53 protein-coding genes (1 of these 53 only partly in view) are annotated in these 57,003 nt (G+C 69.9%); 28 read left to right on the forward strand and 25 right to left on the reverse strand.

Going from position 1 to position 57,003, the window contains the following annotated elements:
- Positions 1 to 13 precede the first annotated feature (13 nt).
- Both AB0I67_RS40730 and AB0I67_RS40735 read left to right on the forward strand, forming a co-directional pair.
- Positions 14 to 529 carry a transposase gene (locus AB0I67_RS40730; RefSeq protein ID WP_357935987.1) on the forward strand — a complete coding sequence of 172 codons (516 nt, stop codon included), beginning with the start codon at positions 14 to 16 and terminating at the stop codon, positions 527 to 529.
- 399 nt (positions 530 to 928) lie between these two features.
- A complete protein-coding gene (locus tag AB0I67_RS40735; protein WP_357935839.1) occupies positions 929 to 1,705 on the forward strand; it encodes a hypothetical protein in 777 nt (258 codons plus the stop codon).
- A gap of 512 nt (positions 1,706 to 2,217) precedes the next feature.
- Here the strand turns inward: AB0I67_RS40735 and AB0I67_RS40740 are convergent.
- From AB0I67_RS40740 to AB0I67_RS40755, 4 genes are all read right to left on the reverse strand, one after another.
- Positions 2,218 to 4,026, reverse strand: coding sequence for a cell division protein FtsK (locus AB0I67_RS40740; RefSeq protein ID WP_357935842.1), 1,809 nt, complete (start codon positions 4,024 to 4,026; stop codon positions 2,218 to 2,220).
- A gap of 22 nt (positions 4,027 to 4,048) precedes the next feature.
- Positions 4,049 to 4,357, reverse strand: a complete 309-nt coding sequence (locus AB0I67_RS40745; protein ID WP_357935845.1) for a hypothetical protein — start codon at positions 4,355 to 4,357, stop codon at positions 4,049 to 4,051.
- A 33-nt stretch (positions 4,358 to 4,390) separates the two neighbouring features.
- On the reverse strand, positions 4,391 to 4,579 hold the full coding sequence (locus tag AB0I67_RS40750; protein WP_357935847.1) for a hypothetical protein: 189 nt from the start codon (positions 4,577 to 4,579) through the stop codon (positions 4,391 to 4,393).
- Between the two features lie 359 nt (positions 4,580 to 4,938).
- Positions 4,939 to 5,259 (reverse strand): hypothetical protein, encoded by a 321-nt coding sequence (locus AB0I67_RS40755; protein WP_357935849.1) that lies wholly within the window; start codon positions 5,257 to 5,259, stop codon positions 4,939 to 4,941.
- Between the two features lie 331 nt (positions 5,260 to 5,590).
- Between AB0I67_RS40755 and AB0I67_RS40760 the strand changes: the two genes are divergently transcribed.
- Genes AB0I67_RS40760 through AB0I67_RS40770 form a run of 3 tightly spaced genes read left to right on the forward strand, consistent with a single transcriptional unit; the run spans position 5,591 to position 6,832 of the window.
- Positions 5,591 to 5,926, forward strand: a complete 336-nt coding sequence (locus tag AB0I67_RS40760) for a hypothetical protein (RefSeq protein ID WP_357935851.1) — start codon at positions 5,591 to 5,593, stop codon at positions 5,924 to 5,926.
- A complete protein-coding gene (locus AB0I67_RS40765) occupies positions 5,923 to 6,471 on the forward strand; it encodes a hypothetical protein (RefSeq protein ID WP_357935853.1) in 549 nt (182 codons plus the stop codon). Before AB0I67_RS40760 ends, AB0I67_RS40765 begins: the two co-directional genes overlap by 4 nt.
- A gap of 25 nt (positions 6,472 to 6,496) precedes the next feature.
- Positions 6,497 to 6,832, forward strand: coding sequence for a hypothetical protein (locus AB0I67_RS40770; protein WP_357935856.1), 336 nt, complete (start codon positions 6,497 to 6,499; stop codon positions 6,830 to 6,832).
- Positions 6,833 to 6,843: 11 nt separating this feature from the next.
- Here the strand turns inward: AB0I67_RS40770 and AB0I67_RS40775 are convergent, their stop codons facing one another.
- Positions 6,844 to 7,299, reverse strand: coding sequence for a GntR family transcriptional regulator (locus AB0I67_RS40775; protein ID WP_357935859.1), 456 nt, complete (start codon positions 7,297 to 7,299; stop codon positions 6,844 to 6,846).
- A gap of 679 nt (positions 7,300 to 7,978) precedes the next feature.
- Here AB0I67_RS40775 and AB0I67_RS40780 point away from each other — a divergent pair.
- Both AB0I67_RS40780 and AB0I67_RS40785 read left to right on the forward strand, forming a co-directional pair.
- The gene (locus AB0I67_RS40780) at positions 7,979 to 8,263 is read left to right on the forward strand and encodes a hypothetical protein (protein ID WP_357935862.1); all 285 of its coding nucleotides are present in this window, start codon (positions 7,979 to 7,981) and stop codon (positions 8,261 to 8,263) included.
- On the forward strand, positions 8,260 to 8,898 hold the full coding sequence (locus AB0I67_RS40785) for a hypothetical protein (protein ID WP_357935864.1): 639 nt from the start codon (positions 8,260 to 8,262) through the stop codon (positions 8,896 to 8,898). Before AB0I67_RS40780 ends, AB0I67_RS40785 begins: the two co-directional genes overlap by 4 nt.
- Before the next feature lie 89 nt (positions 8,899 to 8,987).
- Here the strand turns inward: AB0I67_RS40785 and AB0I67_RS40790 are convergent, their stop codons facing one another.
- A complete protein-coding gene (locus AB0I67_RS40790; protein WP_357935866.1) occupies positions 8,988 to 9,974 on the reverse strand; it encodes a cation diffusion facilitator family transporter in 987 nt (328 codons plus the stop codon).
- 21 nt (positions 9,975 to 9,995) lie between these two features.
- Here AB0I67_RS40790 and AB0I67_RS40795 point away from each other — a divergent pair, with 21 nt between their 5' ends.
- The 3 genes from AB0I67_RS40795 to AB0I67_RS40805 all read left to right on the forward strand — a co-directional run bounded on the left by AB0I67_RS40795 (position 9,996) and on the right by AB0I67_RS40805 (position 12,352).
- Entirely contained in the window at positions 9,996 to 10,121 is a 126-nt protein-coding gene (locus tag AB0I67_RS40795; protein ID WP_357935869.1) for a hypothetical protein, read from the forward strand.
- A 51-nt stretch (positions 10,122 to 10,172) separates the two neighbouring features.
- Entirely contained in the window at positions 10,173 to 10,529 is a 357-nt protein-coding gene (locus AB0I67_RS40800) for a metalloregulator ArsR/SmtB family transcription factor (protein WP_357935872.1), read from the forward strand.
- Positions 10,530 to 12,196: 1,667 nt separating this feature from the next.
- On the forward strand, positions 12,197 to 12,352 hold the full coding sequence (locus AB0I67_RS40805; RefSeq protein WP_357935875.1) for a hypothetical protein: 156 nt from the start codon (positions 12,197 to 12,199) through the stop codon (positions 12,350 to 12,352).
- A 197-nt stretch (positions 12,353 to 12,549) separates the two neighbouring features.
- On the opposite strand, the gene AB0I67_RS40810 is transcribed toward AB0I67_RS40805, so the two are convergent.
- The 4 genes from AB0I67_RS40810 to AB0I67_RS40825 form a co-directional block, all read right to left on the reverse strand.
- Complete coding sequence (locus AB0I67_RS40810; protein ID WP_357935877.1) at positions 12,550 to 13,221, reverse strand: NAD(P)H-binding protein; 672 nt, start codon at positions 13,219 to 13,221, stop codon at positions 12,550 to 12,552.
- A 1-nt stretch (position 13,222) separates the two neighbouring features.
- The gene (locus AB0I67_RS40815; protein ID WP_357935880.1) at positions 13,223 to 13,675 is read right to left on the reverse strand and encodes a MarR family winged helix-turn-helix transcriptional regulator; all 453 of its coding nucleotides are present in this window, start codon (positions 13,673 to 13,675) and stop codon (positions 13,223 to 13,225) included.
- A gap of 88 nt (positions 13,676 to 13,763) precedes the next feature.
- The gene (locus tag AB0I67_RS40820; protein ID WP_357935882.1) at positions 13,764 to 14,600 is read right to left on the reverse strand and encodes an SDR family oxidoreductase; all 837 of its coding nucleotides are present in this window, start codon (positions 14,598 to 14,600) and stop codon (positions 13,764 to 13,766) included.
- 71 nt (positions 14,601 to 14,671) lie between these two features.
- Positions 14,672 to 15,586, reverse strand: a complete 915-nt coding sequence (locus AB0I67_RS40825) for an acyl-CoA desaturase (protein WP_357935884.1) — start codon at positions 15,584 to 15,586, stop codon at positions 14,672 to 14,674.
- Between the two features lie 149 nt (positions 15,587 to 15,735).
- Between AB0I67_RS40825 and AB0I67_RS40830 the strand changes: the two genes are divergently transcribed.
- From AB0I67_RS40830 to AB0I67_RS40845, 4 genes are read left to right on the forward strand one after another with little or no spacing between them, the layout of a single operon-like run.
- On the forward strand, positions 15,736 to 17,031 hold the full coding sequence (locus AB0I67_RS40830) for a cytochrome P450 (RefSeq protein ID WP_357935887.1): 1,296 nt from the start codon (positions 15,736 to 15,738) through the stop codon (positions 17,029 to 17,031).
- Positions 17,032 to 17,068: 37 nt separating this feature from the next.
- Positions 17,069 to 18,637, forward strand: a complete 1,569-nt coding sequence (locus AB0I67_RS40835; protein WP_357935890.1) for a peroxidase family protein — start codon at positions 17,069 to 17,071, stop codon at positions 18,635 to 18,637.
- On the forward strand, positions 18,634 to 20,817 hold the full coding sequence (locus AB0I67_RS40840) for a hypothetical protein (protein WP_357935894.1): 2,184 nt from the start codon (positions 18,634 to 18,636) through the stop codon (positions 20,815 to 20,817). Before AB0I67_RS40835 ends, AB0I67_RS40840 begins: the two co-directional genes overlap by 4 nt.
- A 12-nt stretch (positions 20,818 to 20,829) precedes the next feature.
- Entirely contained in the window at positions 20,830 to 21,048 is a 219-nt protein-coding gene (locus AB0I67_RS40845) for a hypothetical protein (protein WP_357935896.1), read from the forward strand.
- A 468-nt stretch (positions 21,049 to 21,516) separates the two neighbouring features.
- Here AB0I67_RS40845 and AB0I67_RS40850 read toward each other — a convergent pair whose 3' ends face one another.
- From AB0I67_RS40850 to AB0I67_RS40905, 12 genes are all read right to left on the reverse strand, one after another.
- On the reverse strand, positions 21,517 to 22,623 hold the full coding sequence (locus tag AB0I67_RS40850; RefSeq protein WP_357935899.1) for an ABC transporter ATP-binding protein: 1,107 nt from the start codon (positions 22,621 to 22,623) through the stop codon (positions 21,517 to 21,519).
- An 11-nt stretch (positions 22,624 to 22,634) separates the two neighbouring features.
- Positions 22,635 to 24,302 (reverse strand): iron ABC transporter permease, encoded by a 1,668-nt coding sequence (locus tag AB0I67_RS40855; RefSeq protein WP_357935902.1) that lies wholly within the window; start codon positions 24,300 to 24,302, stop codon positions 22,635 to 22,637.
- A gap of 4 nt (positions 24,303 to 24,306) precedes the next feature.
- The gene (locus AB0I67_RS40860; RefSeq protein WP_357935905.1) at positions 24,307 to 25,341 is read right to left on the reverse strand and encodes an ABC transporter substrate-binding protein; all 1,035 of its coding nucleotides are present in this window, start codon (positions 25,339 to 25,341) and stop codon (positions 24,307 to 24,309) included.
- A gap of 1,206 nt (positions 25,342 to 26,547) precedes the next feature.
- Positions 26,548 to 26,787 (reverse strand): hypothetical protein, encoded by a 240-nt coding sequence (locus tag AB0I67_RS40865; protein WP_357935907.1) that lies wholly within the window; start codon positions 26,785 to 26,787, stop codon positions 26,548 to 26,550.
- A gap of 322 nt (positions 26,788 to 27,109) precedes the next feature.
- On the reverse strand, positions 27,110 to 28,810 hold the full coding sequence (locus AB0I67_RS40870; protein ID WP_357935910.1) for a hypothetical protein: 1,701 nt from the start codon (positions 28,808 to 28,810) through the stop codon (positions 27,110 to 27,112).
- Between the two features lie 22 nt (positions 28,811 to 28,832).
- Positions 28,833 to 30,533 (reverse strand): CBM35 domain-containing protein, encoded by a 1,701-nt coding sequence (locus tag AB0I67_RS40875; protein ID WP_357935913.1) that lies wholly within the window; start codon positions 30,531 to 30,533, stop codon positions 28,833 to 28,835.
- Between the two features lies 1 nt (position 30,534).
- A complete protein-coding gene (locus AB0I67_RS40880) occupies positions 30,535 to 32,442 on the reverse strand; it encodes a beta-L-arabinofuranosidase domain-containing protein (RefSeq protein WP_357935916.1) in 1,908 nt (635 codons plus the stop codon).
- Positions 32,443 to 32,460: 18 nt separating this feature from the next.
- On the reverse strand, positions 32,461 to 33,267 hold the full coding sequence (locus AB0I67_RS40885) for a carbohydrate ABC transporter permease (RefSeq protein ID WP_357935919.1): 807 nt from the start codon (positions 33,265 to 33,267) through the stop codon (positions 32,461 to 32,463).
- Positions 33,264 to 34,193, reverse strand: a complete 930-nt coding sequence (locus tag AB0I67_RS40890; RefSeq protein ID WP_357935922.1) for a sugar ABC transporter permease — start codon at positions 34,191 to 34,193, stop codon at positions 33,264 to 33,266. The genes AB0I67_RS40885 and AB0I67_RS40890 overlap by 4 nt, the downstream gene beginning before the upstream one ends.
- 11 nt (positions 34,194 to 34,204) lie before the next feature.
- Positions 34,205 to 35,455, reverse strand: coding sequence for an extracellular solute-binding protein (locus tag AB0I67_RS40895; RefSeq protein WP_357935925.1), 1,251 nt, complete (start codon positions 35,453 to 35,455; stop codon positions 34,205 to 34,207).
- Positions 35,456 to 35,521: 66 nt separating this feature from the next.
- Positions 35,522 to 36,604 (reverse strand): LacI family DNA-binding transcriptional regulator, encoded by a 1,083-nt coding sequence (locus AB0I67_RS40900; RefSeq protein WP_357935928.1) that lies wholly within the window; start codon positions 36,602 to 36,604, stop codon positions 35,522 to 35,524.
- A gap of 84 nt (positions 36,605 to 36,688) precedes the next feature.
- The gene (locus AB0I67_RS40905) at positions 36,689 to 37,465 is read right to left on the reverse strand and encodes an NB-ARC domain-containing protein (protein ID WP_357935931.1); all 777 of its coding nucleotides are present in this window, start codon (positions 37,463 to 37,465) and stop codon (positions 36,689 to 36,691) included.
- Positions 37,466 to 37,603: 138 nt separating this feature from the next.
- On the opposite strand from AB0I67_RS40905, the gene AB0I67_RS40910 reads away from it, so the two are divergent.
- The gene (locus AB0I67_RS40910; RefSeq protein WP_357935933.1) at positions 37,604 to 40,711 is read left to right on the forward strand and encodes a tetratricopeptide repeat protein; all 3,108 of its coding nucleotides are present in this window, start codon (positions 37,604 to 37,606) and stop codon (positions 40,709 to 40,711) included.
- Between the two features lie 39 nt (positions 40,712 to 40,750).
- Here AB0I67_RS40910 and AB0I67_RS40915 read toward each other — a convergent pair whose 3' ends face one another.
- The 3 genes from AB0I67_RS40915 to AB0I67_RS40925 form a co-directional block, all read right to left on the reverse strand.
- Positions 40,751 to 44,653 carry a hypothetical protein gene (locus AB0I67_RS40915; RefSeq protein ID WP_357935936.1) on the reverse strand — a complete coding sequence of 1,301 codons (3,903 nt, stop codon included), beginning with the start codon at positions 44,651 to 44,653 and terminating at the stop codon, positions 40,751 to 40,753.
- 21 nt (positions 44,654 to 44,674) lie between these two features.
- Positions 44,675 to 45,274 (reverse strand): RICIN domain-containing protein, encoded by a 600-nt coding sequence (locus tag AB0I67_RS40920; RefSeq protein WP_357935939.1) that lies wholly within the window; start codon positions 45,272 to 45,274, stop codon positions 44,675 to 44,677.
- Between the two features lie 63 nt (positions 45,275 to 45,337).
- Complete coding sequence (locus AB0I67_RS40925) at positions 45,338 to 45,892, reverse strand: hypothetical protein (protein WP_357935942.1); 555 nt, start codon at positions 45,890 to 45,892, stop codon at positions 45,338 to 45,340.
- Positions 45,893 to 47,292: 1,400 nt separating this feature from the next.
- Between AB0I67_RS40925 and AB0I67_RS40930 the strand changes: the two genes are divergently transcribed.
- From AB0I67_RS40930 to AB0I67_RS40990, 13 genes are all read left to right on the forward strand, one after another.
- On the forward strand, positions 47,293 to 47,493 hold the full coding sequence (locus tag AB0I67_RS40930; protein ID WP_357935944.1) for a hypothetical protein: 201 nt from the start codon (positions 47,293 to 47,295) through the stop codon (positions 47,491 to 47,493).
- 136 nt (positions 47,494 to 47,629) lie between these two features.
- Complete coding sequence (locus AB0I67_RS40935; RefSeq protein ID WP_357935946.1) at positions 47,630 to 47,821, forward strand: GNAT family N-acetyltransferase; 192 nt, start codon at positions 47,630 to 47,632, stop codon at positions 47,819 to 47,821.
- A 270-nt stretch (positions 47,822 to 48,091) separates the two neighbouring features.
- Positions 48,092 to 48,418: a carboxymuconolactone decarboxylase family protein gene (locus AB0I67_RS40940; protein WP_357935990.1), complete on the forward strand. Its 327-nt coding sequence runs from the start codon at positions 48,092 to 48,094 to the stop codon at positions 48,416 to 48,418.
- A 124-nt stretch (positions 48,419 to 48,542) separates the two neighbouring features.
- Positions 48,543 to 48,872, forward strand: a complete 330-nt coding sequence (locus AB0I67_RS40945; protein ID WP_357935949.1) for a hypothetical protein — start codon at positions 48,543 to 48,545, stop codon at positions 48,870 to 48,872.
- A complete protein-coding gene (locus AB0I67_RS40950) occupies positions 48,869 to 49,573 on the forward strand; it encodes an SDR family oxidoreductase (RefSeq protein WP_357935952.1) in 705 nt (234 codons plus the stop codon). The genes AB0I67_RS40945 and AB0I67_RS40950 overlap by 4 nt, the downstream gene beginning before the upstream one ends.
- 207 nt (positions 49,574 to 49,780) lie before the next feature.
- Positions 49,781 to 50,929 (forward strand): serine hydrolase domain-containing protein, encoded by a 1,149-nt coding sequence (locus AB0I67_RS40955; protein WP_357935954.1) that lies wholly within the window; start codon positions 49,781 to 49,783, stop codon positions 50,927 to 50,929.
- An 11-nt stretch (positions 50,930 to 50,940) separates the two neighbouring features.
- Positions 50,941 to 52,374 (forward strand): MFS transporter, encoded by a 1,434-nt coding sequence (locus tag AB0I67_RS40960; RefSeq protein ID WP_357935957.1) that lies wholly within the window; start codon positions 50,941 to 50,943, stop codon positions 52,372 to 52,374.
- Between the two features lie 71 nt (positions 52,375 to 52,445).
- Positions 52,446 to 52,934 carry a carboxymuconolactone decarboxylase family protein gene (locus AB0I67_RS40965; protein WP_357935958.1) on the forward strand — a complete coding sequence of 163 codons (489 nt, stop codon included), beginning with the start codon at positions 52,446 to 52,448 and terminating at the stop codon, positions 52,932 to 52,934.
- A gap of 207 nt (positions 52,935 to 53,141) precedes the next feature.
- On the forward strand, positions 53,142 to 53,276 hold the full coding sequence (locus AB0I67_RS40970; protein ID WP_357935961.1) for a hypothetical protein: 135 nt from the start codon (positions 53,142 to 53,144) through the stop codon (positions 53,274 to 53,276).
- Positions 53,277 to 53,423: 147 nt separating this feature from the next.
- The gene (locus AB0I67_RS40975; RefSeq protein ID WP_357935964.1) at positions 53,424 to 54,386 is read left to right on the forward strand and encodes an alpha/beta hydrolase; all 963 of its coding nucleotides are present in this window, start codon (positions 53,424 to 53,426) and stop codon (positions 54,384 to 54,386) included.
- A 284-nt stretch (positions 54,387 to 54,670) separates the two neighbouring features.
- Positions 54,671 to 55,558 carry an RNA polymerase sigma factor SigJ gene (gene sigJ, locus AB0I67_RS40980; RefSeq protein ID WP_357935966.1) on the forward strand — a complete coding sequence of 296 codons (888 nt, stop codon included), beginning with the start codon at positions 54,671 to 54,673 and terminating at the stop codon, positions 55,556 to 55,558.
- A gap of 254 nt (positions 55,559 to 55,812) precedes the next feature.
- Positions 55,813 to 56,103 (forward strand): hypothetical protein, encoded by a 291-nt coding sequence (locus AB0I67_RS40985; RefSeq protein WP_357935969.1) that lies wholly within the window; start codon positions 55,813 to 55,815, stop codon positions 56,101 to 56,103.
- A 212-nt stretch (positions 56,104 to 56,315) separates the two neighbouring features.
- A protein-coding gene (locus AB0I67_RS40990; protein ID WP_357935972.1) for a CPBP family intramembrane glutamic endopeptidase crosses the window boundary here: on the forward strand, positions 56,316 to 57,003 show its 5' portion. 143 nt of this gene lie beyond the right edge of the window; the window shows 688 of its 831 coding nt (coding positions 1–688); it begins with the start codon at positions 56,316 to 56,318; its stop codon lies off the right edge, out of view.

The raw sequence follows: 57,003 nt of genomic DNA on the forward strand, positions 1-57,003 counted from the left end.
CTCGTGCAGGGGTGTGGGCCCGGCTGCACCAGGCTGTGCTCGACAAGCTCGCTGTGGCCGGCCTGCTCGACCTGTCCAGGGTGGTGCTGGACTCGGCCCATGTGCGGGCGAAAAGGGGGTCCTGTCCGACCGGGCCGGGCTGCCCCTCGTGGTCGGTGTCTCATCTGGTAACACCCATGACGGCGAGGCCCTGAAGCCCGTGGTGACCGAGCTCCACATGAGACGCGACCCGCGCCATGGCCGGTTCATCAAGCCCGGCAAGGTCCACGCGGATAAGGCTTACGACCGCGACGATCTGCGACGATGGCTGCGCGGCCGGCGCATCGCCGTGCGTATCGCCCGCCGCGGGATCGAGTCCAGCCAGCGATTGGGGCGGCACCGCTGGGTGATCGAACGGACGATGTCCTGGCTGGCCGGCTATCGCCGGCTCACTATCCGCTACGAACGCTACTCCGGCAACTACCTGGCCTTTCTCGGCCTCGCCGCGGCAATGTGCTGTTACAAGCGGCTCATCCGGCTCACCACATAGGACACGGTCTAAGGTGGCGCGGCGGTAAGCCCACGAGGGAGCCGCCAAGCTATGGATACTCTTCAACTTCGCATGCAGGGTGCCATTGTTCTTCATGGTTAGAACGATGGCTCGTTGCAAGTGCGCACCTGGGTCCGAGGACGGCGGCGCGGCCGAGAGGCTGGCTACGGCGGCCTTGAGGAATCCGGACAATTGGGTAGCTCTTTTGCCCGTCTCCCTCGTGGCGTTCGCCTAGATCGCTGATGTGGAATTCGGTGATCGACTGCGGACGTGACGAAGGGCGTCCATGGTCAGTGTGTGAAGACAGACCTAGACGCCCTTCTGACCGCACTCTACGTCCATCTGGACGATCACGTGATGCCTTCTCGGGGACGGCCTCGCGGGAGAGGCCGTCCACCGGTGCTGACCTCGGCCGAGGCGGTGGTCGTGGCGGTGGCCCAGGTGCTGCTGCGATGTGATCAGGAGCGTCGCTGGTTACGGACAGCGGCGGCCCGGATCGGCCATCTGTTCCCGCGCCTGCCCTCCCAGGCTGTCTACAACCGGCAGCTGCGACAGCTGGGGCCGGCCATGTCGGCGGCGGCGTTGTGGCTGGCCCGACAGGTCCCGACCTGGCACGAACCGCTCAGGCTGATGGACGGCACCGCGGTGCGGTGCGGCGCCTCACGGGTGACGGTCAACCGCTCCAGCCTGGGCGAGATCGCCGGCTACGGCATGGACAAGTCCCATCACGCCTTCCACTGGGGTGCCAAGCTGATGCTCATCACCACCGCCGACGGCGCGGTGACCGGCTTCAGCCTGGCCCACCCCAAAGAGCTCGATGAACGCAAGCAGGCTCTGCACCTGCTGCACGCCCACCAGATCGCCCCCGGGCCATGCCCGATCGTGTGCGACAAAGGGTTCGCCGGCGCCGGTATCGAGAAAGCCGCCGCCGACCTGGGCCACCCCCTGATCCGGCCAGCCCGCGACGACGAGCCCGCACCTGCCCTGCCATTCCCCGGCTGGCTGCGCCAGCGCATCGAAGCGATCATCTGGACCCTGAAGAACCAGCTTGGCCTCGAACGCCACAACGCCCGCCACACCGACGGCCTCTGGGCACGCATCAGCCAGCGCATCCTCGCCCTCAACGCCGTCATCTGGCACAACTGGAACATCGGCGCACCCGTGAACGGTCCCTGACCGCCTACGACCACTAACCCAAATTCCACATCAACGATCTAGCACCGGTTCGGCCGCTTCAAAGAGGTAACCGGCCGAGACGTGCGCGCCCCGGCCGACGCCGTCGTGGTCGCGCTCACGCTCGCCCTCCGCGCCGCCACCCTCCTCCGACCTCGCCGCTCACGAGCCTGATGCGAGCCGCCTCCGTGCCGTGACCGCATTCGCGCTCGCTGCTGTTGCCCATTCGGCTGTCCCGATCAGCGCGACGACGCCCCTGGCCTGTAAACAGTCGGGGTGTCCTGGGTTCATCACTCGGGATTCCTATCTCGATGGCGTTGGATGTTGCTCAGCACGTACGCGGCAACATGGCAGAACTTTCGCCTACATTCCTCTCTACCGGCAGGGGTAGGGGCGGGTGGTACTCCGTGATATCACCTCACTTTCGCTACAGAGTGTGATCGTCCACGAGTTCGTCCACGGACGTGTGCGCTCCCTATGCGCGCAGACATGCGTGCGGGTGTGGACGTGGACGATTACAGATCGTGGCGATCAGGGAGAGAACGCCAGCGTCCCCGTGTTACTTGCGAGGCGCGGTCGTACCGGACATGTTCTCGGAGGCGGGCATACACCCAGGAGCGGCCCATGTCGGTGGACCGGATCAGGTCATCGACGGATATACCTTCGGGCGGGGCATCGGCGAGCGCCTCGGCGAGTGCGATCTCAGGGTCGTGGACAGCGTTGTGGTGGGCGGTGTGGGCTCGGTTAGAGGTTGCCCTGTCTGCGGGCTGCATGCGGCTCTGGGCGCGCTCTGCGGCGTTCTCCAGGGCGGCTACAGAGACCGCATCGAGGGATGGACGGTCGGGCACGTGGCGGGCGGCGGTTACTTGCACCGTGGTGTCGTCGAGCAGGTAGGTACGGGCACGACGGGGAGCGTCGTTTTCGGGGGAGGAGAGGAAGAACTTGCCGGGGGCATCGAGGCGGTGGGCATGCCATCCGGCCTTCAGCATGCCCTGTCCCAAGATGAGATCGACGTCGCGTTGTTCACGCACGCGAAAGGACAGGCGGACATCCATCTGTGAACGGACCGCGCCCTTGCCCATGGCTTTTTGGGAGGGGCGTTGGGTGGCGGCGATCAACTGCACGGCGACGGCACGCCCGCGTCGCGCAACGGAGTCAGCGTGCCGCACGGCATTGGGGGCGTCATCGACGAGTTCGGCGTACTCGTCGATCAGCACCACTAGGGCGGGCATGCGCGGAGTGGGGTCCCACAGCCGTACGCCCTGCTGGGCCAGATGGTCGGCGCGGGCGTCGAGGATGACGACGGCATCGGCTAGCAGCGCTTCGGCTTCCTGCGGGGTGGTGGCCAGTCTGCCGAGACACGACGCCCACGGGCGTAGTTCCATCCCGCCCTTGAGATCGACGCCCCAGACGATCACGTCGGGGCAGGCGGTGAGATCGCCTAACAGGACGTTCACACCGCCGCTCTTGCCCCCGCCGGCTACCCCACCGATCAAGGCGTGACGGTGTAGCAGGGGGACGCGCACGGGGCTGCCATCCTCGAAGAGCCCCAGTTTGGCGGGTTGGGCTACTGAGGTGATCGCAGGGCCTGGCCAGTTGATGGCGCCCGCGTGCGGGTCGGTTTCGATCACGCGGACATCGGCGCGGTGAGCGTGCTTAGTGGGAACGGGCTGGATACGCACCGCTCCTCGCCGTGAGCCGAGAGCGGATTCCAGGGCGGGGGTGCGGCTGATCGCGTCTTCCACGGTTTGGCCGCGCCCCAGGGCGAGCCGGAACCGGTAGCCCCATAGATCGACGATCGCCGATTGCACACGTGACCCGGCTAGGCCGACCGCGTCGGCGATCTCAGGCCATGCGGCCAGGGTCCGCTCGACGCGGACTCGGGCGCGGCGTCGGCGGTGTGCCCACCAGGGCAGGGCGAGCAGCGCCCCGCCCACCGTCAGCACGGCGGGCAGGGGCGTGGTGAGCGGCCCTGCGAAGGTAGCGGCTGTGACCCAGCATCCGAGGAACAAGCAGGTCACAGTGGCATATCCGCGCTCGATGGGGCGGGTCAGGTTGACCCAACTGCCCAGGAGCGCGATCGCCCCCGCGATCGCGCCGGTGAGCAGGAGGACGGTCGGCCACCAGGTTGGCCAGTAGTGGCGCATGAGTGCGCCCGCGAGCAGCGTGAGCAGAGCCAGGGTGATGGGGGCAAGTTCGGAACGGTAGCGCCACAGCTGGCGCCCGATGCTGGTGATGATCAGCGGGGCCAGGCCCAGATCATCAGTCATGGGGGCGATGGGCTGGATGCCGAGGCGTCGCATGCGGCTGGCGTTGCGTCGCATCTGGTGGCGGGTGACGCGATGCCTATTCAAGGGCATCGCCCGCCAGGGATTCGAGTTCGTCTCGCAGGTAGTAGTGGGGTTCAGGTTCTCCGTCCTGATGGGCGGCGAGCGTTGCGCGCATGGCGGCGATCAGGTTGGCACGCTGAAGTCGGAGGTCTGCCAGGTCGGTGCATAGGTATGGGGTGTCGGCCAGGGCGGCGAAGATGTGCCGCCAGATCCCGTCAAGGGCGGGGGCGGACTTGGCGAACACGGCGAGCAGGCGGATGGCGTTGTCGTGGCGGCTGGTGACTCCTCGAAGATCGAGAATCGGACGGGGGTCAGGCTGGGTCATATGCACATCACCTCCAATCGGTCGGGCGACAGCTCATCGGCTGGTGAGCCAGGACAGGGATGCGTCGAGAGCGCGTTGAATGTGCGGGGCCACGGTGGTAGTGGCGAGCAGGAAGCCGAGGAGTGCGGCGGCGACGGCATGCCATACGCGCATCCTCAGGTAGCGAACGGCCACGAACACGAAGGCGGCGATGAGCACCACGAGCGGGATTGTCACGGTCATAGGGCGGATCACCTCCTAGGCATAGATGACGTCGTTGGTCGCCTTGCGGCGGTTCCATCGGTAGCGGTTGCGGCACTTCACGCACCACGAACGGGCGGGGAGACTGGCGGCACCGCAGGGGCAGCCAGCGGTCAGGAAGCGGGGGATCTCACGCAGCGGGGATCACCTCCTTCCGGTGGGGTGGTGAGCGTGGGTGCCTAGTAAGCGGCGGGCAAGCAACTCATCAGGACGGTCGGGTATGTGGGCGAGGGAACCGCGTGAGTCTTCGCGACGGATCGCCAGAACCAGGAGAGCGAAGAGGCCAAGTGCGGCGATGAGCAGGAACAGCCCTGCCACGATGATCAGCAGTGGCACAGTCATCACGCGCCCCCCTGCGCGGGCGGGCTGGTGGCCGAGATCACTCGGTAGCTGACGTGCCCGATCATGTGCGTAGCGGTGTAGTGGCCGCTGCGCTCGTTCAGGCGGACGCCCAGTTGGGCGGCAATTCGGCGAACTTCCGCCACAGCGTCAGCGTCAGCCGGCGCTTCATGGCGCGGGAAGACCATGACGTCTACGTGGCGCGGCGTAGGCAGTTCCGGGTGGCTCTCCAGGAAGTCGGCCAAGCTGCGCAGATCCTCGACGATCTCGCGGCGGCGACTCCCATCGCTGTACTTGTAGGGGTATGGCGTCGATTCAGTCATAGAGCATCCCTCCTTTGGTCGGGGCAGTTCTCCAGGAGATCGGCAGCGACATGGAGCGCCACGCCAACGAGCAGCAGCCCAGATGCGGCAAGCTCGGGCAGCCATCCGTCAGGGAGGTTGTCCAGGCAGTCAGCCAGCAGTCGGATTCCCGTGGTCAGGCGACCTTGGGATGTGCTCGCGAGGCCGATCATCGGAAGTTCCTCCCTTCGTCGCGGTGCCGTACAGGGGGTGCTACACGAAGGACCGTACAGTCCCCCCTGCACGAACGTCAAGGGGGGGCTAGACGGCATGCCGTCTAGCCCCCCCTGGATGCAGCGCGTAGGGTTGCGTCATGGGCAAGGAGAGTGCGGCCAAGCCAGTCGCTGACTCTGTGAGCGATATTGAGCGCGCTTTCGATGCCGCAACGGCCGCGATTAGGGCCGAATCGGACGCTGGTCGGGCATACGAAGGCGCTACAGAACTCGTAGAGACGTTGAGGCGACTCTTCGAGAAGTCTGCTGATCTCCGAGCGGAATCGGCGGCACGCATTTTTGATACCGAGCAGATGTCTTTGGCCGTCCTGGCCGACCGTATCGGCGTGTCAAAGGCGCGAGCGGCTCAGCTCATCAAGACCGCAAAGAGCGCGACAGAGTCGCAGCGTGATGCAACAACGGAGGATCCCAAGTGAGCGAGCGCACAGAAGTATTAATCGAGGTTTGGCCAGTGTCCGCCGACGGTGCAGGGATCTGGCTGATCAGCGGTGGGGATGCATGGCGTTCCAGTGCTGTGACGCAAGATTCCGATCCACACACAACGGTCGTAGATCTTCTGGCGGCTCATGGCGTCAGTACTGCAAGGCTTTTGCACTCCACTTCGTGGAGAGCCGAACAAACGGCAGTCGTCCTCACGTATGTCGCGGTCATCGACGCCGGCGAGTATGTAAGGGATCACTGGAAGGACGCCAAGCCGATCAGTGCAGCCCTGTCGGACGCGGTCGGCAAGCCGTTCGCTGTGCTCGCCACAGAAGCACCTGTTCCCCGGCACATCGACGTGCTTCTGCACGGAATACGACACTTGCATTTTCTCTGTCAGACCGATTCATCAACACAGGAAGCCCTTACCAGGGAGTGGTCGGCACATCTGGCCGCATTCCGGCCAGCGCTGGCAGGAATGTACGACCACAAGACCGGAGTAGAGCCAATCACCCTGCCTGGTCAGCAAGTTTACGAATAATCGACTCCGAAAGAGCCCGAGAATTATGCACGAAGAAACTCGACAGCAGCGGCAAGCTCAGCGGCGCGCATACGAGCTGCTCGGACAGCTCATAGAGCGCGGGGAACGCGAAAATCTCCCGGTAATCACTTGGGTGTTGGCTAGTGCCAACACCCAAGCCATACTGACCGGCGATTGTGAAGCAGCTGACCCTATCCAGCGTCAAGCCGACTTTGAGGCGTGGAAAAAATCCCTTGGAGCAGAAGCATGGCCAAACGGAATTAGGAGTGAGGCCGGCATTCGCCTGAGCGCGTCCACGGTAGACCCCAGCGAAGAGGTCACCATCACTCTGTCCGCATTCATCGCCAACGACGAAATGTGAATGAGGGTCGACTAATCAGTGTCCTGGGGGTCGCCGAAGATCAGCTCTACTCGGTCGCCCCGCAGGATTCTCCGATGCATGCGCGGACCTGGCGCGACTTCAAAGACCGGGACACCTTCCGGCACGCCGCCGAACTCTCTGAGCTCCTCAGGTGTAGCTAGGTCTCGTCGCTCTTCAGGGGTGGGCATACGCGTCACAGCTCGCGCCCCGCTCGGGACGCTGTAGGGCTCACGTGAGGGCTTATCGACCACCCTGGACCCCCGCTTGCGCACCGTGGTGATTCGCCCCTCGGCGCGCAGTAGAGCCAGGGCGTCGCGGACCGTGTCCCGACCCACCTCGTAAATCTGTGTCAACTGAGTCTCGGAAGGCAGCCATGCGCCCGGCCGGTAGCGGCCGGAGTTGATGTCGGCACGGATTGCGTCCGCAACCTGCCGAGTCACCGGAACGCCAGAGCTGTAGTCGATCACACCACATAAGTGTCATGCAGCCATGTTGCCATGTGTCTTGTGGCCATGAGGCCCTAGACGTAACCTGGGGAAAGGCGATACCCGCTCATCGTTTAGATGTATCGGTGATCGCTAGGAGACCAGCCGCAACAGCTCTAGGTGAGGGACAGATGGCACCCCAGCTCGACCCCCGTGGTCAGGCCCTTTGGTGCGCCTACCGCAAGGCCGCTAGTGCGATCCGGAGCCTTGAGGATCAAGAGTTGGCCTACGAAAGCGCTACTCAACTGGCCGACAGGCTGCGAGACATGGCCGACCAGGCAGCTCGCATTCGTGCTGCCTCCGCAGCTCGAATCCAGCAGGCGGAAGGTCTCTCACTGATGCAGCTTGCCGAGCGCCTTGGACTGTCCAAAGCGCGGGCTAGTCAGCTCGTTCAAGCGGCCCGCACTGACCAGGGGGAGAGGAGTGACACCGGCGACGTGTCTTCAGCTTGACGTCCCTCGCACACCGGAGGACGCCCAACAAGGGCGAGCCCGTCAACGGCGATGAACGCGCCGGACGGGCTCTTGATTGCACACGGGAGGTGCAACCCATGGAGAACTCTAGAAGCCTCCGCTCTAGAGACGCCAGCACAGGTAGCGGTGTGGCTAGCAGCCAACTGCCGCCGAGCGGCTTAACCGTCATCGGACCCGAGGCTTACGCCATGAGACTGAGCGGGGCATTGGCCGAGTTCGACATCTCCGCGGATGTCAACGGCGGTCACGGCCTCGCGGTGGTGCCGGTATGGGCGGATCTGACGGTCTGGTGTGACCTGCAGTGGTTCTGGTGGCGGACCGGCTTGAACAGCCACACTCATCGCCCCGTCTACGCCTACCACCCCGTCACCGACGTGACCCGCGCTGCCCGCAGGGTCGCGTTCTCCTACGCGGACTTGCGGGCAGCCAATGGGCCTCACAACGAAGAACGATGCACCGGGGAGCCGGTGTGAAGCCGGAAGCGGCGGCCACGCTCCCGAGTCTTCGCGTGCCGTACGTGATCGCCTACAGTGGCGAGCTGGTGTCCGATCCGATTCACTTCGTCAAGGACTACCGGCCCTTCGCAGATGTGAAGCTCAGCTACGCCGAACCCCGGCCCGGCGACTACGCCTATGGCGTTCTGCGCGCCCGTGCACGGATGAATCGCCAGGGCAAGCCCGAGTGGCGCAAGCTCAACCCACGTCGGCAATGGCGATGCATGGACAAGCTGTGGTGCCAGGTGTGCGGCAAGCCCGCCACCGACCAGTACGGACGCATCCCGTGGATCCTGACAGAGACGGTGTTCCGCTGGGACGAGCAGGATACGGCCATCACCAGCGCCCCGCCCACCTGCTGGGCATGCATTCCCGAATCTCTCACGTCCTGCCCCCGTCTCCGGACGTCCTCAGTCGTGTACACGGCAGGTTACGCCCTACCGGTCGGTGTACTCGGACAAATCTATGACGCCCTGTTCAACGGCGAGGTGATCCCGACCGAGCATCGCAATGTGGAGGTGCGGTTAAAGGACCAACGGCTTCTTTCCAGAGTGCTGGCCCATCAGCTCATCGTGCGAGTCTTCGACCTGCAAGCGGTCAGCCTCACGAGGTAGAGCACAGCAGTAGGCACGAATGCTCTGGCAGACCACGGGTGCCAGGGCATTCGTGCGTGGGACCTGTCAGGCAACGTCCCTTGACTCACCTAGACCAAATGGGACATCAGTGATGCGTGGTGATCGATGCCCTCCGGCCCGTCTGGGTCGGCGTGCACTGTGGCCGCGCGAAGCCGGGGGAGGTCATGAATCAACTTGTGCTCGGCTTCCACTGCGACCGCGTGAGCCTCGATGAGGGTGAGGCGGTGACTCACGACGATGTCTACCTCAGCCCGCAGGGCATGACCGATCCAGCGCAGTCGTACCGAGCCAACCTGCTCCACGCCGGGAACTGTCCGCAAGATGCCTTCTGCCCGGTCCACGATCGCGGGGTCCACCGCGTCCATCAACCGGTGGTAGATCTCCCGCGCAGCGTCTCTCAATACGAACAGAATCGCGGTCGTAATCAGCAATCCGACGATGGGGTCAGCGATCGGGAACCCAACTGCAGCACCCGCTGCCCCAACGAGGACTGCCAATGAGGTGAAGCCATCTGTACGGGCATGAAGGCCGTCTGCCACCAGAGCAGCCGAACCGATCTCCCTGCCTACCCTGATCCGATAGCGGGCAACCAGTTCATTGCCGAGAAAGCCCACCAGTCCAGCAGCGGCTACCCAACCGAGAGCTTGGATGTCGTGCGGGTTGATCAGGCGCTTGACCGCCTCGTAGCCGGCCAGGCCGGCTGAGGCTGCGATCAGGATGACAATGACGATGCCCGCCAGGTCTTCGGCTCTGCCGTACCCGTAGGTGAAACGGCGGGTCGCCGCCCGCCGACCCACCCAGAAGGCGAGCGCTAGCGGCACCGCTGTCAGTGCGTCGGCGAAGTTGTGCAGCGTATCGCCCAGGAGCGCGACTGAGCCGGAGAAGGCGACGATGATGGCTTGCGCTACAGCCGTCACCATGAGGGCGGCGAACGAGAGCGCCAGTACTCTCATGCCTCGGCTGCTCGACTCCAGGGCCTCATCGGTCTTGTCAGCGCTGTCGTGGCTGTGCGGGACAAAGACGTCCTTCAGCGTGTGCAGCAGTCTTTTGCGCACGCGCAGCGCGCTCTCGCGCTCATGCTCATGCTCGTGCTCGTGCTCGTGCTCGTGCTCGTGCTCGTGCTCGTGCTCGTGCTCGTGCTCGTGCTCGTGCTCGTGCTCGTGCTCGTGCTCGTGCTCGTGCCCGCGGCCATGTCCATCTGACATGCGAGTCCTCCTTGCCGGGCTTCTCTCGACACGGCAGCATATGTAGTCATGTACGCACGCGACAACGAATCAGGTGCAAACCCCCTGCAAGAGCAACCGACGGGCGCACAGGTAGAGGCCGCCGTCGAGGCCCTTCGAATGCTGAGCGACCCCACCCGGCTTCGGCTGATGTGGGTTCTCACACGCGGCGAGTACGACGTGGGCTCGCTCGCTCAGCTCATCGGAGTGCCGCGCCCTTCGGTGTCACAGCACCTCGCCAAACTCCGCCTAGCTGGCCTAGTGCAGACACGGCGCGACGGGCGCCGAGTGCGCTACCAGGCGCGCGACGTTCATGTCCGATCGCTCATCACAGAGGCGCTCTTTCACGCAGACCATGAGGTGTCCGGCATCCCGCGCCACGACTAAGCGGTACACCGCGACACCTGCTCATCGTGTGCACAACCCGACTTGCAATGGTCCTAGTCACCCATCAGCCCATCAATGTCCGCTTGACCGCCAGGCCAACACACGGGCCAACTGGCTGCGTCGACACCCGCAAGCGGAAGTGATCTGCCGCGAACGGACCAGCGCCTACGCCGAAGACGGGCTGGAAGGCGGACCTGAGGCGACCCAGTGCGCCGATCGCCGGCACCTGTGCCACAACCTCATCCAGGCGGTGGAGCGCTCGACCGCCCGGCACCGCTCCTCCCTGCGAGATCACCGGGCTAATGCCTTCACGGCCGCCCATGCGGCGGTAGCGCTGCTCCGGATGAAGGGCTCGGCAAAGTTCACCGATCGCACTACGCCCAGCCCCCAGGATCCATGCGCTCAAGCGGCTGGCTGCAGCCCGTGTGGCATCGTCCGTGGGCTCGGTATGACTCCTCGCACCGCGATCTCTAAGCGCGTGCCACATCGCGAGGTATTGCTCTGGGGGTAGTGGACAGCAAGCCCAGCCTCGTCGTCGACTTCAAGCCCTACCTCCGCCAGCGCTGGGAGGAAGGTGAGCACAATGCCACCTGCCTGTCAAAGAGATCGCCGCGCCCGGCATGACGGAAATCACGCCATGCTCAGCGATCACCGGCGCCCCATGCGCGCACCCACTCAATCGCACCACAGGCGCGTTCGATCCCCATGGTCACCGCCGGATTGCAGCCCACCCTCACCGGCTGGAACGGCCATCAGCTCCACCTCAAGGCCATTCTGGCCCGATGTCTGGAGCTGACCGCGCTCATCAAACACGTCCGCTGTTTTGTCATCATGTTGGCCCAGCGCCGGGGCCAGGGGCCTTAAGGGGCTGGGTCGCCCACGGTGAAAGAGCTGCCTTCCCTCCATGCTTTCGCAGCGGCCTGAAAGGGATCTCGACGCCGTCGCTGTCGGCCTTACCTCACCCCAGGCAGGCTCCGGCTCGGTGGAAGGTCGCGTCCACCGCAGATGATCAAACGCCGCATGCCGGCCGAGCCGGGCTTGCTCTTCTCCGTAGCGCCTGCTTCTCGCTCGCGAGCGCCGTGATTGAAGGTCCCAGGGTGGCTCTGCGACGATGGCGGGCTGCCGTTTACGCAGGTATCACTAGCCGCCAAACCGGATGATCATGCGGGACCCTGGGTCTGTGCGTGGTGGTGAGCTGCAACCTGATCACCGGCCATGGACCGCCCACCGTGTGAAATGGATGAGCTTGTCGAGCACGGGACGGTGCTGGATGGGAACGTGACATGGTCGCTGGCAGCACGGCACAGCGCGACTTCGCGGTGTGGCTGAAGTTCTACACCGGCCATGGGCACTTCCCATGAGACCGCGGCGAGGTGCCGGACGAGGTCGTCGACCATCTGGCTCGCCAACTCCGGATGCCGGCCAGCAGCCTGGGCTTCTATAACTGGTCCGGACGCACGATCGAGTGGCATCGGCGGGAGGTGCGACCGTCTGGGATTTCGCGAACGCACGGTGGAGGACGCCGAGAAGCTGCCGGCCTGGCTGGCTGCGGTCGCTCAGGCCGGGAGCGAGCCCGACCGGGTTCGGGCCGAGTTGCCGCGGCACATGCTGGAACAGCACGTTGAGCCGTCAAGCGACAGCGGGCCGGGCGCATCGTGGTATCAGCGTTGCGGACGGCGGTTGCGCTGATCAAGGCGATGCGTGGCGACGTGAGCCTGGAGTCGATACTGGCCGAGATCCGCAAGCGGAATGTGATCCGGGCGATCGGCCTGCCGACACGTCTGTTTGCCGATGTAGCGCCGAAGGTACTGGCCGGTTGGTGAGCCCGGGCCGCGACCCCGGTCTCGGTGGCCACGAAGGCGGCACCGCCCGCGGATCAGGAGCGTGCGCCAGGTGGGGGAGAGGTGAGCGTTCGGTGCGGTCTCCGTCAAGGTCGCCTCCTTGGTGGAGTCCCTCGTGGTGAGGGCCGCCTGGGGGAGCGCCGGGCAAGCGGACTGTGCCGGTCTGCGAACCGCGTGGTTCAGCGGGCGTTCGCGACGAACGGCGCCTGCTGGGCGTACATCCCCTGCTCCACGACCTCCACGACGAAGGCGGCGAGGTCAGCTCGGGCGATCTTGGTGCTCGCGGTGGAGCGGTGGGCGTGGTGCTCGATCCGGCCGGTCGCCGCACCGTCCATCAGCCTCGGCGGGCGAACCAGGATCCAGTCGAGGCCGCTGGACAGCCAGAGGGCGAGCTCGGCCGGCTTGTCCTTGGCGGTGTCGCCGCCGAGACGCTGGATGAGGAAACTGATGACCTTGGCGCCCGTCGACTTCTGGTCGCCGGGGGCGTCCACGCCGGCTCCGCTGACGCCGACGAATCGGCGCGGGCCGGTGGCCTGCATGAGCTGGATGAGGGACTGCGCGGTACGGGTGTGGAGCTGGGGTTGCCCGCCGTTCGGGCCGAGGGCCGACACGACCGCGTCGGCGCCCTTCACCAGGTGCCCCAGGGCGTCGCGGTCGAGGACGTCACCCTGCACGACGGTGAGGCCGGCGCCGCGAACGGGCAGCTTGGCGGGGTCGCGGACCAGGGCGGTGACCGAGTGGCCACGCTCCAGCAGGCCGGCGAGCAGGTGCGGCCGGTGGCACCGAGCAGCGCGACGTTCATGACTTCTCCAGAGGGCTTCGTCCTGGCCTGATATGTGTATGGTACACACGTCAGCTCTCTGTGGCCGCCTCGGCGAAACGGGACAGGAGTCGGACGAAAGCGGCACGGTCTTCCGCGTTCCAGCCGGTCAGCAGCGCCTGGAGGCGCCCGGTCCGGTAGCTCAGTGCACGCTCGTACAGGGCACGGCCCTCCTCGGTCAGGTCGAGGGCGGTGCTGCGCCGGCTGCTGGCCGACGGGCGCCGGATGACCGCGCCGCTCGTCACGGCGCGGTCGACGAGCCGGCTCGCGGTGGCCGGGGTGACGGCCAGGGCTCGGGCGACGTCGCCGATGGTGACCTCGCCCCGACTGCCTTGCGTGGCCAGCGCGTCCACCACGAGCACCGTCGACAACTCCACGGTCTTGCCCGCGTCGGGCACGCTGGGAGGAGCGACGAAGAAACGCCGGAGCGCCAGCAGCGCCCGGTCGAGCTGGAGGATCTCGTCGGTGGGCGGATGCGCTCGCATACGTGCAGGATATTCGTCGGTGACGACCGGGGCGTGGTCTCGCCTGACGGTCGGCTCTGCTGTGTCATGCTCAGGCCGTGCTCCCGCCCTAGAGCCAGGCCGCGCGCTCGTCCTCGGCGAACCGGCGCAAGCTGATCGGCTCGCGCCCCAGAAGCCGGCGCACGTCGTCGGTGACCCCGGCGGCCAGGCCGAACCGGCAGGCCGAGTACAGGGCCAGGGTGATCATCGTCATCGTCATCGGCACCGGCAGGCCGTGCCGCCGGGCGTGACGCCAGTAGGCGAGCGGCCCGGGGTCGCCGTAGTGGATCGGCTTGCCGACGACGTCGGTGAGCGTGCGCGCGACCTCGGCGTAGGTGAGCGCCCGGGCTCCGGTCGGGATGTAGGCGCGGTCGGCGTGCCCGTCCTCCCGCAGGGCGAGCGCGGCCACGCCGGCCACGTCGCGGGCGTCGACGAACGAGGTACGGCCGCGCCCGGCAGGGACCATGATCACGCCGTCCTCCCGGATCTCGCGGGCGTGGGTCATGGACAGGTTCTGCAGGAAGAACCCGGCCCGGACGAAGGTCCACTCCTGGCCGGAGGCGCGCAGCCAGCTCTCCAGTCGGTGGTGCGGGACCACCGGGTTGCGCTCGGCGCCCTGCAACGACAGCAGCACCACTCGGCGCACGCCCATGCGCCTGGCGGCATCCATCGCCGGGAACATGTCCCGGCGGACATTGCCGATCTGGGGCGGGCGCATCAGGAACATGCGGTCCACGCCCCGGAAGGCGTCATGGAAGGTAGTGGGATCGGTGAAGGAGAACCGGACGTCGCTGCTCTCCCTCGGGCTGGTCGTGGCCCGCCGTACCGGCAGGCCGGCCTGGGCCAAGGTCTGCGCCACATGCCGCCCGACCCGTCCGGTCGCCCCCGTGACCAGGACTTCTTCCATCTGACCACTATAGGAACCGGCTCGCGGAGGCAGCGGCTGCGCCCGCCTCCTGCGTGTCGCGGCGGCTGGCCTCAGCCGGGCCGGCGGTGGCCGGTCAGGCGGGCCGGGTCGGGCCAGCGCACGTCGTAGGCCCAGCCGGCGCGCTCGAAGCAGCGGATCAGCCACGCGCTCGGGTCGGCCTGCCCGCGCAGGACGCCGTGCCGGGCGGAGGTGGGCTCGGCGTGGTGCCAGTTGTGCCAGCCCTCGCCGAGGGTGAGCAGGGCGACCCAGCGCACGTTGCTGGAGCGGTCGCGGGTGCGGAAGGGGCGGTCGCCGAAGGTGTGCGCGACCGAGTTCACCGACCAGGTGACGTGGTGCACGATCGCGTACCGCACGAATCCGCCCCAGAACAGGGCGGTCAGCGCCCCCGTCCACGACAGCGACCACACCCCGCCCACCACGGCCGGCAGCAGGAAGGACGCGACGACGACCAGTGGGTAGGCGGCGTCGAACCGGCACACGTCCGGGTCGTCCAGCAGGTCGGGCACCCAGTGCCGCCGGTTGGAGCGCCGCCGGGCGGTGTAGAACCAGCCGACGTGTGCGTGCGCCATGCCGCGCAGCAACGCCAGGCCGCTGTCGCCGTACACCCAGGGGGAGTGCGGATCGCCCGGCTTGTCGGCGTACTTGTGGTGCCGCCGGTGCTCGGCCGCCCAGAGCGACACCGGCCCCTCGACCGCCAGCCCGCCGGCCAGCATCAGCGCGATGCGCAGCGGCCGGCGCGCCTTGAAGGCCCGATGGGTGAACAGCCGGTGGTAGCCGACCGCGATGCCGAAGATGTTCACCAGGTAGAGCACGGCCGCGATCGCCAGGTCGCGCGGCCCGACCCCCCACCCCCACGCCGCGGGCACCGCCGCCGCCAGGCCCGCCGCCGGCAGGACCACCAGGACGAGCAGATAGGAGGTTCGGCGTCCTCGGGGGACCGGCAGGGTCTCGGCGTCGCCATCCACGATCCCCGATTCAACGAGCGGCCCTGACCCGGCGTAAGTCACCCGGTGGTGATCGTTGCCTAACTCTGCGGAGTCATAACACTACATACGGCAGTCGCCGGGTCGGCTACAGAATGTCATTGATCCAGATCAGAGGGGCATGACGGCCGATGACTGCTGGCAAGACCTTCCTCGAACGGTACGGCGAAGCCGTACGCGACGACCCGCTGCGCGCGCTGGCCATGGTCCAGGGCTGGATGCGCACCGACTGGCGGGCCTTCTTCGCCGAACTGCGCACGGAGCGGCCGATCTTCGCCACGCCGGCCTTCACCGTGGTGACGCGCTACGCCGACGTGGCCGAGGTGCTGTCGCTGGAGCGGGTGTTCAGCGTCCGGGCCTTCGCGCCCCGGCTCGACGCGGCGCTGGGCGGGGCGTTCATGCTGGCCAGGGACGCCACGCCGATGAACTGGCGGGAGAAGGGGCTGATGCGGGCGCTGCTCGTCCCGGAGGACGCGACGGCGGTACGGGAGCTCGCCGGGCGGCTGGCCGAGGAGGCCCTGGACGCGGCCGAGGCCAGGAGCGGCGCCGAGCCGCGGGTCCGGGTCGAGGCGGTGCAGGAGGTGTTCCGGCACGTCGCGCTGCGGATCTGCGCCGACTACTTCGGCCTGCCGGGGCCGACCCCCGAGACGCTCGGCGGCTGGACCAGGGCGATCATCCTCGACGGGTTCGCCAACTACCACGGCGACCCGGCGGTGCGGGCGGCCTCGGAACGGGCGGGCGCGGAGCTGATGGCCTACCTGGCGGGACTGCTCGCCGAGCGGCGGAACGCCCTGGCCGACGGCGAGCGGGACATCCTGTCCCGGCTGCTGCGGACCAGCCTGCCCGCCGAGCTCGGGCTGGACGAGCAGCGGCTGATGATCAACATGGCGGGGCTGCCGCTCGGCTGGGTGGAGAGCGGACCCGGGGCGATGGCCGAGGCGCTGGAGCAGCTCTTCGAGCACCCCGAGGCGCTCGCCGCGGCGGCCGAGGCGGCGGGCGAGCCGGAGCGGTTCGACCCCTACGTGTGGGAGGCGCTGCGGTTCAGCCCCTTCTTCAAGCTGCTGCCGCGGCTGTGCGAGCGCGACCATCTGCTGGCCGCGGGCACCTCGCGGGAGACGGTGATCAAGGCGGGCACCTTCGTGCTGGCCGCGCCCGCGTCGGCGATGTTCGATGCGCATGCCGTACCGGATCCTGAGGAGTTCCGCCTCGATCGGCCCGAGCACCTGCGGTTGTTCTTCGGCCTCGGCCACCACTCCTGCCTGGGCGTGCACCCGGCGGGGGCGGTCATCTGCGAGGTGGTGCGGCGGATGGTGCTGCGGCCGGGGCTGAGCCGCCTGCCCGCTCCCGAAGGGGACGTGGTCCGGGTCGGCGCGGTCTTCCCCGACCGCTTCACGCTCACCTACGACCGCCAGGAGGCCCGCCGATGAGGATCAGGAGCCGCTTCGACCGCAGGGAGGTCTGCCGATGAAGGCCAGGAGCATCGCGACCGACGGGGCGGTCAACCGGCTGAGGTTCCTGGCGCTGACGCACGGCCGCCCGCTGTGGGATCTCGCCCAGCGCATCGAGCCGGTCCAGCGCCGCCTCAACGCCACGCTGATCGACCACGCCGTCCGCGAGATGCCGGCCAGGCCGGAGCCGCTGAGCACGATGGCCGCCTACACCTCCTGGACGTCGCTGACCGACCGCACCTACAGCGGCCGCCACCTGCCGCCCGCCCCGGAAAGCGCCGGCCGCCCGACCCCCGAGCAGGCCGGCACGCTGTTCGTCCGGGACGGCGAGCCGATCCTGTGCCCGCGCTCGACGGTGCTGTTCGCCTACTTCGCGCAGTGGTTCACCGACGGCTTCCTGCGCGGCGACGTCAACCTCCCAAGGGACCCGCGCCGCACCACCTCCAACCACCACATCGACCTGAACACCCTGTACGGCCTCGACGACACCGTCACCGCGGCCCTGCGCACCTTCGAGGGCGGCCGGCTCAAGAGCCAGGTCCTCGACGGCGGCGAGTTCCCGCCCTTTCTGTGCGAGAACGGCCGGATCAAGCCGGAGTTCGAGGCGCTGCGGGTGCTGCGGTTCGAGGAGCTCGACGAGGAGCGGCGGGCCGGGCTGTTCGCGCTCGGCAGTGACCGGGGCAACATCCAGGTCGGCTTCACCATGCTCACCGTGCTGTTCCTGCGCGAGCACAACCGGGTCGCGCGGCTGCTGGCCGAGCGCTACCCGCGCTGGGACGACGAGCGGCTCTTCCAGACCGCGCGCAACATCCTCATCGTGCTGGTCATCAAGCTGGTGGCCGAGGAGTACATCAACCACATCACGCCCTACCACTTCCGCTTCACCCTCGACCCGGCGCTCACCCGGCGGCTGGCGCACGCGCCCTGGCAGCGGGAGAACTGGGCGTCGGTGGAGTTCAACCTGGTCTACCGCTGGCACAGCCTGATCCCCGGCACGCTCGTGGTCGGCGGGCGGGAGCTGCCGCTGGGCGACACCCTGGTCGCCGGGCACCTGCTGCCGGCCGCCGGGCTGGGGCAGGCCTTCGAGGAGGCCTCCCGGCAGCGGGCGGGGCGGATCGGGCTGTTCAACACCGACCCGTCGCTGGTGCCGGTGGACGTCGCCAGCATCGCCGACTCGCGGGCGTTGCGGCTGGCGTCCTACAACGACTACCGGGCGCACTGCCGGTTGCGCCGGGTGCGCGGGTTCGAGGGGGTCACGGGGGATGCGCGGGTGCGCGGGGCGTTGCGGGAGCTCTATCGGAGCGTGGACGACCTCGATCTCTACGTGGGGTTGTTCGCGGAGGAGCCCGGCTCGCCGGAGGCCATCCTGCCGCCGCTGCTGACCAAGATCATCGCGATTGACGCGTTCTCGCAGGCGCTGACCAATCCGTTGATCGCGCCGCGGGTGTTCACCGCCGAGACCTTCTCGCCGGCCGGGATGGAGGTCATCGCGAGCACCCGGAGCCTGTCGGACCTGGTGCACCGCAACACGCCGGAGGATCCGCGGCCCCGCTTCGTCAGCATGAGCCGCCGAGGCCCGCGATGACCAGGTCGGACGGGTCCGACCTGGAGACGGGCGAGGGGGAGGCGGGGTCGTTGCGGGGGGCGGCGCGGGAGCTGGCCGAGGTGGGGGTGGCGATCCACGAGGCCGCGGCCGAAGCCACCCGCGCGCTCGCGAGCGCCACCCGCGGTACGGCACGCGCGCCGGTGCGGAGCTGGCGGGCGCAGCGGGCCCTCCTGCGGGCGCTGACCAACCGCAGGGGCCTGGGGTTCGCGATCACCGGCGGCGGGCTGGGCGCCGTCACCGCCCGGCTGGGCGGGCTGCTGGGCGGGGAGAGCCTGGCCGTCCTGGTCCTGGCCACCTCGCTCCGGCTCCGCATCACCGCGGTCGCCCGGCTCCACCCCGAACTGGCCGACGACCCCCTGCTACGCCGGCTGATCGACGCCGTGGCCGCCGACCGAGACCTCGCCTCGCTCCGGGCGATGCGCGCGCTGGTGAAGGACCGGGGCGCGGTGCGGGCGCTCAGCGACCTGGCGCCGGTCTTCGGCGAGGTCCTCGCGCTCAAGGCGCTCCTCGACGAGAACCCGCTCAACGACCGGGCCGCCTGGCTGATCGCCACCGGCCAGGGGTACGCCACCGCCGACCCGATCACCGGCCTCAGCAACCGCCTCGTCGCCGCCCTCGACCGCGGGCGAGGGGCGGCTCGCCGTACGGCACCGAAAGTGGGGGAGCGGTTCCAGGAGCACGGCTCGCTGCTCGCGTTCCTCACCAACATCGCCACCATCGGCACCACCGGCCGGGTCCTGATCCAGGCCGTCACCGGCCCGGACGGCGTGACCCGGCACGTCGTGCAGGCCCCGGGCATGCGGCTCGGCCGGGTGGACAACGACTCGCCGCAGGACCTGCTCGGCGCCTTCAGCAGCTCGGTGCTCGCCTCCAGCCCCTACAGCAGGGCTGTCGCCAAGGCCGTGCACGACCTCGGGCTGCCGGAGGGGGCCGAGCTGGCGCTGATCGGGCACAGCACCGGCGGCTCGGCGATCATGAACCTGGTCCAGGACCCCGCCTTCTGCGCCCGCTACCGCGTCACGCACGCCGTCGCGGTCGGCTCGCCGATCGACTTCAAACGGCCCGCCGACCCGCGCACCTGGATCGCGAGCGTCACCAACCAGCACGACATCATCCCCACGCTGGACGGCCAGGGCAGCGGCACCTGCTTCGAGCTGCACCCCGACTGGTACGTGGTCGACTACCGCGACCCCAGCCACCTGTTCCCGATCTGCCACAGCATCGGCCGCTACCTGGCCAACCTGACCGACGACCTGCCCGAGGCACGGGCCCGCATCGACGCCGCGCTCACCCTCTACCGCGGGCCGGTCACCGAATCCCGGCTGTACCGGCTCTACGACGACCCGCCGGCGCCGCCCGGCCACCCGTTCCTCACCGTCCCGACCTACCGGCGGCACGGCCTGGACCTGCCGATCACCTGCTCCGGGGGCAGCTCCGTGACCGCCTACTTCGCCGCCGAGCCCGCGGTCGCCGCCGAACTCCTGGCCACGCGGGGCCTCGGTCCGGCCGTCCGGCTGGGCTGGCGGGGTCTCGGTCCCGCGGTCCGGCTCAGTTGGCGGGGCCTCGGTTCCGGCGTCCGGCTCGGCTCTCCCGCCTCGGCCGGGGCCCGCGCGGTGGTCAGCCTCTGCTTCACCGACCACCACGACAGCAGCGCCGGGCCGTACCGGGAGCTGATCGCCGGGCTGCTCGTCCACGACCCGTGGCGGCCTCGCCGCTGGGGCGTCTGGTTCGACCTGCTGCGGCCGCCCGGCCGCCGCCGCTCCGGCACCTGCCTCCTCGGCGGCCTCACCAGCTCGCCCGAGCTCGCCGCCGCCGCCCCCGACCTCTGGGGGTACGAGCCGCACGCCTTCCCACTGCGGACCGAGACCGGCCCGGTCGTCCTGCGCGGCCCACTCGGACCCGGCCTGCCCGTCCCCGCCCCTGATCACGTGCTGTACGGCTACCGCCACGGCACCGTGCTGCGTTCGACGATCCAGGTCCGAGGCCGTACCCGCCTGCATCCCGCGCCGGGGGCCCGTCTAGCCGTCGCCGCCACCGGGCACCCGCTCGCCAGGCTGCTGACCGACCTCGGCCTCCACGGCGCCCGCCCGCTGCTGTGCCTGTCCACCCCCGCGCACCAGACGCTCCGCAGCGCCGGGGCGCCCGTGCCGATCACCTGAGGAGGCCTCGCCATGAGTTCGGCAGACCGCCTGGAGGAGCAGGCCCGTGCGCTGGCCGCCTGTACCGCACGCCTGCGCCGCATCCTCGCCGACCTGGGCGAGGCCGCCCCGCCCTGGCTGAGCGCCAGCATCGACGCCCACCTCACCGCCTGCGCGGTGGCCGCCCACGACCTGACCCGGGCCGCCCACCACCTGCGCGCTCTGGACGAACCTCCGCTCAGCGGGGGATGAGCAGGGCCGACCCGTCGCGGACGGTCACCGTACCTCAGTGAACCCCGGACGGCGAGGGCAGCGCGAGCGGCCGGGCCGACGTCGAGCGCGCATGCTGTAAGAGGCCGGATCGCCCACCCCGGGCGGCAAGCGGAGTACCCGCGGCTCCTCGGACGGCCCGCTCACCTCCACCGCGGTGAGCTCCACGCCCAGGCCGTCCCCGGCCGCCTTCAGCACCGCGTCCTTCCACGCCCACCAGATGAGGAAGCCGCCCGCCACCCCAGCCCCGCCAGCGGCTAGATCATCGTCAGAGGCTCGTTACCAGCTCGAGCAAGCCAATCGATCAGCGCCGGGACGGGATGGGAAGCTCCTTCTGCCCCCATCTCTCGGCCAGCGTCACAGCTGGCCATCGGTGGGCAGGAAGCACGATCACCGCCTACGAGGCTACGTGCTTATCCGCTATGGCGTGGGCGGCGCAGCCGTAGCTGCTCAGGACCCTGGGAACACCCGGATCCTGGAAGGCTGGACCGACAGGGTGATCTTGTTCGCCAAGCCTCGCCCGGAGGTCTCGTACTCGTCGACGAAGACGTCCCGGTCGGCCACGCGCACGAGGGTGCGGGACAGCGCGCCGAGGAACTGCTGCCCGATGACCTTCCCGCTGATGCGGTTTCGGCGCTCAGCCGGATCGCCCCGCTGGCCGGGACCGGCCGGAGGCAGGCGTTTGAGGTTCTCCGGCCGCATCGACAGCAGGACCCGGTCACCCGGTTTGGGCAGGTGGGTCTGTTCCCGGGCGTCCGCCGTCACGAGCTGGCCGTCGTCCAGCACGAGTAGCAGATCATCGCCCCCGATGCTCTCGCAGCGGGCCGGCAGGAGGTTGTTGAGCCCGATGAAGTCGGCGACGAACCGATTCACCGGCTGGTGGTAGAGCTTGTCCGGCGTCGCGTACTGCTGCAGTTCCCCGCGGTCCATCACCGCCACCCGGTCGGCCATGGAGAGCGCCTCCTCCTGGTCGTGCGTGACGTAGACGGTGGTGAGCCCGAGACGCTTGTGGAGCTGCCGCAGTTCGGTGCGGAGCCGGATGCGCATCTTGGCGTCGAGGTTGGACAGCGGCTCGTCCATCAGCAGCACCTTGGGCTCGGTGACGAGGCTGCGCGCCAGCGCGACCCGCTGCTGCTGTCCGCCGGAGAGCTGGTTGGGATACCGATCTCCGAGCTGCTCCAGGGCCAGCAGCTCCAGCATCGCCTCGATCCGGCGCCGGGCCTGCTCGGCGGGCACCCGCTGCGCGCGCAAGCCGTACCCGATGTTCCTGCGCACGGTCATGTGCGGGAACAGGGCGTAGTCCTGGAACACGATCGAGGTGGGCCGCCGGTGCGGGGGCACGCCGGACAACTCGCGGCCGTCGATGGCCACCGACCCGCCATCGGGCTCGACGAAGCCCGCGATCATGCGCAGTGTCGTCGTCTTACCGCAGCCGCTCGGTCCGAGCAGGCAGACGAACTCGCCTTCGGCCATCTCCAGATGCAGGTCACGGACGGCGTGGTCGTCGCCATACCTCTTGATCAGCCCATGCAGCGCCACGTATGCGTCAGGTCCCACGAGGAGGCTCCTCACAACTCGAACAGCTTGACCCGGCCCCCGGTGAGGAGGCGGAAGAGCGCCAGCGCCGCGAACGTCACCAGCATCAGCCCGGCGGCCAGCGCGGTGGCCTCGCCCCAGTAGCCGTGCTCGGCCAGTCCCATGATCGAGACGGAGGCGAGTTGCGTCCCTGGCGAGACGAGGAAGATGACCGCGCTGAGGGTGTTGATGGACTTGACGAACGCGTAGATGAAGGCGGCGGTGAACGCCGTCCGCATCAGCGGCAACATCACGGTGCCGAACGTCCGCAGTGAGCCCGCTCCGAGATCCTGCGCGCTCTCGTCCAGGGACGGGCCGATCTGTTGCAGAGCCGATACGCCGCTGCGGTAGCCGACGGGCAGCGACCGTACGATCATCATCAGCACGACGATCAGCGCGGTCCCGGTGATCGCGATGGGCCCGGTGTGGAAGGTGATCAGCCAGGCGATGCCGATCATGGTTCCCGGGAGCGCGCCGGGCAGGACGGCGAGCATGTCCATCGCGCTTCGCCCGATCAGGGGCCGGCGTTGGATGAAGAACGCGGCGAGTACGGCGAGCACCGCGCAGCAGAAGCCCGCGATCACCGCGTAGAGCGTGCTGTTGGCCAGGTCCCCCGCCCGCAGCACCGTGTACTCGAAATGCTCCAGCGTCACACTCCAGTTCACGCCCCAGGTCTTGGTCAGCGCGCCGGCGAAGACCGAGGCGTAGGTCAGCAGCATGAAGGCCGACACCGCACTGAGCACGCCGAACAGCGTCCAGCGCACCGGTGCGGGCGTCGGTACCGGATCGAGCGTGCTCTCCTTGCCCGTCACGGTGACGTACGATCGGCGCTCCAGCCAGACGCGCTGGAACCAGAAGAACAATCCGGTCGGCACCAGCAGGGCGACGCAGAGCACAGCGGCCATGCCCGGGTCGAACACGCCGACCACCTGCTGGTAGGCCTCGACCGCGAGGACCCGGTAGGAACCGGCGACCAGCATCGGGTTCCCGAAGTCGGCCAGGACGTACATGCCGACCAGCAGCCCGGCGCTGGCCAGGCCGGGGACGGCCAGCGGCAGCGTGACGGTGCGGAAGATGCCCCACCAGTTGCGGCCCAGATCGCGACCCGCCCACTCCAGTGCGGGGCTCTGCCGCCGCAGCACGCCGCTCAGCGCGAGCACGGCCACCGGGTAGTACGCGATGGTCTGCACCGCCCACAGTCCCGGCAGGCCGTAGACGTCGAGGTTCAGCCCCAGGAGCTCGTGCGTCACCAGCCCGCGCCGGCCGAACAACAGGATCAGCGACAGGCCGATGACGAAGGGCGGGGAGACCAGCGGCAGCACCGACATCACCCGGAAGAACGCCTTGCCCGGGATGTCCGGACGGCTGAGCGCGTAGGCGAACAGGAAGCCCAGCACGGTCGCCGAGACGGTGGACAGCAGAGTCATCAGGCCGGTGTTCGCGGCGACCTGCCACAGGCGGGCACTGCCCAGGAATCGGGCCCAGTGCTCCGATTCCGGCCGCAGGAAGACGTTGACCGCCGGCCACAGGACGAAGACCACCAGTGTGCCCGCGATGACCAGGGTCATCACCAGTGTGACGGGCTCGCGGCGCAGCCGCTGAACCCATCGGCCGGCGCGACCGGGCGGGGCCGGCCGTACCTGGTCCGAAAGCAGGCTCACCCCGTCACCCGCCGACTTGCTCGGTCCACGTGCGCAGCACCTTGTCGCGGTTCTGCGCGGCCCACTGCACGTCGAAGTCGACCAGGTTGAGCTGGTCGAGTGATACCGCCCCGGCGGGCACGGCCACGTCCTTGCGGATGGCCGTGCGCTTGCTCAGGTCTGTGTGGAGCTGATTGGCCTCGCGACCGAGCATCCAGTCGACGAACCTCTTGGCCGGTTCGGCGTTCGGGCCGCCCTTGACGATCGAGACCGCTCCCACCTCGAAGCCCGTGGCCTGCGGATAGACCAGCTCCAGCGGGTATCCCGCCTCGATGGGCTTGAGGATGTCATGGCCGAACGCGACCGCGAGGGGATACTCGCCCGCCCCTGCCATCCGGGCGGGCGCCGCGCCGCTGTCGGTGTAGTGGGCGACGGTGGTGTCGAACTTCTTGATGAACTCCCACGCCCGTTCCTCGCCGAGGCGGAAGATCTGGGTGGCGACGAAGTTGTAGGCGGTGCCGGAGGAGGCGGGACGGGCGATGACCAGCTTGTCCTTCAGCGCCGGGTCGAGCAGTTCGTCCCAGGTCTTGGGCACCGGGCGCCCGCCCATCTCCTCCTTCCAGCGTTCGGTGTTGACCGCCAGGCCGAGCGCTCCCACGTAGAAGCCGTGCCAGTGGTGGGCCGGGTCGTAGAAGCGCTTGTCATAGTCCTTGGCAGAGGAGGATTGGTACGGCTGGAGCAGCCCGGACAGGGCGAGTGCCTGGTGGTTCTCGCTCGGGCCGCCGAGAATGACGTCGCCGGTGGGTTTGGCCTTCTCGGCCTGCACCCGGGCGACGATCTCGCCGGCGCTCAGCCGGACGAACTCGGTCTTGATGCCGCTGTGCTCCTCGAAGGCCTTGAGCAGCCGGGCGGTCTCGCTCTCGTGCAGGGCGCCGTAGACGACGAGCTTGCCGCCTTCCCGTGCAGCGGTCGTCTCCGGCCCGCCGGAGCCGCACGCGGCGAGCACCAGGACGGTGGCTGCGCCTAAGGAGAGCAGGTGCAGACGCTTCGCTCTGAACATTCTTGGTCTCCTCGCGACAGGTGAGCGGGGGTCATTCACACGCTGTTCACACTGGAAGCTGCCAGAAGTGTCCTTAGGACCGTATGTCCTGTCAATAGGTCCTCTTTTTATCATTACTGCCGAGCGATGCATGGGCGGGACCGCCCCAATGGAGTCCTCTGGCCTGGTCCATGACCACATTGCAGCCTGAACCCGCACCTGGCCTTCGGCTCCCGGCGCCCACTCCTGCCTGGATCAGGCGCTGGCCCGCACCGAGTTCCAGGCCGTGCTTGGTGTGCTGCGTTCCGGTGACGGGTCAGGACGCCGCTGGTGCCGGGTTCGCCGAGTGGGGTGAGGGGCTCGGTGCCGTGGATGACGACGTCCCCGGTGATCTGGTCCAGGTCGAAGGCGCCGGCGGGCAGCTCGTGCCGTACGGAGACGAGGTTGTAGGAGTCAGAACTTCACAGGTACGGTTCGCGGCCCACCGACGGCCAGGGCTTCCTCGCGCTCCAACTCCTCCACCGGCATCGCCGGCTCCAGGTTCGGCGGCCTGCGCGCACCGCACCCGCGTCACCGAGGAATCCACCCGGGCTGTCTTCGTCCTGGAACCCCTTCAGGCCACCCGCGACGGCCACCTGCTCATGAGCACGGCAGAGGAACTGAACGACCTGCTCGCCCGGATACCGAACCTGCGATCCCGAGGGGATCATGGCCGGCGCAGGTGAGCTCGCCGCTCACTTCGAGCAGTGCTAACGCACATCGCCATTCCCCTGGACGAGGTCCAGGGAAATCCGTCCTGCTGACAACGCTCTTCCTCAGGGCTCGGTGGTACGGGCCGCACATCAGCGTCGCCGCAGTCACGTTCGCCTGTGGCAGTCATCGGGCCGCATGCCGTGGGCCAGTGTCGGAGGTCATCGGCCACTCGAGTTCGCCCGCCGCCGCTTCGTCGGCTGATGGCTCGTATCAAGCAGGCAGGACGAGGATCTGACGACGGCCCGTTCACCGAGGACTCCCTCGCCAAGCTCGCGCTGGCCGCCACCGCCCGCGAGCTGGCCGACTTCGCCGCCGGGTTCGTCGCGGTCTACCCCGGCCGGCCCTGTGAGGTGGTCGAGTGGGAGGACATCGGCCCGCCCTGGACATCACCAAGCAGTCGGCGGACGCCCACTTCCGCCAGGCCGTCGAGGAGTGGGAGCAGGTGGTACGCCGCCCTCTGGTCATCGAAGAGATCTATGGCGTGTCCGGCCTGGAGACGCGCGTGGGCTCACGGATGCCCGCCGGCACCGCCCGGCCGGAGGAGACCGCCGCCCACCTCGACCGGTGGGCGCTGGCGCACGCGGCCGCCGACGGCCGCCCCGCTCTGGGCGCCGACGAGCACCGGCCGGTGTCGGGCGGGATGACCCGCATGGACCCGCTGACCGAGCTGATGACGCTGACCGACCGCACCGCCGCCATCCGCGATGAGTTCATGGAGCCGCCGCCGCACCTGATGGCAGGTGCTGCGCAACCTCGCGGCCATCCTGGAGAGCGAGGGAGCGAGCCTGGCGAGCATCGTGCACTGACGCATCGCCGTGGTCGATGGGCACGCGTTCGACGAGGGCGTGGCCGCCTTCCAGGAGGTGTGGAACCGGGCCGACCCGCCGCCGGCGATCACCCGTCCACGTGGTGGCCGGCCTGGGCCCGGGGTTCCTCGTCGAGATCGACGCCGTCGCCGTCGTATGAGGCGGCCGCGGCGCCCAGCGGACGTCGTCATGCGCCACTCCGCCGGCTTGCCGCCGGCTTCACAGCACGCTCACGGCGAGCTGCGGCGCCCGCGTCGCGCACGAGCCGAGGACGAGGTTCGCCTCACGTGGGCGGCGGCCAGGTGGAGATAGGCGGCGGCCGTCCAGGTGTAGGCACGATCGCGCAGGCCCTGGCCGGTGCGGGCGTCGAAGTTCTCGGCGAACCCCGCCATCTCACACAGCGCGCGGAAGCGGCTGCTGATCTCGTCGGCCAGGTCCGTATACCCGGCGCGGCGCAGCCCGTCCTCGATCAGTACGGTCGAAGGCGCCCAGATGGGACCGCGCCAGTAGCCGTCGTCCAGGTAGTGCGGCGAGTCCGGCGACTCGGTCGCGAGCCCGAACGCGGTCAGATGCCGCTCGATCCCGGCGGCCAGCGCCGCGCGGACGGGACGCGGCAGCTCCTTCCCCAGCACGATCGGCATGAGGTCGAGCAGGCTTGAGCTGGACCAGGAACGTCCCGACAGCACGCCACGGGCGACGAACCGTTCACCGTCCCACAGCTCGGCGAGCAGGGCGTCGCGCATCCGGTCGGCCTGCGCGCTCCACCGGCCGGAGGCGTCCTGGTCGGGGGCCAGGCGAGCCAGTTCGCGCAGCTGGAGGATGAGGAAGGCGGCCAGGTCGGCGCTCTGCACGACGCGTTCGGTGTCGAAGGTGGTGGCGTTGTCCCAGCCGCTGTCGTTGCCGTGCTGGTAGTGCGGCAGCTCGTGGCCGGGGACGCGGCGGGCGGTGAGCCAGAAGGTGGTCCAGCGTTCCAGCAGCGGGTATACGTCGTCCGGTGCAGCGGGAAGATGCCGCAGGGCCCAGCCGTGGACAGGCGGTTTGACGAAGTTGTAGAGGACTTCGGAGTGTGCGATGGAGTCGGGCAGAGCTCCGGAGGCGTCCTGGTGGTCGAAGGGGAGGCGATACTGGTCCCAGGCCAGGCCGGGCAGGCCCGCGGCCAGGGCGATGGCGTTGAAGCAGTGGTCCCAGCTCCACACCTTGTCCATCCAGTGCTTCGACATCAGCACCGCCGGGCGGGCGACGAAACCGGCCGGGCGCACGGTGGCCGACCACAACACGTAGGCAGCCAGTTCGGCGGCGGGCGTCCGGTTGCCGCGCCACGGCGCGACCGCCTCCGCGAACGCCTCGAACTCCGCCCGCGCCGCCTTGACCACCTGATCGAAAGAGTCCTGGGCGGCGTAGGGAGCGCGGGCGGTCTCGTACTCCTCGACGGCGATCTCCCACTCGCCGCTCAGGCGGATTCCCCGCTCGGCGGCGCCGAGCACCTGCGCGCCCAGGTGCTCGGCCCGCCCGCCGAGAAGGGTGATCCGGTAGCGGCGACCGGTCTGGTAGAGGGTGAAGACGTACGAGCCGTCCACGGGGTCCTGGTAGAAGTACGGCCCGCTGAACGGCGTCAGGACCGGGTCCGCGGCCAGCAGGCGCAGCCCGAGGCCGCGGCCTCGCACCCGCACCGTGTCCACGCTCTCGTAGGCGAGGTCTATCAGACGCTCGCCGTCCTGCCAGGTGAGCCGGTGCGGGGTGGCCGTGATCGCGGCGGCGGTCTCGGGGATCAGCTTCATGACCGCGTGCATGCCGCTCTGGTGCGAGACCAGATGCACCTCCTCCGCGTAGGTCCCCTCCGCCACCACGGGCGAGAAGCCGAACCACGATCCGTGGTAGCTGAACGGGATCTCCCATGGGGAGAACATCGGGCCTGAGGCGGCGACAGTCATGGAGCCGAGCGTCCCTTCGAGATCAGGTGAGGTGGATGTAGTCCAGTTCGGCGTATCCGGTGCCGCCCGCGAAGTACGGCGAGCCCTTGGCCAGCCGGATCACGTTGTATCCGGCGCGGAGGTTGACGGTGGTGCTGACCGTGGCGCCGAACTGGCCCCAGCCGGCGGTCGGTGGGTAGCTGACCGTGCTCCAGGCGCCGCCGTTGTAGGCCAGACCCTGGGTGGCGGTGGCGCCGGTGCCGTTGGCGTAGCCGATGGTCATCGTGTACGCGCGGGCCGAGGGCACGTTGACGACGAAGTCGACGTAGCTGTCGGTTCGCGGGGTGCCGGAGTTGTCGATGCGGCCGACGTAACCGCCCGCCGACGCGCCGGCCGAGGTCAGCCGCTGGGCGCGGAAGACGGAGGCGTTCTCGGCCTCGTAGCGCTGCTGGTAGGAGGGCACGCCGGAGGCCGGCTCGACGATGAGCTGATAGGCGCTGGTGGCGACCATGTTCGGCACGGAAACGGTGAGCCGGCCGCCCGAGACGGCGTGGGTGGTGGTGGAGACGGTGGTGGGGGCGGCCACGGCGGTGAAGCGGCCACTGGAGGGGGTGGACAGCAGGGTGACGCGGACGCTGGAGCCGAGCGCTTGCAGGCCGGTCAGGTCGATGGTGTTGGTGCCCGCCTCGTCGCCGAAGACCACGTTGACGATCCTGCGGGAGGGGTCGTAGGAGGCGAATCCGTCGAGTCCGGTCTGCCCGCCGGGCGTCGTGGCGACCATGTTGCCGGCCATGTCGCCGTACCACTTGTACAGCCACCACGTGCCGGTCGGCTGGTTGCCGCCGGTGACCAGGCCGTTCATGGTGCCGTACTCGTACCAGAAGGCGCGGTGCGCGGACTCGACGCCGCCGCGCTCGAACTTGGCGACGTAACTGGCCACCCGGCCGGGCACGTCCACCTCGGCGGGAGCGGCGTACTCGTTGATCGCGATGCGGCGCGGGCTGATGCCCAGCGACGCCTCCAGGTTGCGGTAGTCGGCCAGGTCGGCGGCGACCCTGGCCGGGTTCTGCAGCTCGTGCCAGCAGATGATGTCGGGCAGCGTGCCGGTGTCGCGGGCGCGGGTCAGGAACGCCTGCATCCAGGAGCGGCTGTAGACGGCCGTGCTCGGGCCGACGATCGGCGTCTGCGGGTCGAGGGCGCGCACGGCCCGGTACGTACGCACCCAGCCGTCGTTGAAGTTGCCCGCGGCGGCGGTGTTCCAGGTGAAGTCGGGCTCGTTCCAGAGCTCCCAGCCGAGGACGTTGGTGACGGTGGTGGCGTTGAGTCGCGCCCGCACCATGGTGTCGACCTTGGCCAGCCAGTCGTTCCAGCTCACCCACCGGTAGGGGAAGTCGGGGTAGATGTCGGGCATCCGGATGAACTGGCCGGCCCCGACGCGGTCGGCCTGCGGGGCGATCAGCAGCGAGTCGCCGCCGGGCGGCTGGCCGTTGGGTCGCTGGCCGACGCCGGGGGCGGGCTGCGTCAGCGAGTTGACCTTGATCGGCAGCAGCGTGGAGTCGGCCGGGCGGGAGTTCTCCGCCAGCCCGTACAGGCCGCCGGAGGCGGCGTGCGTGACGGGGCGGAACGGCTGGGCGACGTTGACGGTCAGGGTGGCGCCGGCCGCTCGGGCGGGGGTCGCGGCGACGCCGATGGAGGCGGTGGCGGTTGTGAGCGCTAACAACAGTGCTCTGACGCGTGGACGCATGTCACTCTCCTTCAGGGGTGGGGGTGGCGGCGGGCAGCCAGACGCGCATGCCCGCCGGGCCCCGCTGAGCCCAGGAGTGGTAAGGCCGCAGCGGGAGGTCGATCCATCCGGCGTCGCTCTCCGGAGCCGCCGGACGGGTGGAATAGGGCCAGGCGCTGCCGGGATGCGAGGGAAGCAGGGCGCGGGCGAAAGCGGCGTCGTCACCTGCCTTGAGCCCGGCGTGGGTGTCGATCACGAGGGCGTCGAGCGCGGCGGGGCCGGGCAGGTCGTGCGATTCGGCGCAGAGCACCTCGGGGCCGCGCTCGACGGCGACGCAGCCGCGTACCGCGTCGATGCGCGGGTCGGGCCAGGTGAAGCGGGGCTCCACCGGCAGATCGAGCGTGATGAGGTCACCCGCGCGGAAGGCCCGCCGCAGCTCGGCCACGCCCGGGGCGACCTCCCGGGTGCGTCCCTCGTCGGTCAGGGTGGCTCCGGCGGCCCAGGCGGGGACGCGCAGGGCGAGTGTCCAGGGTGCGTCGGCGTCGGCGGTGATCCGTACCCTGACGGTCCCTGTCCGCGGGTAGCCGGTCTCGACCCGCAGGCCGGCCCGCCGGCCGCCCGGCAGCTCGGCGCTGATCGAGCAAGGGGCGTACTGGTGGAGCTGGAGGCCGTCGTCGTCGCTGGTGGCGAGGTAACCGTGCAGGCCGGCCAGGGTGCGGGCGACATTGGTCGGGCAGCAGGAGACGTCGAACCAGGCGGCCCGGGTGCCGCCCTCGGCGCGCGGGCTCACCTCCTCCGGGTCGGCGGGTTTGCCCGGTGTGCGCTGGTGCAGGGGGTTGGCGTAGAAGAAGGCCCGGCCGTCGGGGCTCGGCGAGGCGGCGACGACGTTGTAGAGCGTGCGCTCGATCAGGTCGGCGTAGCGCACCTCGCCGGTGGCCAGCAGGAGCCGCCAGGACACCATGATCGAGGCGACCCCGGCGCAGGTCTCGCAGTAGGCACGGTCCGGCGGCAGTTCCCAGTCCTCGCCGAAGCCCTCGTCCTGGTGGCGCGAGCCCATGCCGCCGGTGATGTACGTGCGCCGCGCGACCGAGCGCTCCCACTGCCGTTCCACCGCGTGCAGCAGTTCGTCGTCGCCGAGCTCGACCGCCACGTCCACGGCCGCCGCGGACAGGTACAGGGCCCGGACGGCGTGGCCGCGCCACACGTCGGCCTCGCGGATGGGGAGGTCGTCCTGGAAGTAGGCGCGGCCGAGCGGGATGTCGCGCAGCGTCCCGTGGCCGCGCCGGTCGAGGAACAGGCGGGCCTGCTCGACGTAGCGCTCCTCACCGAGAGCGCGGCCGAACTCGGCCAGGCCGAGCTCGATCTGCGGGTGGCCGCAGATGCCCGCCCGCCCGTCCGGGCCGAAGACGCGGCAGACATGGTCGGCGGCCCGGCGCGCGAGCCGTACCAGGTCGTCCTCGCCGTGCGTGCGCAGCCGGGCGACGGCGGCCTGCAGCAGGTGGCCGGTGTTGTACAGCTCGTGCCCGCCTTCGAGATCGCTGTAGCGCGGCGTCTGGTCACCATGGCCGAAACAGGTGTTCACGTAGCCGTCGGGGTCCTGGGCCCGGGCGACGCGGGCGGTGAGCCGCTTGATCGCCGCCTCGGCCTCCGGGTCGCCGGTCCGCGCGGCCTCCCAGGCCAGGGCCTCGAGCAGTTTGTAGACCTCGGAGTCGGAGAACGGCCAGCCGGGCCGGTCGGGCCCGGTGGTGCCGTCGGCGACCCGGTCGAAGTTGGCCAGCCAGCCGAGGCGCTCCATCCACGACTCGCAGTGGGCGAGCGTGGCCGAGGCGTTCACGACCTGCCGCTCGTGCCAGAAGCCGCCGGTGAGGCGGACCTGGGGGAGCCCGAGCGGGCGTAGGCGGCCGTGGGAGGGCAGCACGGGGCTGCTCATAGGGCGAAACCTCTCTTGTCAGTCCTTTACCGCGCCCGCGGTGACCCCGGCGGCGATGTAGCGCTGCGCGAGGATCAGCAGGAAGGCCGCAGGGATGGACGCGATCACGGCGGTCGCCATGATCGAATTCCATTGCGTGGTGTTGTTGCCGATGTAGCGGAAGATGCCGAGCGTGATGGGGATGACGTCGCTGTTGCGGTTGAGCGTGGAGGCGAAGATGAAGTCCGACCATGCCCACAGGAACGTGAACAGCGACACGGTGATCACCGAGTTGCGGCTCAGCGGCAGGATGATCGAGCGGAACGTCCGCCACGTCGTCGCCCCGTCCATCTGCGCGGCCGACAGCAGCTCGCCGGGGATGCCCGCCATGAACGCGCGGAACAGCAGCACCCCGAACGGCACGGCGAGCGTCGAGTCGGCCACGATGAGCCCTGGGACGGTGTTGAGCAGGCCCAGCCTGATGTAGATCGCGTAGAAGCCCATGGCCATGACGACCGCGGGGATCATCTGGGCGACCAGCAGCAGGAAGTCGATCGCCCGCCCGCCGCGTGGGCGGAGCTTGGCCAGCGCGTAACCGGCCGGCAGCGACACCGCCAGCGTGAGCACGACCGTGCCCAGGCCGATGAACAGGCTGGTGGCCAGGGCGGGGAGCTGCTGGCCGAAGGCCGCCGCGTACCCCTCGAACGTGGGGTTCCATGGGAACCAGTGCGGCGGGTCGGCCCGCATGTCGCTCGTCCGCGTGAGCGAGACGTTGACCATCCAGTAGACCGGGAAGAGCATCACCGCCACCAGGACGACGCCCGCGGCCGTCTTCCACGCTCTCATGGGGTCTCCTTCCGCAGCCGCACGTGCACCAGCCCGGCGGCGAAGGCGATGAGGATGAGCAGGTTGCCGACCGCCGCCGCGGGGGAGAAGTCGGGCTGCCCGGTGCCGAACGCCTCGCGGTACGACCAGATCGCGAGCGTCGTTGAGGCGTCGGCCGGCCCGCCCCTGGTCATGATCCAGATGATGTCGACGACCTTGAGCGTGTAGATCAGGCCGAGCAGCAGCGTGATCGCCGACACCGGGCGCAGCAGCGGGAACGTGATGCGCCAGAACTGCTGCCACCCGTTCGCCCCGTCGAGCCCGGCGGCCTCGTACAGGGTGGCGGGGATGTTCTGCAGCCCCGCGTACAGGATGACCAGGTTGAACGGGATGCCGAGCCAGATGTTGGCGATCGTGACCGCCAGCAGCGAGGTGTCCGGCGAGGTCAGCCAGTTGATCTGGCCGATCCCGAACGCCTGCAGGGCCGCGTTGACGATCCCGTTCTCGCTGTTGAGCATCCACGACCAGGTCGAGGCGGACACGATCAGCGGCAGCAGCCACGGCACCAGGAACATCGCGCGCAGCACCGCCGACAGCCGGAAGCCGCGGTGGAAGAAGACCGCCAGAGCCAGGCCGAGCGCGTACTGCACGGCGATGGAGCCCAGGGTGAACAGCGCCGTGTTGCCCAGCGCGCGCAGGAACGCGCCGTCGGAGAGGATCTTGAGGTAGTTGTCCAGGCCGGTGAACTCGGGATTGCCCTGGATGAAAGCGCGGGGCGTGTAGTCGTGGAGGCTGAGCTCGATGTTGCGGTAGAGCGGATAGGCGTAGAACAGCAGCAGGTAGACGATCAGCGGCGCGAGGAAGGCCAGCGTCGTCCACCGGAGAGGCCGCCGCGCCGCCCGGTGCGCGGGGTGCGCGAGCGCTCCGGCCGTGCGAATCGAAGCCATGGGGTGTCCGATCAGTCGCCGGTGGCCTGCTGGGCCTGGGCGTCCTTGAGCGCGTCAGCCGGGCTCGCCGCGCCGCTCAGCGCCTTCTGCACGCCGGTCCAGAGGGCCTCGGAGATCTTCGGGTACTTGGTGCCGAGGTTGTCGCTGGTACGGCCCTTGGCGGACTGGACGGCCGCCACCCACGGCTTCAGGCTCGGCTCCTTGGCGAGGATGGCCTGCTGTCCGTCGGCGGTGGAGGGGATGTAGTAGGCGAACGTGGTGCCGGTCTCGACCAGGCCCTCGGGCGTGGTCATGCACTCGAGGATCTTCTTGGTGACGTCGTAGCGCTTGGTGTCCTTCTGGACCGGGACTGTGATGAACTCGCCGCCCGTGGGCGTGGCGGCGGTCCCGCCGTCCTTGCCGGGGATCTGCACGATACCGGTCGGGAAGTTCGCCTCGGCGGCGCTGTTGATCTGCCAGGTGCCGTTCTCGGCGAAGGCGAACTCGCCGGTCAGGAACTCCTCCCAGGCCGTGTTCTGCGAGTTGCTGATCACGGAGTTCGGCGCGAGGCCGTCCTTGAGCCAGGAGCTCCACAGTTGCAGGGCCTCGATCGCCTGTGGCGAGTCGAGCTGCGTGAGCTGGGCGCCGGCGCCCCAGAACCAGGGCAGGAACTGGAAGGAGCCCTCCTCGGTGCCGATGGCGGCGAACGTGATCGGCTTCTTGCCGGCGGCCTTGACCTTCTTCAGCGCCGCGTTCAGCGACGCCCAGTCCTTGATCGAGGAGGGATCGACGCCGGCGTCGTCGAGGATCTTCTTGTTGTAGTACAGCGCGAGGGTGTTGGCGCCGATGGGGATGCCGTAGGTCTTGCCGTTCAGCTCGCCGGCGGCGATGAGGTTCTTGTCGAACCGGTTCACCTCAAGGCCGAAATCCGACATGGCGGTCAGCATGCCGGCGTCCGCCAGGGTCGAGACGGCCGGGTTGTCGAGGAGGATGACGTCGGGCGCGTTGCCCTCCTGGCCCGCGAGAAGGGCCTGGTTGGTCAGCGCGGTGGTGTCGTAGGCGGTGCGCTTGATGGTGACGCCGGCCTGTTGCCCGCAGGTGCTCACCCGCCCGGCCCACGCGGAGCTCGCATCGTGCTGCGGGTACGGGTCCCACCAGGTGTACGCGCCGCCGCCGCTCGCCTCGGCGGGCGTGGCGCCGCTCTGAGGCGGCGTGGATGCGCAGGCGGCCAGAGCCAGAACGGCGGTGCCGATCATGGCGGCCCTCGCGGACGTACGGTTCATCCGATCTCTCCAGTGTTAGCGCTAACAATGAGCGCAGTGGAACGGTGTGGGCTGTCTTCCCCGAGGTCAGCGGGGAAGCGGGGGTGCGGTGCTGCCGAGTGAGACCAGCTCGGGGGAGATGAAGCGCACGACGAACGGCTCCTCGCGGGCCGCCTGGGACTCCACGCGGCGCACGAGTTGGCGCACCGCCATGGCGCCCAGGCGGTCGGGTGCACTGTCGATATGGGAGTAGGGCAGGGAGAAGGTCGCGGCGAACTCGGGGGAGTAGCGCCCGATGACCGACAGGTCCTCAGGTACTCGCAGCCCTCGCGCGTGGGTGACGGAGGGCAGCGCCGCCGCGGCCGCCTCGTTGTTGATCAGCAGGCCGGTGGCTTCGGGGTGGGCGTCGAGGAACTGGTTGAGCAGGCGCCCCACGGCCGGTTGCCGGGACTCGCCGTACACGGCGTGCAGGGTGATGCCGCGCTGGCGGGCACGTTCGAGTGCGGCGTCGCGCAGGCGCCAGACGTACGCGCCGCCCCGCTCCACCACGTGCTCAGGCTGTGAGATGAGGATGAGCTCGCGGTGGCCGAGCCGGTGCAGGTGATCGACCATGGCCCGGCCGGCCTCCTCGAAGTCCAGGTCGAACACGTCCAGGCCGGAGCAGTCGCCGGGCAGGCCCACCAGTGCGCCGGGCTGCGGGGCGGCCCGCAGGATGGGCAGGCGGGGGTCGTCCTGGGCGATGTTCAGGAGCACCACGCCGTCCACCATCCGCGAGTCGGTGACGCGGCGCAGCGCCCGGACCCCGTCGGCCTCGGTGACCAGCAGCGTGTCATAGCCCACGTCCCGAGCGGTATTGGTGACGCCCAGGATGTACTGCAACATCGCGGGCGCGAACTCGTCTTCGTGGAACTGGGCGAGCAGACCGAGGACCTTGGTCTGGGCGGTGGCGAGCGCGCGGGCGCCTGCGTTCGGCGTGTACGCCAGCGCCTCGGCGGCCGCCAGCACGCGCCGGCGCACCTCCTGTGAGATGGGCCGCTTGCCCGACAGCGCGTACGACGCCGTGCTGCGGCTCACCCCAGCCTCCCGGGCCACGTCTCCGATCGTCGCCACCATCACCTCCTGATTGTCGAACCGGTTCGACGACATGTTGCACTGGTCCCTTGGCATCATTGACCCGACGTCGCCTTCTTCCTGGAGATGGGCCGGCCTGCTTCACGCCGACGCATCCTGCGTTCCCTGGGTAGGCGAACCGGTTCAACGATGTGGCATGACTGTCGCGCCCCGTACGGGGGACGTCAAGACCGCCCACAGTCGGCGATACCGAATCGTAATATGTCGGAAACAGTGGAAGATCGCTCCACTGACGGGCGGGAAGGGGCTCGGTCGGGCCTGCAGCCGGTTGCCGGCGATGCGCAGCGCCAGCGGCAGGTTCTCGCACAGGCTCGCCACCCGCGCAACCCCGTCCGGGTCGGCCTGGGCCCGTTCGGCCCCGACGATGCCGCGCAGCAGCTCGGCCGCCTCCTCGGTGGCTAGGTGCGCGAGGGGGATCCGGCGCACGCCTTCCAGACCGGCCAGCGGCCGGCGGCTGGTGATCAGGACCATCACGGGACCGGCGGACGGCAACAGCGAGCGCACCTGGCTCTCGTACGCCGCGTTGTCCAGGATGATCAGGCACCGCCGTCCGCGCAGCAGGGCCCGATAGTGGCCCGCGCGGTCCTCCTCGCCGGCGGGGATGCGCTGCTCGGCCACGCCCAGCGCGGTGAGCAGCCGCGACAGCGCGGTCCCCGGGTCGAGCGGGACCGGGTCCATGCCGCGCAGGTCCAGGTGGAAGCGGCCGTCGGGGAACAGGTCCGCCAGTTGCCCGGCGGCCCGTACGGCCAGGGCTGTCTTGCCGTTCCCCGCGGTGCCGGAGATCGCGGCCACGACAGCGGTCCCCGCGTCCGATTCGATCGTGGTGTCGTGGTCTGCGGCGCGGATCGCCAGGTCGCGCAGCGTGCGCAGTTCCCGGGTCCGGCCGGTGAAGTCGCCCACGCCACGGGGGAGCTCGCACGCGCCCCTCGCCGGGGCGTCCTGGCGCAGCCGTCCGTCGCGCGCCGCCGCGAGAACGGCGAATCCGGCGGCACTAGCCTGAGCGGGAACGGACTCGATTGGCGCATCGTGGGAGGCGCGGTGACCGCTCGACGTTTCTCGGTCCTCGGCCCGGTGACCGTGGCGCGTGACGGGAGGCACATCTCCGTCCCCGGAGGAAAGGTCCGCACCCTGCTCGCGGCCCTCCTGCTGCGCCCCAACCAGGTCGTGCTGCCGCGACACCTCGCCGAACGGCTGTGGGACGGCGACCCTCCGCCGAACCCGCGCCGGGCCCTGCAGGTCAACGTCGCGCGCCTGCGGCGGTCCCTGGACCTGAGCGAGGTGATCATGACGGTGCCGGGCGGTTACGTCGCCCGTGTCGGCCGCGGCGAGCTCGATCTACTCGACTTCCAGCGCCTGACCCAGGAGGCCGCCCTGGCGGCGACACCCGTGCTGGAGAGGCGGCTCCTGCGCGAAGCGCTCGCTCTGTGGCGCGGCCCGGCGTGCTCGGACGTGGAGTCCGGCACGCTGCACCGGCTCGACGTCCAGCCCCTCGCCGAGCAGCGCCTCCAGGCCCTCGAACGCCGCGTCGAGCTCGGCCTCCAACTGGGCGAGGGCGCGGACCTGGTCGCCGAGCTGCGGAGCCTGACCGCCGGGCATGCCCTGCCAGAACGCTTGTGGGGCCGGCTCATGACCGCGCTCGACCAGGACGCACGCGGGGCGGCGGCCGCCGGGGCAGGCGAGGACCAGGCGCTGGGCGCGTTGCTGCGCGCCTGGCGGGAACGGGCGCTGCTGACCCAGGAGCAGCTCGCGGAGCGAACCGGCCTCAACGTCCGCACCGTCCGCCGGCTGGAGTCTGGCCAGCTGCGCCGGCCGCGCCCGGCGTCGATCCGGCTGATCAGCGAGGCGCTGGACCTGGACCCGTCGGAGACGTCGATCCTGACGAGGTCCCCGAGCCCGGTCCCGTCACGGACGACGCCGCGCCAGCTTCCCGCCGACGTGGGGGCGTTCGTCGGGCGGGAGCGGGAGATGGCCGCGCTCGACCATCCCGGCGCCGGAGCGAGGATCGTCGCCATCGACGGCATGGCGGGGGTCGGCAAGACCGCGCTGGCCGTCCACGCCGCCCACCGGCTCGCGCCCGGCTTCCCCGACGGCGACCTGTTCCTCGACCTGAACGGCTTCAGCCGCGGCATGACCCCCGCCGACCCCGCCGACACGCTCGCCCGCGTGCTGGGCCTGCTGGGCCTCCCCGGGGAGTCGATCCCGCAGCACGCCGAGGACCGCGCGGCCCTGTATCGCAGCGTGCTGGCGGGACGGAGGATGCTCCTCGTACTGGACAACGCCGCCGGCGAGGATCAGGTGCGGCCCCTGTTACCCGGCGCGGGAGACTGCCTGGTGCTCATCACGAGCCGCCGGCGGCTCACCGGGCTGGACGAGGCCCGCACGGTGACGGTGGACGTCCTGCCGGAGGCGGAGGCGATCGCGTTGTTCACCGGCACGGCCGGCCGGGAGCGGCTCGTGGACGCCCCGCCGGAGGCGGTGGCCGAGGTCGTACGGCGCTGCGGCCTGCTGCCGCTGGCGATCCAGCTCGCCGCGGCCCGGCTGAAGGCGCATCCCGTCTGGAGCGTGAGCGACCTGCTCGAACGGCTGACGGCGCACGAGCGACGGCTGGGCGAGCTGCAGTCCGGACAACGTAGCGTCGCCGCCGCGCTCGTCCTGTCCTACCGGGAGCTCACCCCCGCAGAACGGCGCGCCTACCGGCTGCTCGGGCTGCACCCCGGCGCCGACATCGGCTTCGAGGCCGCCGCCGCGACGCTCGCCGCCGGCTCGGACACCATGACGCTGCTGGAGCGGCTGCTGGAGCTCAACCTGCTGCAGGAACGGGTGCCCGGACGCTACCGCTTCCACGACCTGGTCCGCGCCCACGCCGCCGAGACAGCCGCCGCCGAGGAACCGGAACCCGACCGGCGAGCCGCCCTGACCCGGCTGCTGGACCACTACGGCCAGGCCGCCTCGGCGGCGATGGACCGCCTCTACCCGTACGAGGCCGACCTACGTCCGCACCCCGCCACCGACACCATTCCCCTCCCCAGTGAGGCGGCGGCCACCGCCTGGCTGGAGGCGGAGCTGGCCAACCTGCTCGCTCTCGCCAGGTACGCGGCCGAGCACGGCTTCCCCAGCCACATCCGGCACCTGTCGGGCACCCTGCACCAGTGCCTGCGCACCCGCGGCCGCTACGCCGAGGCCGAGGCCCTGCTCACCCGCGCGCTGACCGCCGCGCTCGCGGTCTCCGACCGCACCGGGGAGATGGAGGCGCTCCTCGGGCTGGGAGAGATCCGCCACGCGCAGAGCCGGTACGACACCGCCGTCGCCGACACCACGCTCGCCCTGGACCTGGCCTGCGCCATCGGACACCACGCGGGCCGGCTCCGGGCGCTGAACAACCTCGGCGACATCCACCTCAGCTCGGCCAGGCTCAGCCAGGCCGCCGGCCACTTCGCCCAGGCGCTGGAGGTCGCCCGCGGGATCGGGCACCGTACCGGCGAACTGGAGGCGCTGACCGGCGCCGGCAACACCTACCGGCTGTGGGGACGCCACGACGACGGGCTCAGGTACCTCTCCCAGGCGCTCGCCCTCGCCCAGGAGGTCGGCCACCACACCAGCGAGCTGCGGGCACTGACCGGCGTCGGCTACATCCACCTGGCGCGGGGCGGGTTCGGGGCGGCCACCGAGTACTTCGACCAGGTCCTGAGCCTCGCCCGCGCCACCGGCCACCGCACCGGCGAGCTCAACAGCCTCAACGCCCTGGCCCACCTGGCCCGCCTCCAGGGGCGGCACGAGCGGGCCCGCGAGCTTTATGCGAGCGTCGCCGGCCTCGCCCGTGAGATCGGCAACCGCAACTGGCAGTTCGAGGCCGTGTACGGCCTCGGCCGCCTCCAGCACGACACCGGCCACGACGAGCAGGCGATCGACAGCCACCGCCGGGCTCTCGACCTGGCCATCGAGCTCGGCCAGCCCAGCGACCAGGCACGCGTCCACGACGGCCTCGCCCACGCCCACGCCGCGCTCGGCCACCAGGCCCACGCGCGCCGCCACTGGGCCCACGCCCTGACCCTGCTGGCCTCGATGGGCATCGACCGGATGGACGAGAACGGGATCGACGTCGTGACCATCCGGGCCCACCTCGACGCCACGCCCCCGGACGCCTGACCAGGCGTCCGGGGAACCGTACCGGGAACCCTGCCTCGGTCAGCCGGTCAAGGCCAGTATCCGGGCCAGCGTGTCGGCATAGGCCGACGTCCCGCTGTCGTTCGGGTGGAAAGACTCCCGGCTCAGACACACCGGGTCGGAGACGTCGAGCGGATTGAAGATGCAGCTCGCCGGGGCGTCCCCGGGGTGAAAGTCACCTTCGCCGTTCGGGGTGATCATGATGGGGTTGATCCAGGCGACGTCCGCGCAGGCCTCGTGGCCGCCGAAGTAGCCGATCGGGCTGGCCGCGTAGACCTCGATCCCTTCGTCGGTCTGAAGCTGGGTGGCCAGTTCCGCCTGTTTCCCTTCCATGTACCGGGCGAGTTCGGAGAGCGCGGCGGCCTCCCCATCGGTGATCAGGGCGGTGCCGGCGACGCTGCAGCCGTCCGCGGCGATCAGCTTCGGATAGCCCAGCAGGACGATCTTCGCGTTCGGCGCCTTGTCCGGGGCGTGAATGTCCCGGATGACCTCCTTCACCTTGGCGGCCGTCCTGTCGATGATCGCCTTGTACGTGGGCAGGAACGAGTCACCGGTGCACTCCACGAGCGGGATGATGCAGTTGCTGAGCGCGTTGGTGAAGGCCCCCTCGTCGTTGCCGCCGAGGGTGAGGGTGACCAGGGTGGTGTTCTCGTCGAGCACGCCGGACCTCATCTGCCCGATCTCGTGGAACTGGCCCTCGCCGCGCTTGTACCTGTCCGGGTGCTGCCACGACTCGGGGACCAGGTCCCCGGTCACATTCCACGTCTGCGCGCCGGAGCAGGCCACGAACCCCAGCTCGTGGTTGGGGTCGAAGCGGTCGACCAGCGTGCCCAGGTTCTCGGTGTCGCCCGGCAGGACCACCTTGCGCGGGTAGGCGCCGTTGCTGCGCCTGCAGGCGTTCCAGTCGGGCGTGCCGTGGTCGGCGTCGGACTCGGCGAAGTAGTTTCCGGCGCCTTCGCCGGAGCTGTAGGAGTCACCGAGGGCGGCGACGATGTGCCTCGGCTTGGCGTTGAGCTTCTGGACGGCGATCGCGTCCCAGCCCACCCGTACGGTGCCCTTGCCGTCCTGGGTGACGTTGCTGAGGCGGACGCTGGGCACGGTGCCGTTGAAGTTGTACACCCCCAGGGACACCCAGCCGTTGCGGCCGAGCCGCTGCGGCAGGTAGCGGCGCTTGTTGTAGGTACGGCTGCCGTCCACGTCGATCTCGTAGCGGGCCTGCTGCGTGCGGGCCCCGACGACCGGGAGGTGGACGAACACCCTGGCCCACCCGGCGCTCTGGTTCAGCGTCCAGGTGCCGACGGCGCTGCGGGCGGAGTCAGTGCCGGGGATGGTGTTGCTCATCCAGAACTGGCCGGCGAAACCGCTGCCTATCTGGTGCACGTCGATCTTGCCCGGATAGGTGCCGGCGGCGTCCGGCCGGAAGGTGAGCCGGAACGAGCCAGCCTCGGTGTAGGCCGGGGAACAGCCGGGTCTGACGGAGGGAACCGCCTTGGCCACGTTGTCGACGATGAGCGCGCCGGACGGCAGGCCGGCCAGGCCGCAGTTCGGCGGGTAGTTGGCGCCGTCCTCCTGGTAGGCGTAGCCGGGGTCGAAGCGGATGAACTCGCGGCCGCAGTCGTTCTGGCAGTCGGCCTTCCACGTGGCCGGGGAGTGGTACCAGCACTGCAGGTCGTACTGGCCGGCGCTGTTCTTGTGACCGCACGGGCCGGCGGGCTCGCCGATCACCTCAGGGGCGTTGGGCGGGTAAGAGGCGCCGGGGACGCAGTCGTTGCTCGCGTCGCAGAACAGCGTGGTGGGCGGCTGGACGAGGTAGCGGTCCGACGCCGTCAGCCACCAGGCGGGCACGAAGTTGTGGACGAGCTTGCCTGGGGTTTCGATGAGCTCGATCGGATGGCCGGCGAAGCCCATCACCTTCTCCGGGTACGGCCAGTCCTGAGGGTGGGCGGCGTCCGCGTACGACTCCTCCATGAAGGGGGTGCGGTCGGCGGGATAGCGCGGGTTGATCGGGTTGTTGAGCCAGCCCACCCCCCAGGGCTTCCCGTTGCCGAGGTTGGGGTGGAAGCCGGAGTTGTACGCCCAGGCGGCGAAGAACCAGTTCTCGATCCGGTCGGCGCTGCCGTTGTTGAGTCTCAGTCCGGCGCGGCGGGTTTCGTTCCACTTGTCCTGCAACATCTGCATGCCCTTGGCGATGTTGGCCGCGAAGTCCAGCGCGATCGCCCGCTGCTGGTCGAGAGGCAGCGCTGTCTCTCCCGGCCGCTCCTTGCCGGCCAGTCGCATGCCGTCGGTGACCTGCATGATGCCGTACCCGCAGTCGGCGTCCGCCCAGTTGATCGTCCAGTCGTCGCCTTCGTCGTCGTTGTAGTAGTCGACGCCGAAATAGTTGCCGATCAAGGGATTCGCGGTCACCCCAGGGATGGCGAAGCGGGCCGCCTGCCAGGTGTTCGACTCCTGGGTGGCCACGCCCAGCAGGACCTGCGCGGGCACGCGACCGCCGCCGTCGAGCGTCCTGGGCGGGAACAGGCCCTGCGGCGTGTAGGCGGGCATGCCCAGGTTCTTCCAGTTCGCCGGCCGCGGCACGGTGAGCCGGCCGTACACGGCCTGGTCGACGGCCCACTCCACCTGGCGCGGCTTGGGCTGCATGGTCTGGTTACGCGGGTCGTTGCGCGCCACCGAGCAGTACCGCGGGTCGCCGTCGGCGGGGGAGTGCGGGTCGCCGGCCGCGGCGGGCGCGGCCCTGCCGAGCGCGGGGCTCGGCTCCGCCCCGCCGCCCGCGCCCGCCACCGGCGTCACCGAGAGCGTGAACGGCTTGTTCGTGGCCAGCGACGTGGCGGTGATGTTCACCCGCTGCGCCGCGTCCGGATCGGCGGGCGCCACCCGCGGGTCCTTGGTGCGCTCGCGGAGCACGGAGGTCACGGCGACGCCACCCGACAGCGACACGTCCACGTCGTCCGGCACGCCGGCGAGCGCCACGCTCGGCGCCGCCGCGCGGGCCTGCGTGGACTTGGCGCCCGTCACGTACACCCGGCCCCCGCGAGCGGAGCGTACGCTCAGGCCCGTGACAGCGCCGGTGGCCAATAGGGTCACGGCGTTCCCCCCGGCGAGGTCCACGCGGCGCACAGAGGCGGTTGCCTTGTCCTCCACCTGGGCATACACCACGCCGCCATCGGCGTCTGGAGCCAGCCGGTACGGCACGCCCCTCGCCCGGGCCAGCAGAGTCCGCGTGCCGTCGGGCCGTACCCGCACCAGCGCGCCGGAGTCGGCCGCCACGATGCCGTCCTTGGCGGGCACGGCCGACGTAAGCTGTCCCGGCACCTCGATCGGCGGCTTCACCTTCCCCTTCACGGTGTCCAGTTCCAGCAGCCGGGTCGCCGCCAGGTCCTCCCCGCCGCCCTGGGTGAGCACCGCCGACTCCGACGGGCCGCAGCCGGGGTTGAAGTAGGCCAGGCTGGTCTGCACCTTCAGCTTGCGCACCCGGCCGCCGTCGAGGTCCACGATCGCGGTGAACCCGCCGCGGTCGGCCAGCTCGGCCTTGTTGGGGAACGTGCGCGGCGCGTACACCACCACGGCTCGCTCGCCGGACGCCGTCACGCAGACGTTGCCGATCCACAGGTCGGTGTCGAAGCCCGGCTCCGACAGGGATGCCGCCGTCCGCCACCGGTAACCGTCCTTGGCGTCCGCCACCAGCACGTGGAAACCGGTGGCGTCGCCCGCGGTGGTCACCGCCCGATCGGACGACTTCTCCCAGTCCCCGCCCAGCAGCCCCGCCCGTTCGGCGGGCGCGACGCTCTCCGGCGCGGCGGCCTGGGTGGCCGGGACCGTGAGCTCCTGGCCAGGCGGCGGGGTCGGCGTCGCCCGCGCGGGAATCGGCGCGGATAACAAGGCCGAGACGGACAGAACGGCGGTGAGGGCTGCTCGGGCACGCATGGTCACTCCTCGGGCGAAGGGTCAGGCCTTGTACGACAGCCAGGTCTGATGGGCCCGACGGTGGCAGTCCCACTGAACGATCTTGGTGAGGTCGGCCAGCGAGCCGCCCTGGACCTCCATGCAGTAGTGCGAGGCGTCGTTCGTCTGCTGGTTGAGGTGGGTGCTGGTGTTGTACCAAACCTGGTTGGACAGGCCGAGGTAGCAGGTGTACTGCAGGAGCGGGGCGCCGCGCGTCATGGTCGGGATGGGTTCCAGGCACTTCCCGCTGTTGCCGTTGCCGATCAGGTGGAAGTCGATGGAGCCGTCGCCCTCGGTGTGCCACAGGTACCACATCTGCGAGGTCCGGCCGGCGATGCACCGGTACTGCACCGCCTGCGCGCCGCTGTCCTTGGAGGCGCCCCGGACGTCCAGGCATTTCCCGCTGTTGAGGTTCCGGTAGGTGTAGGGGCCGATCCAGGAGCCCTGCGCCTGGACGCCGTCCTTCGTCAGGGGTGGTGGCGGCGGCGGCACGTCCGCGCCGGCGACCGGTACGAACCGCGCCGCCGCGGTCGCCGTGCCGGACAGCCCGGCCGCCAGCAGGACCGCGGTCGCCGCGATGGTGAGAATGCGTCGGATGCCCATGGGCCTTCTTCCTCCGTGCTCGGTTGATGAGATCGATCGGGTCAGGCGGGACCCGCCCAGGTGCTATGCGCCGTCGACGGCCCACGCGTGCGTGAGCACGCCGTCGAGGTTCCACCGGGGCGTCGCGTCGGTGGTGTAGTGATTCATCAGGCGCGCGTTCACCGCACGCCACGCCCCCGACTGGCTGATCCGCCACACCGTGGCGAGCCGTTCACCCGTAGGGAGCGGGTTCTGGTCGACCTTGCCGTCCGCGTCGACGAAGCCGAGGACTCCTTCGTCGATGAAGGCGCCGCCGTCCCGCAGCGCGGCCGCCTCCTGCGGCAGCGCGAGAAGGTACGAGGCCCGGCCGGCGGCGCGAAGCCGGTGGAGCGCCGTGCTGCCGGCGAACTGCGTACGGGAGACGTACCGTGCGGCCTGCACGCCCGCCGGGCCGAATCCGTGCTCGCGGATCGCCGCGTCCAGCTCCGTCTCGCTGGTGGTGTAGAAGTATCCGCCGATCGGGGTGGCCAGCTCGTACAGCCTGACTAGCTGGACCGAGCCCGTCCCGGCCTCGGCCGGCGAGACGGTCAGGGCTAGGAGGGACGCGGCTGTCGCGAGCAGGATCGAACGTCGTGACATGGACGTCATGGACAGTCCTCCACTCGAGGTCATCGGATCGCCCGATGGTGATCAAGGACACCGCGCGGTCCGTGCCGCTCGCGCACGGTTCTGTCTCCTCCGAAGCCGCAGACCGGCAGGTCCGTACGGCCCGAATCCTGCCAACGGCCAGCCACGCTCCCCAGGGCGCCAACCGGACATTTTCCGGACATCTCCCGCGCGCTAGGCCGAGCGACCAGATGCCGCGTCGAGGACGAGTACCTCAGGGAACGACACAGGGTGCCTGGCGCTAGGCGGGCTGGCCGCCGTCGGGGCCAGGTCGTCAGCTCGTGCATTCCTGTTCAGGAGAAGGCAGCAGGTGACGGATTCACCAACGACGCCGCCGTGAACCCGTCGACGCCCAGCCCCGACTGAACGGTTCCGGGGGAACACCTGTGGCCATGAACTCGCTGCGAACTGCTCTGAGCCCTGATGGAACCGACGACAGCCCGCTGGACACGACCGACGGTGAGGTGATGCGGCCACCTGCGGATCCGCGTGAGCAGGCCGGCGGCTGGATCGCGATCCCGTAGGGGCGAATGTCAGAGCCGGGAGCCGTGCGGGCCAGGAGGTGCAGACAGCGGGGATGGGACACGGCGTGTACGTGCGTGAAACAGGGCGCGAAACCGCCCTCGGTGTCTGATCGCCTACTCTGCGATGGTTCCGCAGATGCGCACTGAGGGCGCTCGGAGTGCCGCAGCAGATCCGCGACCTGTGCCGGGGCGGCTGGGGGCACGGTCGCGGGCTGCTGCATCTCATTTCCAGCCAGGAGACCTGCGATGCCGCCCCACTCGCTAATGGATCACAGCGGCGAACCGGTGCTGTGTGCGGCCTGCGAGGTGTACGGCCGGCGAGCTACATCCCGGCCCGGGCTCGCCGGATCGTGACCCACGGCCTTTGCATCGAGCGCCATCAGAGGACGAACGACGGTCAGGCGGATCGTCTGCGGACCTCCCGCCCCGAGCGCGTAGCGAGGAAGCCGCCGCCGAGAACAACGGCGCGACCGGGCCGGACCCTCGGCAGACGATGACCGGGCGGCCTGCGCTCTGCTCCACCTTCGACCATGTCCAAGCACTTCAGGCATCCGACCCGCGAGAGCATCTCCACGTAGCCTGGCCCGCTCCGGTCGATGTACAAGACCATGTACTTCAACCACGGCATCGCCCTGCGTGCCTTGAAGACCTGCCCCGATGGCCGGCCTCGCACCTGTGTGTCCGGTTGCCGATGCATGTCGCCGACCGGCTCTTCCGCCGGGTCGAGGTCGGAAGCACGGTCCGTGTCCGCCCATGACGAACACCGTCTCGCGCACACCTCACGCTTCGCGTGAGCGAGACGAGCGGGCAGAGAGAGTTAGGCCGTGGCCCACGCCCGTCGAGTCGGCGATGGAAGCGCTGGTCCAGGACCTGCTGGTCAAGGAAGGCTGGCAGAGCGGCGAGTCGTGGACGTTGCTTCGGCGCGACCTAGCGGAGCCCGTGCCGGATCCTGGCGTCCACGTCGAGGTGACCGGGCCGGAACAGGCAGAGGAGTGGGCCGCGGTCCTGCGGGCGTCGTTCGACAGGTCGACGTTCAGCGGCGCGCACTGACACGCGACGGCGGCGGGCGCCCCCTACGCAGATGCACGGTGCCTGACCGTACGCGACCACCAGGGCGAGGCGGTGGCGGTAGTGATCGTGTGGTCGGCGGGTGAGGGCAGGATAGGGCTGATCGAGCCTCTGGGGGGTGCATCGGGCACACCGGGGCCAGGGGTACGGCCGGGCGGTCACGATCGCCGCGGCCAGCGCGCTCCGGGAGCTGGGTTCGTCCCGCATGGTCGTGTACTGCGAGAGCTCCAATGTCGGTGCCGTCGCCACCCGCCGGTCGGCAGGCATGGAGCAGGTGTCCGAAAGGCGGGACATGTCCCGCGACGCTTGACGCTTGCGGGTCGGGGGCGTGGCCGCGAGAGAGCGCATGCGGTGATGCCGAGGGGGTGGTACGGCAGGAAGCTCGGCGACACCCTCGGAGCGCGGCATGCCTCGCCGCGGGCGTGGAAGGGCCCGGGGCTCTTATGGGCTGGACGGTCGTGCCCGTGCTGTGTCCAGGCAGGGCCCGCCTCAGGTGACGCTGTCGCTACTGGTGCGGGGTCCCAGTTCGCGGACGATGTGGGCGAGGGCGCGATGAGGCCGCTTTCGGCTTCGCTGCGAGATCAATGCCTGCGGCGCCTGTGTCCACGCCCACACCCAGGTCCTGGTCAAGGCGGGGGAGAGCGTCGAGCGGATCGCCGCGGTGGCCGCCTGGCGGGAGGCGCCGTTCTTCAGCGAAGCCGAGCGGGCCGCGCTGGAGCTGACCGAAGCGGTCACCCGGCTGGTGGACCGTTCCGGCGAGGCGGTGGACGACGAACTGTGGGGCCTGGTCGCCGGCCACTACGGCGAGAGGCAGATCTCCGCGCTGCTCCTGCTCATCGGCGTGACGAACCTATTTAACCGGCTCAACACCGCCATCAAGGAGCCCGCCGGCGCCACCTGGACGTGACCGGGATCAGCGCGCCGGGCATGGCGGCGATGTTCACCGCCCACGACAGGCTGCGCGGCGAACTGACGCACCTGGCCCGCCTCGCCGTACGAAGCGACCGGAACCACCGCCGCTGCACCACGCCTTGGCCCAGCGACCGGACAGCCTGGGCCTGCTGGTGGCGATCGGGGCCGAGCATGCGGCGATCCACCAGCTCATCGGTGCGATCGACGAGCGGGTGGCCACCCACACCCGCGCCCATGCCAGCACCGGGCCAGGCGCGCTCGGCGACCTGGCCGACTCCCTGGTCACAGGCCTGACCGGGCACCTGGTGCACGAGGAGCACGCGGCGCTCCCGCTGCTCCTGGGGACCATCACCCCACCCCAGTGGGCGCATTTCGCCCATCTCCACAGCCGGCTGACCACCGCCGACACGGCCCGTACCGGCCCCGACCGTTGGAGTACGACACCATGACCACCATCGCGCTGATCACAGGCGCCAATAGAGGCATCGGTCACGCCGCCGCCAAACTGCTCGCCGAAAACGGCGTCACCGCGATCATCGGCGCCCGCGACGCCGTACAGGGCAAGGAGGCCGCCGGGCCGCTCGGCCTGCCGTACGTGCGGATCGACCTCACCGAGACCGACAGCGTCCGGGCGGCGGCCGCCCGGATCGAGCGGGAGTACGGCCGGCTCGACATTCTGATCAACAACGCCGGGATCACCGTCCCCGACGGTCCGCCCAGCGACACCACGGCCGAGGACGCCAGGCGGGTCTACGAAACCAACGTGTTCGGTGTCATCGCCGTCACCAACGCGATGCTGCCGCTGCTGCGCCTCTCACCGGCGGGACGGATCGTGAACGTCTCCAGCGAGCGTGGTTCACTCGACCGCGCCCTGGACCGGGGCCATCCGCTGTGGCCGATGCTCAACCTGGCCTACACCTCCTCCAAGGCCGCCCTGAACATGATCACCGTGTCGTACGCCAAGGAGCTGTGGAACACACCGATCAAGGTCAACGCCGTTGACCCGGGATGGGTCAAGACCGACATCAATCACAACACGGGGATCAAGAGCCCGGAGGAGGGCGCCGCGCCGATCGTCACCATGGCGCTGCTGGGCCCCGACGGCCCCACCGCCACCTTTGTCCAGCACGAGGGCCTTCTTCTCTGGTAGCTCATGCCGGCCGAGTTGAGGCGGGCACACAGGCCAGGACCCCGCCCAGGGCCGCGGGCCGGCAGGAGCGCGGCCCACGATGGCGCGATCTGGCCCGAGTCCGAACGGGCCGGCCGCAGCCACGCCTCCTGGGCAGCGAAACCCCGGTCACCTTTCCTTGGCGCCATCCGTCATGCCGCCGGGGACGAACACACGAAAGGTTTGACGATGAGTGACACGCACGTCCACGGGACGGTCGCCGACGGGTTCGAGCGGGTGCGCGAGGAGTTCGCCGCAGTGGTGGCCGCGCAGCGCGGCCAGGTGGGCGCCCAACTGGCCGCCTACGCGCACGGGCGGCGGGTGGTGGACCTGTGGGCCGGCACGGACGTGGCCGGTGACACGTTGACCTGCGTCTACTCGGCCACCAAGGGCGCCGCGACGCTGGTGACGGCGCTGCTGGTGCAAGAGGGGGTCCTCAGCCTGGACGAGCCCGTGGCCCGGCACTGGCCGGAGTTCGCCGCTGCGGGCAAGGACGCGATCACGTTGCGCGATGTGCTCAGCCACCGCTCCGGAGTCATCGGTGTGGACGGCGGCCTGACTGCGGCCGAGCTCGCCGACGACGCGGTGATCGCGCGCCGCCTGGCTGGGCAGCGTCCGTACTGGCGGCCCGGGTCGGCCTACGGTTACGGCGGGTTCGTCACGTTCGCCGTGGTTAACGAAGTGATCCGGCGCGCGACAGGCCAGTCGCTCCAGCAGGTCTACGAGCAGCGCGTGCGGGCCCCGTACGGCCTGGACCTCTACCTGGGGCTGCCCGAGAGCGAGGAGGGCCGGTTCCGGCCGATCGAGTGGTGGACGGCCACGCCGGAGCAGGAGGCCGCGTTCTGGTCGAACCTGCCCGGTCCGCAGAGCATCCTCGGCATCGGCTACGGGCTTAACAGCACGCCGCCGCTGGACCAGGTCGCCTTCGCCAACACCCGCGCCGTCCGCGCGAACGGCCCGGCCTCGGCCGGCGGCGTGGGCAGCGCCCGCGGCCTGGCCGGTCTGTACGCGGCAGCGGTCTGGGGGATGGACGGACAGCTGCCGCTGCTCACGCCCGACACCGTCGGCGAGTTCGCCCAGTTGCACTCCGTCGGCGCCGACCTGGTCCGCGGCGAGCAGGGCAACTACGCGCTCGGCTTCCAGGCCAAGGGCCTGCGCTACCCGTTCCTCAGCGCCAACGCCTTCGGCCACGACGGCTCGGCCGGCGCCGAAAGCTTTGCCGACCCGCGTGGAGGTATCGCCTTCGGCTACACACGCCGCCGCTACGGCTTCGCCTGGTCCTACCCCGAACATGACCGCCTCGCCGCCGCCGTGCACGCCGCCGTCGCCGCTTCCTGAAGGACGTTCACATGACCTCGATCGACGCTCCCCGTCCAGAACGCAGCGGCCTGGCGCTGCTGGTGATCGCCGCCGCCCAGCTGCTGATGGTGATGGACGGCACCATCGTGACCGTGGGCCTGCCCGTCATCGGAACCGGGCTCGGCATCCCCGAGGCCGACCTGGACTGGGTCTTGACCTCCTACGCGCTGGCCTTCGGCGGCTTGCTGCTGGCCGGCGGGCGCGCCGGTGACCTGTTCGGCCGGCGCAGGATGTTCCGCGTCGGACTGGTCGCCTTCCTGGCCGCCTCTCTGCTGGGAGGCGTGGCTGGCGACGGGACCACACTGGTGGTCGCCCGCGTGCTGCAGGGCGCGGGAGCGGCGATCGTCGCCCCGGCCGCGTTGTCCCTGCTCGCCGACACCTTCCCTGCCGGGCCGCAGCGCAACAAGGCGCTCGGCGTGTACGGCGCCATGGGCGGCCTCGGCTCGGTCGCCGGCCTGCTGCTGGGCGGCGCGCTGACGGAGTACCTGGGCTGGCGGTGGATCATGTTCGTCAACGTCCCCATCGCACTGCTGGTCCTGGCCGGCACCTTCGCCCTGGTGCCCGGCAGCCGCGAGCGCGGTGGCCTCGACCTGCCCGGCGCGGCCACCGTGACCCTCGCCCTCGGCTCGCTGGTCTACGCGATCAACCGGGCCGGCTCCCACGGTGACGGCCTCACCCTGGTCTTCGGCGCGGCGGCCGTGGCACTGCTCGCCGTGTTCGTGGTCATCCAGCGCACCGCGCGCAGCCCGATGCTGCCGCCGGCCGTGCTGGCCGACCGGGGCAGGCTCGGCGCCAATCTGATCATGCTGCTCATGGGCGCCGGGCAGCTAGCCACCTTCTACTTCCTCACCCTCTACATGCAGACGATCAAGCAGTACTCGCCCATGGTCACCGGGCTGGCGTACCTACCGTTCGCCATCGGCATCGGCATCGGTTCCGGTCTCATCGGGCCCCGGCTGCAGGCGCGTGCCACCACCCGGACCGTGCTGGTGATCGGGATGGCGGTGGCCGCCGCCGCGATGGGCTGGTTCAGCCTGCTCACGCCGGACCAGAACCCGCTGCTCGTGCTGCTGCCCGCCCAGCTCGCCGGCGGCGTCGGCCTGGGCATCGGCTTCGTGGCCGCCACCATCGGCGGCGTGCAGGGCGTCGCGCCGCGTGCCTCGGGCATCGCCTCCGGCCTGGTCAATACCAGCCAGCAGATCGGCGGCGCCATCGGCCTGGCCGTCCTGGCCGGCGTCGCGGTGGCCGCCACCACCGGCCAGCCGGCCGGAACGCCCTTGCCCGACGCGCTCACCAGCGGCTACACCACCGGCATGCTCGGCGCGGGTGGCTTCTACCTGGCCGCCGTCCTCGCCGCCGTCGTCCTCCTGCGCCCTCGCCCCGCCGACCAGGACGCCCCGGCCGTGCACGCCCTGCCTCATTGAGACCACCGGTCACCTTCGTGCCCCGCCGTCCGTCACCGCAGCGAAACACACCGAGGAAAGGAACCATCATCATGACCAGCACCGAACGTCAGTCGCGCCTGCCCAACCCCGCCGTGCTCATCCCCGAGCTCAAGGACGTCGGTGGCGCCCTGTACCGGGCGGCGGGAAACGGCTCGATCCCACAGTCCACGATCAGCCTGGTCCAGCTGCGGGCCGGCCAGCTCGCCGGCAGCACCTATCTGACCGTCCTGCACACCGGCAACCTGCGCAGCACCGGTGCGAGCGAGCAGGCCGTCACCGCCGTGTCCTCCTGGCGCGACGCTCCGTACTTCACCGACGCCGAACGTGTCGCGCTCGAGCTCGTCGAAGCAGTCCTGACCCCGAACCCGTCCGGCGAGCGCGTCCCCGACGACCTCTATGCCCGGGCCTGCCAGCAGTACGACGACAAGGCCCTGGCCACCCTCATCATGGCCATCGGCCAGGTCTGCTTCTTCCTTCCCCTGGCCCTCATCGGCAAGCCGTTGCCCGGCGTGTCCCCGGCCGAACAGTGGCGGAACTGACCCCTCCCGAAGGCCTCGCTCAGGGTGAGGACCGGCCTGCGAGCCTCACCCTGAGCGCTACCCCCTCGTGCCACTCCGAAGTGGCCGCCCCGCCGGAACCTCCTCATCGACTAGGCGGCTGGGGCGGCGCGTGGGCGACGGCCCACCGCCACCCCCTGGTTCCCCAACGGGTCGCAACCGGGCTTCGACGGACACTCCGTCCGCCAGGTGATCAGAACCGCGGTGTCCGGCACGCACCTGCGCATCCGGCTGTCCAACGCCTACGGCACCACCCCGCTGCGGCCGACCGGGGCCCGCTCTCGCCAAGACGGCGACCGCCTGCACCCGAGCCCGGCCGGCTAGCAGGCCATGGCCGACGCCGTCGACCTGACCACTCTGACCGGCATCAAATGACCACGATCGAGATCGATGAGCGCGGCCCGGCCGTACGCGCACCCGACCTTGAACACCTATGCACGGAGCACTGAAATGACCTTGAATCGTCGCAAGATGATCTCGCTCGGTACCGCCCTCGCCGCGGCGGGAAGCCTGGCGGCGAACGCGGGCCCTGCCTCGGCCGCCTCCTGGCCGACACCTCCCGGCGACGCCGAACTGGCCGCGTCGCTGCCCGGACGTTTCCGCAGCGAACACGCCCACGTCAACGGCACCCGGCTGCACTACGTGACCGGTGGCAAGGGGGAACCGCTCGTCCTGCTGCCCGGCTGGCCGGCCACTTGGTGGAGCTACCACAAGGTCATGCCGGCGCTCGCCCGCCGCTTTCGCGTGATCGCCGTCGACATCCGCGGCATGGGAGCGTCCGGCAAACCGGCGGGCGGCTTCGACAAGAAGACGATGGCGCGCGACGTCTACGAGCTGGTGCGCAGGCTCGGCCACGACAGTGTCAACATCGCCGGGCACGACATCGGGGCGATGGTCGCCTTCAGCTTCGCGGCCAATCACCCCGAGGCGACGCGCAAGCTCGCCCTGCTGGACGTGCTGCATCCCGACGAGAGCCTCTACCAGATCCCGATGCTGCAACGGCCGGGCGGCGACACGCACATGTGGTGGTGGGCGTTCAACCAGGTTCAGGGCCTGCCGGAACAGCTGCTCGCGGGCCGGTCGCGCTTCCTGATCGACTGGCACTACGGCATCGGGCTCGTCGACCAGGCCTCGGTGACCGACCGCGACCGGGCCATCTACGCCCGTGCCTACGACAGGCCCGAGGCCATCCGGGCGGGCAACGGCTGGTACCAGGCCTGCCACCAGGACATCCAAGACATGAAGACCTATGCCCGGGTGACCGCGCCCGTGCTCGGCCTGGTCGCCCCGGACACCCGCCCCTGGTTCGAGGGCACCCTGCCCCACCTCGCCACGGACGTGCGTGGCATCGTCACGGTGGAGAAGGCACTGCACTGGCTGTGCGAGGAAGACCCCGAACTGGTGTCGCAGTCACTGGCCCAGTTCTTCGCCTGACGGCTCGGCCTGGCTCGGCGCCCGACGGGCCACAAGCCGCGTGCGGCTTCGAGCTCACCTGGGACGGAGGGGACACGACCTTCGGGCCGTTGGTCCACAAGGTCGCGAACAGGCTCACCATCCGGTACCCGGGCGGCCGGCTGCGCCTCCTGCCCGTCCTGCTCTCCGCTGCGGCGCACTCCTGCGGCGCCTGCTCGAAGCCGTCCGGTTGCGATCGCGCGGTCACCTTTGAGTGCTGTGATGCGTCAGCGTTTTGATATGGCCGACATGAGAGGAATGAAATTGTGACGCCCCATGACTTCCTGGCCGACCAGTTCCAGGGGCACCGTCCCCACCTGAAGGCGGTCGCCTACCGCATGCTCGGCTCACTGAGCGAGGCCGAGGACGCGGTCCAGGAGGCGTGGCTGCGCCTGGCGCGTTCTGACTCGGGTGACATCGACAACCTCGGTGGCTGGCTGACCACCGTGGTGGGCCGGGTGTGTCTGGACATGCTGCGGAGCCGCAAAGCCCGCCGCGAGGAGTCGCTGGAAGACCGCCTGCCCGATCCGGTGATCAGCCGTGCCGATGCCGCCGACCCGGAGCAGGAGGTGCTGCTGGCCGACTCGGTGGGCCTGGCGCTGCTGGTCGTGCTGGAGTCGCTGACCCCGGCCGAACGGCTGGCGTTCGTGCTCCATGACATGTTCGGTCTGCCGTTCGAGCAGATCGCGCCCATAGTGGACCGCACTCCCGTGGCGGCCAAGAAGCTCGCCAGCCGGGCGCGCCAGCGAGTCCGCGGCGCGACCCCGAACCCCGACCCTGATCTGACCGGTCAGCGGCAGGTGGTGGACGCGTTCCTGGCCGCCGCACGCGGCGGCGACTTCGACGCGCTGCTGGCCATCCTCGACCCCGAGGTGGTGCTGCGCGCCGACGGCGGGGTGCTCACCGGCGGCATGCGGGTCATCCGCGGCGCCACGGCCGTGGCCGGACAGCTTGCCACCTTCCAGCGCATGGCCACCAGCGCCACCACCCACCCGGCGCTGGTCAACGGCCTGGCCGGCCTGGTCAACACTGTCGAGGGCCGGCTGTTCTCCGTCATGAGCTTCACCATCTCCGTCGGCAAGATCGCCGCGATCGACATCCTGTCCGATCCCGACCGGCTGGCCCGACTCAACCTCACCCACCTGGAGCCGTGATGTCCGACGCACGCCGGCACAGCAATGTCGCCGGTGCCCTCGAGTCGACTGAAATCACAACGGCGGATCTGATGATCAAGGAGACCCGTCCAAGGCCCGAGACCACCGTGGAGACACCGCCGTGAAGGAACCGACTGCCGAGCCGGCCCCCTCGATGACGGACGAGAAGTCGATCGCGATACACCTGGACCGAGCACGCAGTGAGGGCCCGTAGGGAGGGCCCGCACGCCAAAGATGCAACAAGCCCGCTCTCCGTGAGAGAAGCGGGCTCCCCGCCCGAGGCATTCGTCACGCCACGCCGTAGCAAGGCGAAACCGCGCGACCCTAGGGCGCCGACCGCGGTCGCCGCCGGACTGGCCGTCGCCGTCGTGCCCGCCGGAGACCGGCGCGGCACGCTCCGCGACGACCTCGCCACCATCCCCATCGACGGGATCGAACCCTGTCAGGTGGTCGTCGTCACCCGTGCCGGCGACCGCAACCCGCTCGTCGCCCACTTCACGCAAGCCGCGAAGAACTGCCTCGTGGGTACGGCGAGCACGCCGTAGTGCAGCTCGAAGCGGGGACGGTTCCTGATCCCCCGTGAGAGCTACCACGATGTCCGTTTGACGGGGATGGCACGCCCGGCTCCGATCCCTAACGTCTCTTGAGCCGCGGAAGACACCGCGGAAACCTGATCGAAAGGATCGCGATCGTGGCGTCCACGGAGCACTCGGAAAGTACCCCCACGGAAGCCGGCCCCGCTACGGGACGCGGCCGGTTGCGCAGGTTCCGGTTCCCTGTCCTGCTGGTCGCGTTGTTCGGTGTGATGTCGATGACGGGCGGGATCAACCAGCTCGTCTCGCCCGTCCCTGCTCTCGCGCTGCCGGTGGGCGTCGGCCTGGCCGTAGCCGCGGTGGCCTGCTACCGCTGGTTGTGCCGGACCGTCGAGCTCCGCCCGGACGTTTCCGAGCTCGGGAAGACGGGCCGATGGTCCCATCTGCGGCGCGGGACACTGCTCGGCTTCGGCCTGTTCGCCGGGTTGATGGCGCTCATCGCGGTGTTCGGCGGCTGGCAGGGGGTGTCGTGGGGCTCCTTCGGCGGCTTCCTCAGCACCGCGGGCATGATGGCGAGCGTCGCCGTCACCGAGGAACTGCTGTTCCGCGGAGTGGTGTTCCGCATCATGGAGGAACGTACCGGCACCGTGATCGCCCTGGTCGTCTCCATGCTGCTGTTCGGGGCGCTGCACCTGGTCAACGCCAACGCCACCCTGTGGGGCGCGTTCACGATCGCCTTGACGGGCGGAGCCATGCTGGCCGCCGCCTACGTCGCCACCCGCTCGCTCTGGCTGCCCATCGGCCTGCACTTCGCCTGGAACTTCACCCAAGCGGGGATCTTCGGGGTCACGATCTCCGGATCGGACGTCCCGCCCGAGGGCCTGCTGAACGTCACGCTGTCCGGCCCGACCG

The sequence above is a fragment of the Nonomuraea sp. NPDC050310 genome (assembly GCF_040655795.1).
Lineage (GTDB): Bacteria > Actinomycetota > Actinomycetes > Streptosporangiales > Streptosporangiaceae > Nonomuraea.

Bases quoted from the DNA above. Each gene is read 5' to 3' on its own strand.
- AB0I67_RS40870 (WP_357935910.1), bottom strand. From the start codon at position 28,810: ATGACTGTCGCCGCCTCAGGCCCGATGTTCTCCCCATGGGAGATCCCG.
- AB0I67_RS40820 (WP_357935882.1), bottom strand. From the start codon at position 14,600: ATGGAAGAAGTCCTGGTCACGGGGGCGACCGGACGGGTCGGGCGGCAT.
- AB0I67_RS40815 (WP_357935880.1), bottom strand. From the start codon at position 13,675: ATGCGAGCGCATCCGCCCACCGACGAGATCCTCCAGCTCGACCGGGCG.
- AB0I67_RS40925 (WP_357935942.1), bottom strand. From the start codon at position 45,892: ATGTCACGACGTTCGATCCTGCTCGCGACAGCCGCGTCCCTCCTAGCC.
- AB0I67_RS40955 (WP_357935954.1), top strand. From the start codon at position 49,781: ATGAGTGACACGCACGTCCACGGGACGGTCGCCGACGGGTTCGAGCGG.
- AB0I67_RS40860 (WP_357935905.1), bottom strand. From the start codon at position 25,341: ATGTTCAGAGCGAAGCGTCTGCACCTGCTCTCCTTAGGCGCAGCCACC.
- AB0I67_RS40960 (WP_357935957.1), top strand. From the start codon at position 50,941: ATGACCTCGATCGACGCTCCCCGTCCAGAACGCAGCGGCCTGGCGCTG.
- AB0I67_RS40875 (WP_357935913.1), bottom strand. From the start codon at position 30,533: ATGCGTCCACGCGTCAGAGCACTGTTGTTAGCGCTCACAACCGCCACC.
- AB0I67_RS40915 (WP_357935936.1), bottom strand. From the start codon at position 44,653: ATGCGTGCCCGAGCAGCCCTCACCGCCGTTCTGTCCGTCTCGGCCTTG.
- AB0I67_RS40920 (WP_357935939.1), bottom strand. From the start codon at position 45,274: ATGGGCATCCGACGCATTCTCACCATCGCGGCGACCGCGGTCCTGCTG.
- AB0I67_RS40895 (WP_357935925.1), bottom strand. From the start codon at position 35,455: ATGAACCGTACGTCCGCGAGGGCCGCCATGATCGGCACCGCCGTTCTG.
- AB0I67_RS40780 (WP_357935862.1), top strand. From the start codon at position 7,979: ATGAGACTGAGCGGGGCATTGGCCGAGTTCGACATCTCCGCGGATGTC.
- AB0I67_RS40930 (WP_357935944.1), top strand. From the start codon at position 47,293: ATGGAAGCGCTGGTCCAGGACCTGCTGGTCAAGGAAGGCTGGCAGAGC.
- AB0I67_RS40880 (WP_357935916.1), bottom strand. From the start codon at position 32,442: ATGAGCAGCCCCGTGCTGCCCTCCCACGGCCGCCTACGCCCGCTCGGG.
- AB0I67_RS40890 (WP_357935922.1), bottom strand. From the start codon at position 34,193: ATGGCTTCGATTCGCACGGCCGGAGCGCTCGCGCACCCCGCGCACCGG.
- AB0I67_RS40840 (WP_357935894.1), top strand. From the start codon at position 18,634: ATGACCAGGTCGGACGGGTCCGACCTGGAGACGGGCGAGGGGGAGGCG.
- AB0I67_RS40770 (WP_357935856.1), top strand. From the start codon at position 6,497: ATGCACGAAGAAACTCGACAGCAGCGGCAAGCTCAGCGGCGCGCATAC.
- AB0I67_RS40885 (WP_357935919.1), bottom strand. From the start codon at position 33,267: ATGAGAGCGTGGAAGACGGCCGCGGGCGTCGTCCTGGTGGCGGTGATG.
- AB0I67_RS40740 (WP_357935842.1), bottom strand. From the start codon at position 4,026: ATGCGACGCAACGCCAGCCGCATGCGACGCCTCGGCATCCAGCCCATC.
- AB0I67_RS40750 (WP_357935847.1), bottom strand. From the start codon at position 4,579: ATGACCGTGACAATCCCGCTCGTGGTGCTCATCGCCGCCTTCGTGTTC.
- AB0I67_RS40865 (WP_357935907.1), bottom strand. From the start codon at position 26,787: ATGAACTCATCGCGGATGGCGGCGGTGCGGTCGGTCAGCGTCATCAGC.
- AB0I67_RS40835 (WP_357935890.1), top strand. From the start codon at position 17,069: ATGAAGGCCAGGAGCATCGCGACCGACGGGGCGGTCAACCGGCTGAGG.
- AB0I67_RS40755 (WP_357935849.1), bottom strand. From the start codon at position 5,259: ATGACTGAATCGACGCCATACCCCTACAAGTACAGCGATGGGAGTCGC.
- AB0I67_RS40965 (WP_357935958.1), top strand. From the start codon at position 52,446: ATGACCAGCACCGAACGTCAGTCGCGCCTGCCCAACCCCGCCGTGCTC.
- AB0I67_RS40830 (WP_357935887.1), top strand. From the start codon at position 15,736: ATGACTGCTGGCAAGACCTTCCTCGAACGGTACGGCGAAGCCGTACGC.
- AB0I67_RS40845 (WP_357935896.1), top strand. From the start codon at position 20,830: ATGAGTTCGGCAGACCGCCTGGAGGAGCAGGCCCGTGCGCTGGCCGCC.
- AB0I67_RS40745 (WP_357935845.1), bottom strand. From the start codon at position 4,357: ATGACCCAGCCTGACCCCCGTCCGATTCTCGATCTTCGAGGAGTCACC.
- AB0I67_RS40950 (WP_357935952.1), top strand. From the start codon at position 48,869: ATGACCACCATCGCGCTGATCACAGGCGCCAATAGAGGCATCGGTCAC.
- AB0I67_RS40795 (WP_357935869.1), top strand. From the start codon at position 9,996: ATGCTCATGCTCGTGCTCGTGCTCGTGCTCGTGCTCGTGCTCGTGCTC.
- AB0I67_RS40900 (WP_357935928.1), bottom strand. From the start codon at position 36,604: ATGATGCCAAGGGACCAGTGCAACATGTCGTCGAACCGGTTCGACAAT.
- AB0I67_RS40760 (WP_357935851.1), top strand. From the start codon at position 5,591: ATGGGCAAGGAGAGTGCGGCCAAGCCAGTCGCTGACTCTGTGAGCGAT.
- AB0I67_RS40975 (WP_357935964.1), top strand. From the start codon at position 53,424: ATGATCTCGCTCGGTACCGCCCTCGCCGCGGCGGGAAGCCTGGCGGCG.
- AB0I67_RS40800 (WP_357935872.1), top strand. From the start codon at position 10,173: ATGTACGCACGCGACAACGAATCAGGTGCAAACCCCCTGCAAGAGCAA.